This window comes from Nocardia sp. NPDC051570, from assembly GCF_044454005.1.
GTDB lineage: Bacteria > Actinomycetota > Actinomycetes > Mycobacteriales > Mycobacteriaceae > Nocardia.
Window position 1 is genome coordinate 56,659 of sequence record NZ_JBITDI010000012.1, and the last position, 56,825, is coordinate 113,483.

Annotated in this window: 54 protein-coding genes and 1 riboswitch (2 of these 55 only partly in view); of the genes, 25 read left to right on the top strand and 29 right to left on the bottom strand. The window is 68.5% G+C overall.

What is annotated here, in order from left to right:
* Together ACIA76_RS28070 and ACIA76_RS28075 are read right to left on the bottom strand one after the other, a co-directional pair.
* On the bottom strand, positions 1–951 hold the 5' portion of the coding sequence (locus ACIA76_RS28070) for an acyl-CoA dehydrogenase family protein (protein WP_397156149.1). The gene continues 198 nt to the left of window position 1, outside the view; only the first 951 of its 1,149 coding nucleotides appear in the window; the start codon lies at positions 949–951; its stop codon lies beyond the left edge, outside the window.
* A 5-nt stretch (positions 952–956) separates the two neighbouring features.
* Positions 957–2,669: an acyclic terpene utilization AtuA family protein gene (locus ACIA76_RS28075; protein WP_397155794.1), complete on the bottom strand. Its 1,713-nt coding sequence runs from the start codon at positions 2,667–2,669 to the stop codon at positions 957–959.
* A gap of 171 nt (positions 2,670–2,840) precedes the next feature.
* Here ACIA76_RS28075 and ACIA76_RS28080 point away from each other — a divergent pair, with 171 nt between their 5' ends.
* Entirely contained in the window at positions 2,841–2,996 is a 156-nt protein-coding gene (locus ACIA76_RS28080) for a hypothetical protein (RefSeq protein ID WP_397155796.1), read from the top strand.
* 50 nt (positions 2,997–3,046) lie between these two features.
* Here the strand turns inward: ACIA76_RS28080 and ACIA76_RS28085 are convergent, their stop codons facing one another.
* From ACIA76_RS28085 to thiO, 6 genes are all read right to left on the bottom strand, one after another.
* Positions 3,047–3,811 carry an adenylate/guanylate cyclase domain-containing protein gene (locus ACIA76_RS28085; RefSeq protein ID WP_397156151.1) on the bottom strand — a complete coding sequence of 255 codons (765 nt, stop codon included), beginning with the start codon at positions 3,809–3,811 and terminating at the stop codon, positions 3,047–3,049.
* Between the two features lie 558 nt (positions 3,812–4,369).
* Positions 4,370–5,185, bottom strand: coding sequence for an ABC transporter permease (locus tag ACIA76_RS28090; protein ID WP_397155798.1), 816 nt, complete (start codon positions 5,183–5,185; stop codon positions 4,370–4,372).
* Positions 5,185–6,117: an ABC transporter ATP-binding protein gene (locus tag ACIA76_RS28095; RefSeq protein WP_397155800.1), complete on the bottom strand. Its 933-nt coding sequence runs from the start codon at positions 6,115–6,117 to the stop codon at positions 5,185–5,187. The genes ACIA76_RS28090 and ACIA76_RS28095 overlap by 1 nt, the downstream gene beginning before the upstream one ends.
* A 180-nt stretch (positions 6,118–6,297) precedes the next feature.
* Positions 6,298–7,050, bottom strand: a complete 753-nt coding sequence (locus ACIA76_RS28100; protein ID WP_397155802.1) for a thiazole synthase — start codon at positions 7,048–7,050, stop codon at positions 6,298–6,300.
* A 4-nt stretch (positions 7,051–7,054) separates the two neighbouring features.
* Positions 7,055–7,267 (bottom strand): sulfur carrier protein ThiS, encoded by a 213-nt coding sequence (thiS, locus tag ACIA76_RS28105; RefSeq protein WP_397155803.1) that lies wholly within the window; start codon positions 7,265–7,267, stop codon positions 7,055–7,057.
* On the bottom strand, positions 7,264–8,331 hold the full coding sequence (thiO, locus tag ACIA76_RS28110) for a glycine oxidase ThiO (RefSeq protein WP_397155805.1): 1,068 nt from the start codon (positions 8,329–8,331) through the stop codon (positions 7,264–7,266). The genes thiS and thiO overlap by 4 nt, the downstream gene beginning before the upstream one ends.
* Positions 8,332–8,444: 113 nt before the next feature.
* Here thiO and thiE point away from each other — a divergent pair, with 113 nt between their 5' ends.
* Complete coding sequence (gene thiE, locus ACIA76_RS28115; protein ID WP_397155807.1) at positions 8,445–9,149, top strand: thiamine phosphate synthase; 705 nt, start codon at positions 8,445–8,447, stop codon at positions 9,147–9,149.
* A 13-nt stretch (positions 9,150–9,162) separates the two neighbouring features.
* On the opposite strand, the gene ACIA76_RS28120 is transcribed toward thiE, so the two are convergent.
* Positions 9,163–9,828, bottom strand: a complete 666-nt coding sequence (locus ACIA76_RS28120; protein WP_397155809.1) for an NUDIX hydrolase — start codon at positions 9,826–9,828, stop codon at positions 9,163–9,165.
* A 153-nt stretch (positions 9,829–9,981) separates the two neighbouring features.
* Here ACIA76_RS28120 and ACIA76_RS28125 point away from each other — a divergent pair, with 153 nt between their 5' ends.
* From ACIA76_RS28125 to ACIA76_RS28135, 3 genes are read left to right on the top strand one after another with little or no spacing between them, the layout of a single operon-like run.
* On the top strand, positions 9,982–11,316 hold the full coding sequence (locus ACIA76_RS28125) for a hypothetical protein (protein WP_397155811.1): 1,335 nt from the start codon (positions 9,982–9,984) through the stop codon (positions 11,314–11,316).
* Positions 11,313–12,287, top strand: coding sequence for a transporter substrate-binding domain-containing protein (locus ACIA76_RS28130; RefSeq protein WP_397155813.1), 975 nt, complete (start codon positions 11,313–11,315; stop codon positions 12,285–12,287). Before ACIA76_RS28125 ends, ACIA76_RS28130 begins: the two co-directional genes overlap by 4 nt.
* A gap of 4 nt (positions 12,288–12,291) precedes the next feature.
* Positions 12,292–14,484 (top strand): tetratricopeptide repeat protein, encoded by a 2,193-nt coding sequence (locus tag ACIA76_RS28135; protein ID WP_397155815.1) that lies wholly within the window; start codon positions 12,292–12,294, stop codon positions 14,482–14,484.
* Positions 14,485–14,490: 6 nt separating this feature from the next.
* Here the strand turns inward: ACIA76_RS28135 and ACIA76_RS28140 are convergent, their stop codons facing one another.
* Both ACIA76_RS28140 and pta read right to left on the bottom strand, forming a co-directional pair.
* Positions 14,491–15,687 (bottom strand): acetate kinase, encoded by a 1,197-nt coding sequence (locus ACIA76_RS28140; RefSeq protein WP_397155817.1) that lies wholly within the window; start codon positions 15,685–15,687, stop codon positions 14,491–14,493.
* A gap of 12 nt (positions 15,688–15,699) precedes the next feature.
* Positions 15,700–17,769 carry a phosphate acetyltransferase gene (gene pta, locus ACIA76_RS28145; RefSeq protein WP_397155819.1) on the bottom strand — a complete coding sequence of 690 codons (2,070 nt, stop codon included), beginning with the start codon at positions 17,767–17,769 and terminating at the stop codon, positions 15,700–15,702.
* A 224-nt stretch (positions 17,770–17,993) separates the two neighbouring features.
* Here pta and ACIA76_RS28150 point away from each other — a divergent pair, with 224 nt between their 5' ends.
* The 3 genes from ACIA76_RS28150 (at position 17,994) to ACIA76_RS28160 (ending at position 20,740) form a co-directional block, all read left to right on the top strand.
* Positions 17,994–18,797 (top strand): LLM class flavin-dependent oxidoreductase, encoded by an 804-nt coding sequence (locus tag ACIA76_RS28150; protein WP_397155821.1) that lies wholly within the window; start codon positions 17,994–17,996, stop codon positions 18,795–18,797.
* A 69-nt stretch (positions 18,798–18,866) separates the two neighbouring features.
* Positions 18,867–19,376, top strand: a complete 510-nt coding sequence (locus ACIA76_RS28155) for a nitroreductase/quinone reductase family protein (RefSeq protein WP_397155823.1) — start codon at positions 18,867–18,869, stop codon at positions 19,374–19,376.
* A gap of 140 nt (positions 19,377–19,516) precedes the next feature.
* A complete protein-coding gene (locus ACIA76_RS28160) occupies positions 19,517–20,740 on the top strand; it encodes a lipase family protein (protein ID WP_397155825.1) in 1,224 nt (407 codons plus the stop codon).
* A 52-nt stretch (positions 20,741–20,792) separates the two neighbouring features.
* Here ACIA76_RS28160 and fgd read toward each other — a convergent pair whose 3' ends face one another.
* Positions 20,793–21,800 carry a glucose-6-phosphate dehydrogenase (coenzyme-F420) gene (fgd, locus tag ACIA76_RS28165; RefSeq protein WP_397155827.1) on the bottom strand — a complete coding sequence of 336 codons (1,008 nt, stop codon included), beginning with the start codon at positions 21,798–21,800 and terminating at the stop codon, positions 20,793–20,795.
* Between the two features lie 161 nt (positions 21,801–21,961).
* Between fgd and ACIA76_RS28170 the strand changes: the two genes are divergently transcribed.
* Positions 21,962–22,720 (top strand): HAD-IIA family hydrolase, encoded by a 759-nt coding sequence (locus ACIA76_RS28170; RefSeq protein WP_397156153.1) that lies wholly within the window; start codon positions 21,962–21,964, stop codon positions 22,718–22,720.
* A 14-nt stretch (positions 22,721–22,734) separates the two neighbouring features.
* On the opposite strand, the gene ACIA76_RS28175 is transcribed toward ACIA76_RS28170, so the two are convergent.
* The 6 genes from ACIA76_RS28175 to ACIA76_RS28200 form a co-directional block, all read right to left on the bottom strand.
* Positions 22,735–23,184: a MarR family winged helix-turn-helix transcriptional regulator gene (locus ACIA76_RS28175; RefSeq protein ID WP_397155829.1), complete on the bottom strand. Its 450-nt coding sequence runs from the start codon at positions 23,182–23,184 to the stop codon at positions 22,735–22,737.
* On the bottom strand, positions 23,181–23,816 hold the full coding sequence (locus tag ACIA76_RS28180; RefSeq protein ID WP_397155831.1) for a type 1 glutamine amidotransferase family protein: 636 nt from the start codon (positions 23,814–23,816) through the stop codon (positions 23,181–23,183). Before ACIA76_RS28180 ends, ACIA76_RS28175 begins: the two co-directional genes overlap by 4 nt.
* 31 nt (positions 23,817–23,847) lie before the next feature.
* Entirely contained in the window at positions 23,848–24,378 is a 531-nt protein-coding gene (locus tag ACIA76_RS28185; RefSeq protein WP_397155833.1) for a dihydrofolate reductase family protein, read from the bottom strand.
* A 74-nt stretch (positions 24,379–24,452) separates the two neighbouring features.
* Positions 24,453–25,676: an O-succinylhomoserine sulfhydrylase gene (locus ACIA76_RS28190; RefSeq protein ID WP_397156154.1), complete on the bottom strand. Its 1,224-nt coding sequence runs from the start codon at positions 25,674–25,676 to the stop codon at positions 24,453–24,455.
* Positions 25,673–26,095 carry a rhodanese-like domain-containing protein gene (locus ACIA76_RS28195; RefSeq protein WP_397155835.1) on the bottom strand — a complete coding sequence of 141 codons (423 nt, stop codon included), beginning with the start codon at positions 26,093–26,095 and terminating at the stop codon, positions 25,673–25,675. Before ACIA76_RS28195 ends, ACIA76_RS28190 begins: the two co-directional genes overlap by 4 nt.
* A gap of 56 nt (positions 26,096–26,151) precedes the next feature.
* A riboswitch (SAM riboswitch) is annotated at positions 26,152–26,266 on the bottom strand.
* A gap of 193 nt (positions 26,267–26,459) precedes the next feature.
* Entirely contained in the window at positions 26,460–26,894 is a 435-nt protein-coding gene (locus ACIA76_RS28200; RefSeq protein ID WP_397155837.1) for a hypothetical protein, read from the bottom strand.
* 267 nt (positions 26,895–27,161) lie between these two features.
* On the opposite strand from ACIA76_RS28200, the gene ACIA76_RS28205 reads away from it, so the two are divergent.
* A complete protein-coding gene (locus ACIA76_RS28205) occupies positions 27,162–28,553 on the top strand; it encodes an FAD-dependent oxidoreductase (protein ID WP_397155840.1) in 1,392 nt (463 codons plus the stop codon).
* 32 nt (positions 28,554–28,585) lie between these two features.
* Positions 28,586–29,458, top strand: a complete 873-nt coding sequence (locus ACIA76_RS28210) for an amidohydrolase family protein (protein ID WP_397155842.1) — start codon at positions 28,586–28,588, stop codon at positions 29,456–29,458.
* A 1-nt stretch (position 29,459) separates the two neighbouring features.
* Here the strand turns inward: ACIA76_RS28210 and ACIA76_RS28215 are convergent, their stop codons facing one another.
* Entirely contained in the window at positions 29,460–30,431 is a 972-nt protein-coding gene (locus tag ACIA76_RS28215; protein ID WP_397155844.1) for a purine nucleoside permease, read from the bottom strand.
* A 209-nt stretch (positions 30,432–30,640) separates the two neighbouring features.
* Between ACIA76_RS28215 and ACIA76_RS28220 the strand changes: the two genes are divergently transcribed.
* The 5 genes from ACIA76_RS28220 to ACIA76_RS28240 all read left to right on the top strand — a co-directional run bounded on the left by ACIA76_RS28220 (position 30,641) and on the right by ACIA76_RS28240 (position 37,149).
* Complete coding sequence (locus ACIA76_RS28220; protein ID WP_397155846.1) at positions 30,641–31,246, top strand: hypothetical protein; 606 nt, start codon at positions 30,641–30,643, stop codon at positions 31,244–31,246.
* A 71-nt stretch (positions 31,247–31,317) separates the two neighbouring features.
* Entirely contained in the window at positions 31,318–32,418 is a 1,101-nt protein-coding gene (locus ACIA76_RS28225) for a CaiB/BaiF CoA transferase family protein (RefSeq protein WP_397155848.1), read from the top strand.
* 408 nt (positions 32,419–32,826) lie between these two features.
* Positions 32,827–35,442, top strand: coding sequence for a LuxR C-terminal-related transcriptional regulator (locus ACIA76_RS28230; RefSeq protein ID WP_397155850.1), 2,616 nt, complete (start codon positions 32,827–32,829; stop codon positions 35,440–35,442).
* Positions 35,443–35,636: 194 nt separating this feature from the next.
* A complete protein-coding gene (locus ACIA76_RS28235) occupies positions 35,637–36,560 on the top strand; it encodes a hypothetical protein (protein WP_397155853.1) in 924 nt (307 codons plus the stop codon).
* 235 nt (positions 36,561–36,795) lie between these two features.
* Positions 36,796–37,149 carry a hypothetical protein gene (locus ACIA76_RS28240; RefSeq protein WP_397155855.1) on the top strand — a complete coding sequence of 118 codons (354 nt, stop codon included), beginning with the start codon at positions 36,796–36,798 and terminating at the stop codon, positions 37,147–37,149.
* 176 nt (positions 37,150–37,325) lie between these two features.
* Here ACIA76_RS28240 and ACIA76_RS28245 read toward each other — a convergent pair whose 3' ends face one another.
* Genes ACIA76_RS28245 through ACIA76_RS28255 form a run of 3 tightly spaced genes read right to left on the bottom strand, consistent with a single transcriptional unit; the run spans position 37,326 to position 38,565 of the window.
* The gene (locus tag ACIA76_RS28245; protein ID WP_397155857.1) at positions 37,326–37,886 is read right to left on the bottom strand and encodes a methylated-DNA--[protein]-cysteine S-methyltransferase; all 561 of its coding nucleotides are present in this window, start codon (positions 37,884–37,886) and stop codon (positions 37,326–37,328) included.
* A 51-nt stretch (positions 37,887–37,937) separates the two neighbouring features.
* Positions 37,938–38,210, bottom strand: coding sequence for a hypothetical protein (locus tag ACIA76_RS28250; protein ID WP_397155859.1), 273 nt, complete (start codon positions 38,208–38,210; stop codon positions 37,938–37,940).
* 58 nt (positions 38,211–38,268) lie between these two features.
* Positions 38,269–38,565, bottom strand: coding sequence for a hypothetical protein (locus ACIA76_RS28255; protein ID WP_397155861.1), 297 nt, complete (start codon positions 38,563–38,565; stop codon positions 38,269–38,271).
* Here ACIA76_RS28255 and ACIA76_RS28260 point away from each other — a divergent pair.
* A complete protein-coding gene (locus ACIA76_RS28260) occupies positions 38,537–40,033 on the top strand; it encodes a PLP-dependent aminotransferase family protein (RefSeq protein ID WP_397155864.1) in 1,497 nt (498 codons plus the stop codon). The two genes, ACIA76_RS28255 and ACIA76_RS28260, sit on opposite strands and share 29 nt — an antisense overlap.
* 201 nt (positions 40,034–40,234) lie before the next feature.
* Here the strand turns inward: ACIA76_RS28260 and ACIA76_RS28265 are convergent, their stop codons facing one another.
* Entirely contained in the window at positions 40,235–41,524 is a 1,290-nt protein-coding gene (locus tag ACIA76_RS28265) for an adenylosuccinate synthase (protein WP_397155866.1), read from the bottom strand.
* A 340-nt stretch (positions 41,525–41,864) separates the two neighbouring features.
* On the opposite strand from ACIA76_RS28265, the gene ACIA76_RS28270 reads away from it, so the two are divergent.
* Positions 41,865–42,488 carry a hypothetical protein gene (locus ACIA76_RS28270; protein WP_397155869.1) on the top strand — a complete coding sequence of 208 codons (624 nt, stop codon included), beginning with the start codon at positions 41,865–41,867 and terminating at the stop codon, positions 42,486–42,488.
* A complete protein-coding gene (locus tag ACIA76_RS28275) occupies positions 42,485–43,276 on the top strand; it encodes a site-2 protease family protein (protein ID WP_397155870.1) in 792 nt (263 codons plus the stop codon). The genes ACIA76_RS28270 and ACIA76_RS28275 overlap by 4 nt, the downstream gene beginning before the upstream one ends.
* Positions 43,277–43,553: 277 nt before the next feature.
* On the opposite strand, the gene ACIA76_RS28280 is transcribed toward ACIA76_RS28275, so the two are convergent.
* Together ACIA76_RS28280 and ACIA76_RS28285 are read right to left on the bottom strand one after the other, a co-directional pair.
* Positions 43,554–44,687 carry an aromatic acid exporter family protein gene (locus tag ACIA76_RS28280; RefSeq protein ID WP_397156156.1) on the bottom strand — a complete coding sequence of 378 codons (1,134 nt, stop codon included), beginning with the start codon at positions 44,685–44,687 and terminating at the stop codon, positions 43,554–43,556.
* Positions 44,688–44,717: 30 nt separating this feature from the next.
* On the bottom strand, positions 44,718–45,173 hold the full coding sequence (locus tag ACIA76_RS28285; RefSeq protein ID WP_397155872.1) for a DUF3151 domain-containing protein: 456 nt from the start codon (positions 45,171–45,173) through the stop codon (positions 44,718–44,720).
* 83 nt (positions 45,174–45,256) lie between these two features.
* Between ACIA76_RS28285 and ACIA76_RS28290 the strand changes: the two genes are divergently transcribed.
* Both ACIA76_RS28290 and ACIA76_RS28295 read left to right on the top strand, forming a co-directional pair.
* On the top strand, positions 45,257–47,764 hold the full coding sequence (locus ACIA76_RS28290; protein ID WP_397155873.1) for a hypothetical protein: 2,508 nt from the start codon (positions 45,257–45,259) through the stop codon (positions 47,762–47,764).
* Between the two features lie 187 nt (positions 47,765–47,951).
* Positions 47,952–48,992 carry a fused (3R)-hydroxyacyl-ACP dehydratase subunits HadA/HadB gene (locus tag ACIA76_RS28295; protein WP_397155875.1) on the top strand — a complete coding sequence of 347 codons (1,041 nt, stop codon included), beginning with the start codon at positions 47,952–47,954 and terminating at the stop codon, positions 48,990–48,992.
* On the opposite strand, the gene ACIA76_RS28300 is transcribed toward ACIA76_RS28295, so the two are convergent.
* Positions 48,989–50,455, bottom strand: coding sequence for a DUF4185 domain-containing protein (locus ACIA76_RS28300; RefSeq protein ID WP_397155877.1), 1,467 nt, complete (start codon positions 50,453–50,455; stop codon positions 48,989–48,991). The two genes, ACIA76_RS28295 and ACIA76_RS28300, sit on opposite strands and share 4 nt — an antisense overlap.
* A gap of 211 nt (positions 50,456–50,666) precedes the next feature.
* On the opposite strand from ACIA76_RS28300, the gene ACIA76_RS28305 reads away from it, so the two are divergent.
* Positions 50,667–50,984, top strand: a complete 318-nt coding sequence (locus ACIA76_RS28305) for an excalibur calcium-binding domain-containing protein (RefSeq protein WP_397155879.1) — start codon at positions 50,667–50,669, stop codon at positions 50,982–50,984.
* A 162-nt stretch (positions 50,985–51,146) separates the two neighbouring features.
* On the opposite strand, the gene fbaA is transcribed toward ACIA76_RS28305, so the two are convergent.
* Positions 51,147–52,184 (bottom strand): class II fructose-bisphosphate aldolase, encoded by a 1,038-nt coding sequence (gene fbaA / locus ACIA76_RS28310; RefSeq protein WP_397155881.1) that lies wholly within the window; start codon positions 52,182–52,184, stop codon positions 51,147–51,149.
* A 219-nt stretch (positions 52,185–52,403) separates the two neighbouring features.
* Here fbaA and ACIA76_RS28315 point away from each other — a divergent pair, with 219 nt between their 5' ends.
* The gene (locus ACIA76_RS28315) at positions 52,404–53,060 is read left to right on the top strand and encodes a DedA family protein (RefSeq protein ID WP_397156158.1); all 657 of its coding nucleotides are present in this window, start codon (positions 52,404–52,406) and stop codon (positions 53,058–53,060) included.
* Positions 53,061–53,073: 13 nt separating this feature from the next.
* Positions 53,074–53,784 (top strand): DedA family protein, encoded by a 711-nt coding sequence (locus tag ACIA76_RS28320; RefSeq protein WP_397155883.1) that lies wholly within the window; start codon positions 53,074–53,076, stop codon positions 53,782–53,784.
* A gap of 73 nt (positions 53,785–53,857) precedes the next feature.
* Here ACIA76_RS28320 and ACIA76_RS28325 read toward each other — a convergent pair whose 3' ends face one another.
* Both ACIA76_RS28325 and ACIA76_RS28330 read right to left on the bottom strand, forming a co-directional pair.
* The gene (locus ACIA76_RS28325) at positions 53,858–55,006 is read right to left on the bottom strand and encodes a glycoside hydrolase family 76 protein (RefSeq protein ID WP_397155885.1); all 1,149 of its coding nucleotides are present in this window, start codon (positions 55,004–55,006) and stop codon (positions 53,858–53,860) included.
* Positions 55,007–55,049: 43 nt separating this feature from the next.
* A complete protein-coding gene (locus tag ACIA76_RS28330; RefSeq protein WP_397155886.1) occupies positions 55,050–56,021 on the bottom strand; it encodes a helix-turn-helix transcriptional regulator in 972 nt (323 codons plus the stop codon).
* Positions 56,022–56,091: 70 nt separating this feature from the next.
* Between ACIA76_RS28330 and ACIA76_RS28335 the strand changes: the two genes are divergently transcribed.
* A protein-coding gene (locus tag ACIA76_RS28335) for an ATP-binding cassette domain-containing protein (RefSeq protein WP_397155888.1) crosses the window boundary here: on the top strand, positions 56,092–56,825 show its beginning. It continues 1,501 nt past the right edge of the window; the window shows 734 of its 2,235 coding nt (coding positions 1–734); the start codon lies at positions 56,092–56,094; its stop codon lies off the right edge, out of view.

The following is a 56,825-nucleotide window of genomic DNA, read 5'->3' on the forward strand; positions in this document are numbered from 1 at the left end:
CACCTCGGCGATGAGATCGGTCTCGCCGTGCGAGGCGCGCTCGACGACATGATGGGTGTACACCCGGGCCACATCAATGCGCCGCGCCATCTCCGACAGGGTGTTCTGCACGGCCTGGCGGCTGATCAGCGGGCGGCCGAAGGTCTCGCGGTCCCGGCACCAGCGCAGCGTCAGGTCCAGGCAGCGCTGCGCATGTCCGTACGCCTGTGCGGCCAGGCCGACGCGTTCGCTCACGAATGCCTGTGCGATCTGGGCGAATCCGGAGTTCTCCGGACCCACCAGATTCGAGATCGGTACGCGCACATCGACATAGGAGAGTTCGGCGGTGTCCGAGGCCAGCCAGCCCATCTTCTCCAGCTTGCGGCTGACCGTGAATCCCGGCGTGCCCTTCTCCACCACCAGCAGCGAAACACCGGCCGCGCCCTGGCCTCCCGTGCGCACCGCCGTCACGACGTAATCGGCGCGCACACCCGAGGTGATGAAGGTCTTGGCGCCGTTGACGACGTAGTCGTCGCCGTCACGGACCGCGCTGGTGCGCAGATGGCCGACATCCGAGCCACCGCCGGGCTCGGTGATGGCCAGCGAGCCGATCTTCTCGCCCGCCAGCGTCGGCCGCACCCAGCGCTCGATATGGTCAGCATTGCCGGCGGCAATGATATGCGGCACCGCGATCCCACAGGTGAACAGCGAGGCGAACAGCCCACCCGAACAGCCCGCGTAATGCATCTCCTCGCAGACGACGGCCGCATCGATGCCGTCGCCGCCGGAACCACCGACGGCTTCGGGGAATTGGATCCCCAGCAGGCCCAGCGCCCCCGCTTTCTTGTGCAGCTCGCGCGGGATCTCGCCGCCGCGCTCCCAGTCGTCCAGATGCGGGAGCACCTCGCGGTCGGCGAAACCGCGCACGGTGGCGCGCAATTCGCGCCGCTCGGGCGTCTCCCAGGGGTTCACATACGTCATAGCAGCTCCACGGGGATATCGATATGCCGGGAGCGCAGCCATTCGCCGAGCCCCTTGGCCTGTGGATCGAATCGGGCCTGATAGGCGACGCCCTGTCCGAGCAGACCCTCGACGATGAAGTTGAGCGCCCGCAGATTCGGCAGGACGTGCCGGGTGATGGTCAGTTTCGCGGTTTCCGGTAGCAGTAGGCGCAATTCGTCGACGGTCAGCGCATGCGCCAGCCAGCGCCACTGCTCGTCGGTACGCACCCAGACGCCGATATTGGCGTTGCCGCCCTTATCGCCGCTGCGGGCCAGCGCGATCGTGCCCAGCGGGACGCGGCGAGTTTCGGTATGCGGCAGCGCATGCGGCAGTTCCGGCTCGGCTACCTCGGCCAGTTCCCGCGTCCGCGAAGCGGATTCGAGATCGATGCGGGATCCGTCGGGCAGGACGGCCGTCTGGGTGACCGCGGCGGCATCGACGTAACCGGGCGTGAAAACGCCGTAGGGCGAACCGTTTCCGGGCGGCGAGGTGAGCGTGAAGCCCGGATAGCTCGCCAGGGCGAGTTCGACCACCACATTGGAGAAGACGCGCCCGACCTTGTTCGGATCGGGATCGCGCACCACGCAGCGCAGCACCGCGCTGGCCTGCTCCTCGGTCTCGGCATCGGGGCGATCCAGGCGCGAGAGCGTCCAGTCCAGTTCGGCCGGGCGCACGGGTAGCCAGTGCTCCAATTGCCGTTGCGTCAGTTGGGCCTTGGCGTCGATATCCAGGCCGGTGAGTACGAAGGCCATCTCGTTGCGGAATCCGCCCAGGGTGTTCAGTGAGACCTTGAGCGACGGCGGCGGGGCCTCGCCCGAAACACCGCTGACGAGAACGCGATCCGGCCCCTGCAGGGTGAGTCGGATGCTGTCCAGCCGGGTCGTGACGTCCGGGCCCGCATAGCGCGCGCCCTGGATCTCGTACATCAGCTGCGCCGCGACCGTATCCACGGTGACCGTGCCGCCGGTGCTCGCATGTTTGGTGATGACGCTGCTGCCGTCGCGGCGCACCTCGGCGATCGGAAATCCCGGACGGTCCGGATTCTCGATCTCGGTGAAGAACGCGAAGTTGCCGCCGGTGGCCTGGGTGCCGCATTCGATGATATGACCGGCGACCACAGCCCCGGCCAGCGCATCGAAATCGCCTCGGCCCCAGCCGAAATGGGCGGCGGCCGGGCCGACCACCAGCGAGGCGTCGGTGACCCGGCCGGTCACCACCACATCGGCCCCGGCGGCGAGACATTCCGCGATGCCCCACGCGCCCAGATACGCATTGGCGGTGAGCGGGGATCCCAGACCCAGTTCGGCGGCCCGGGACAGCAGATCGTCGCCCTCGACGTGGGCAATCCGCACCGGGAGACCGAGCGTCTCGGCGACCTCGCGCAGACGCTGGGCCAGCCCCGCCGGATTGAGCCCACCCGCATTGGCGACGATGCGCACGCCCCGCTCCAGGGCCAGGCCCAGGCATTGCTCCAGCTGGCGCACGAAGGTCTTGGCATAGCCGAGATTCGGATCCTTCATCCGATCCCGGCCGAGGATCAACATGGTGAGCTCCGCGAGGTAATCCCCGGTGAGCACGTCGAGCTGCCCGTCGGAAAGCATCTCCCGCATCGCGCTCGCCCGATCGCCGTAGAAGCCGGAGCAGTTGCCGATCCGGATGACCTCGGGATCGGCCGCCAGACTGGCCATGAGCGACCCCTCCTGAACGTCCGCGCGGCACCCTCGCCGCGTCGGTTACAGGGTCACATCGGGTCCAGAAAAAAGCAAGCCTGCGTGCTTGTTAATCTGCGTCTTCGCAGCTCAACAGGGCCCTGCGAGGCCGGACGACCCGCCGGAACGCCCGGAGGGCATGATGGGGCCGTGTCGCATTCCGTGATCGTCGTCTTCCTGTTGGCCCTGGCCGGATTCCTCATCGGCGGCGCCTACAGCACCTGGAAGAACAACCGCGTCGTCGCCGTGGCGCTGGGTGTGGCCGCGGTGCTCGCGGTCGTGGGCGCCGTCGCCTGGTGGAAGTAACCCATCCCGCCCGGCCCGCTGGACGGACCGGGTGGGAGACAAAGGCGGCTCTACTCGCCGTCGAGGCGGTAGATCCGTAGATCCTCGGGAACGCCGCTGAGCGGGGCGGCGAAGAAGCTGCGGCGGTACGGGCGGGCCGCAATGCCCAACTCCCCCAACGTCTCCGGCCGCAGCGCCTGCAGGGTGGGCTCGGAGAGCATCATGTTGCCGTTGCCGCCCGCCTCCATGACGCGGGCCGCGATCGTCACATCGACGCCGAGCCAGTCGCCGCCGAGTTCGCGCGGACTGCCGGTATGCAGGCCCAGGCGCATCTGCGGGCGATAGCCCTGTACCTCGACGCCGGTCAGATTCTCCTTGGCGGCCACCGCCGCGATGACCGCGCGGTCGGGTGAGGGGAATACGGCCATCACACCGTCACCCATGCGCTTGACCACCTGACCGCCGCGCTCGACGATCGGGGGCTCGATGGCCTTGGCCACCCGGCGCAACAGTTCCAGGGTCGCCTCGTCACCGGCCGACAGCGACCAGCTGGAGAAGGCCACCAGATCGGTGAACATCACGGTCATCTGCTGGGCGCCCTTACCGCGGCCGACCCGTTCGAGCATGGCCTGCCAGACCTGCAGCGCACCCAGGCCGATCTCCTTGGCGGCGCTGGGCGAATCGCCGACCAGCTTATCGGCCGCGCGGGCCACGGCCCGCGGTCCGCCCGGGCCCGACAGCGACAGCGGATCGCCGAAGGCCGGATCGCCGGGCAGATTCTGACGCGCCTTGCGGATCGCGCCGATGAGGTCCGGGCGCGAATTGGTCCCGGACATCAGCGCGGACAGCTGTCCCGGACGCAGCCGGACGCCGGTGCGCCGATCGGGAATGACCTCATCGACCGGGGTCAGCGGGATTACGAGCTCAGGCTCCGGTTCGACGCGCTCGCCGTCACGCCGGCCGGCATCGGACGGGGAACCATCCGCACCGGCCGCGCGACGCGCGTGTTCGCCGTCCCCGGTGGGTCTTTCACTCACGTCCCGAGCGTAGCTCAGCACCTCTTCGGCGCGGGGGTTACCGATGATCGTCACGAGCCACCTCTTCCATCGAGCGGAGCGAACACGTCTCTGGGTCCGCCGATAGATAGCGCGTTGTTTGCTGCTGTCGATGCTGCCACCGGAAGTTTCCATATGGAAGGGGCGTTCCCTGTAATTAACTCAACGTTTCCCCGGCAGAGACGACACCGGCCCGATGCGAGATTTCGCATCGGGCCGGTGCTGCCACGCCGGACGGGCAGTGACCGACGTGACCCGGGTGCAGCGACCCCCCGACAGGGTCGCTTTCCCATTCCCGGGGCGGCGAGGGAAGTCGCCCCGAGCTCGGGCAGGTTGGATTCAGGCGTCGCGCTTGTTCACCACGAAGACCGCGGCACCGAACACGATCGCGACGAAGACCAGGAAGTACAGCAAACCACCCCACGGACCCCAGTGCCAGGGCAGCGTGTCTTCACCGCTCGCGGTGCCGAGGAACCGGCCCGCGTTCTGGAAGGGCAGCAGCACCTGGATATTGCGGCCGACCTTGCCGAAGGCCCCGACGATGGGTTCGATCAGCACCGGCCAGATGATCAGCAGCGTCAGTGCGCCGGCCGATTGCCGGATCAGTGCCCCGACGCCGACCGCCAGGAATACCACCAGCGCCACGAAGATCGGCACGGCATAGAAGATATGCAGATCGCCGTCGGTCAGGCTCAACTTCTGCCCGCCCTGGGTGGACACGATGGCCTTCAAGATGAAGAAGCTCAGGAAGGTCAGCACCGCCGACAACACCGCGGCCGATACGGCGATCATGCCCGCCTTGGTGAGCAGCACCGTGGTGCGGTTGGGCACCGCCATGAAGGTGGCCTTGATGGTCCCGAACCGGTACTCGCTGGTGATCGCGAGCGCGGCCAGGATCATGATCATGATGTAGCCGAAGCCCGGAATGCCTTGGGAGGCACCGGTGATTCCCAGGGCCGCGATTCCGTTGTCCGGATACGGCGCTGTCATCTGGTGGCCGCTGGCGAGCTGCTTGTTGTACTCGTTGACGCTGACGTTGATCAGCAGGCCGAACAACGTCGCGATGCCGAGGGCGAATACCGCGGTCATCGCGGTGCACCACAGCGGGGACCTGGTCGAGGTGAGCTTGATGCGCTCTGCCGCCAACACGCTCATCAGAGCGCACCTCCCATCACCTGTTCGAATCCTTCACCGTGATACTGCACCGAACCGCCGGTCATCCGCATGAACGCCTCCTCGAGCGAGGCCCGTTGCGGCGCAAGCTCGTACAGCGTGATGGTGTTCGCGCCCGCCAGCTTGCCGACCGCGTCGCTGGTCTCGCCGACCACGACCAATGCCGGCCCCTCATCCTCGCGCACGGTCATCCCGTTGGAGGTGAGCAGGCTGCGCAGCTGATCCAGCTGCGGGCTGCGTACGCGCACGGACGCCTCCGAGGCGCGCTCGATGAAGTCCTTGGTGCTGGTGTCGGCGATCAGCTTGCCGCGGCCGATGACGACCAGATGATCGGCGGTCTGGGCCATTTCCGAGAGCAGATGGCTCGAGACGAGCACCGTCCGTCCCTCGGTGGCCAGTCGCTGCATGAACCGGCGGATCCACAGGATGCCCTCCGGATCCAGGCCGTTGACCGGCTCGTCGAACAGCAGCACCGGCGGATCGCCGAGCAACGCACCGGCCAGGCCGAGACGCTGCGACATGCCGAGTGAGAAGCCGCCCGCCTTCTTGTCGGCGACCTCGCTCAGGCCGACCAGCCGCAGCACCTCGTCGACGCGCGAGGCGGGCAGATCGTTGGAGGCCGCGAGCCAGCGCAGATGGGCGCGGGCCGAGCGGTTGGGATGCACCCATTTGGCATCCAGCAGCGCGCCGACCACCCGCAGCGGATGGTCGAGCTGCCGATAGGACACGCCACCGATCAACGCCTCGCCCGAGCTGGGCTGATCCAATCCGAGGATCATGCGCATCGTGGTCGACTTGCCGGCGCCGTTGGGTCCGAGGAATCCGGTCACCTGACCGGGCTTGACCGCGAACGACAGGTCGTCGACCGCGACGGTTGCGCCGAACCGTTTGGTCAGGCCGCGTACTTCGATCATGGCGCTCAGTCTTCCCGAAGATCGGCCCGCGCACTATCGCTCAGAGGTCGCGTTTCGCCTCATCCTCGAGGAGTACATGAACCCCGAGCCGATCCCCCGACGTCTCCTGAGCAGGGGACGCTCGCCGGACGGCGCGGGCGCGGACCCGGTTGCCCGAGGTTGACCGGATATCCACTCCCCTTACCGATCCGGCGAGGAGGCCTGCGCCCAGAACCGCCTGGGGATGCGCCCGGCCTGACGGGCGAGATAGCCCGACTCGACCGCGGCGGCCATCGCGGCGGCCATGACCGCGGGGCGACGGGCGCGGGTGACGGCCGTGGCGAGCAGGACTGCGGCACAGCCGAGTTCCATGGCCAGGGCGGCGTCGCTGGCGGTGCCGATGCCCGCGTCGAGGATGACCGGAACGTGCGCGGCGGCGACGATCATCTCGATGTTGTGCGGATTACCGATGCCCAGGCCGGTGCCGATGGGCGAGCCGAGCGGCATGACGGCCGCGCAGCCGGCATCCTCGAGCCGCTTGGCCAGCACCGGATCGTCGGTGGTGTAGGGCAGGACGGTGAAGCCGTCGTCGACCAATTGCTCCGCGGCACTGACCAATTCGATGGCATCGGGCAGTAGGGTGCGCTCGTCGGCGACGACCTCCAGCTTCACCCACTCGGTACCGAGCGCCTCGCGGGCCAGGCGCGCGGTGAGCACGGCCTCGGCGGCCGTGCGGCAGCCGGCGGTATTGGGCAGCGGGGCGATATCGAGTCGCTTCAGCAGATCCAGGACGCCGGTGCCCCCGGCCGCGTCGACGCGACGCATGGCGACCGTGGTGAGTTCGGTGCCCGAGGCGACGAGCGCCTCCTCCAGCACGGCCAGATTGTCCGCGCCCCCGGTGCCCATGATCAGCCGCGAATCGAACGTGCGATCGGCGATCTGCAGCGGCTCCATCCCGTCAGCCACCCTGCACCGCCGTCAAAACCTCGATCTCCCAACCTCGTTCGACCGGCTGGTCCCAGCGCGATTTGGGGAAGACCGCGCCGTCCACGGCCACGGCCACGCCCTGGCAGGGCAGGCCCAAGCGCTGCAACACCTCTCGCACCGACGGCGCGTCGGCGAACTCGTGGTCCTGACCGTTCACGGTGACTCCGACGGGTATCGCCGTCATCGCTTACCTCCTGATAGAAAACGTTGTGGGTCGGCCGCTTTCGCGTCGGCGAGCACATCGCCGTCGAGCAGCGCCGCGACCGCGTCGACGGTGAGCGGTACGCCGAGGATGCCGTTGCGGCCGTGGCCGGTGGCGGCGAGCACGCGATCGTCGAGCCGGCCGATCAGCGGCAGATTGTCCGGGCTGCCGGGCCGTGAGCCCGCGCTCGCCTCGGCCAGTTCGTATTCGCCGAGGGCGGGCAGGATCGATTCCGCGTCGGCGATCAGATCGCGCACGCCCGCGACGGTGACGGTGGTATCGAAGCCCGCCTCGTATTGCGTTGCGCCGACGACGATTCCGTCACCGCGCGGAACCAGATAGAGCTGGCGGCCGTGCGCACGCGCGCGGACCACATGGCGCGGCGGCGGCGGAGCACCCGGCCGGTGGCGCAGGCGCAGGATCTCGCCCTTCACCGGGCGCACCGGCAGGCTCGACCACAGCCGGGCCGAGGCGGCGCCCGCGGCCAGCACGATCCGATCGTGGGCGAGGTCGTCGAGGGAGGTGACGACTTCCGGGCGCATGCGGACACCGGACTGTGCACAGCACCGACGCAGGGCCTCGAATACCAGCCGGTTGTCCACGGCCGATTCGGTCGGCGAGAACAGCGCGGCTCGGACGGTGCGGGCCAGATTCGGTTCGGCCGCACGCACTTCCGCCCGATCCAGCAATCGCAGGTCATGGCCGTGTGCGCCGACGAATCCGGCGATCGTGCGGAGATCGGCGGCATCGGCGGCGTCGAGGGCGACGGTCAGGGTCTGCTCGGCGACGAAGACGGAGATCCCGGTCGCCGCGAACAGCCGCGCGCCGAATTCCGGCCAGCGCGCCAAGGATGCGGCACCGAATTCGAGTGCGTCGTCCTCACCGGGCCACCCCTCCGACAGCGGGGCGAGCATGCCGCCCGCCACCCACGAGGCTCCCGAACCCACCTCCGGGTCGAAGAGTGTGACCTCCCAGCCGGATTCGGCGGCACGCCATGCCACCGACAATCCGATCACGCCCCCACCCACGACGGCCAGCGTCCGCATTACCTTCCACCTCGCTCGGTCCCGTTACCCGGGATCCTCCCCGCGCGGCCGCCTTCGCAGCGGGGATGCTCACCTGTTTCGCCACCCACGGTAGCGCGGCTACGGTCGAGGGCGTGCAACCGTCCCACCCCAACCGATCCGTAGCGCCACGCGAGCGCCTGGCCACCGCACGGCTCTACCTGTGCACCGACGCCCGGCGCGACAAGGGCGACCTGGCCTTCTTCGCCGAGGAGGCGCTCGCCGGCGGGGTCGACATCATCCAGCTGCGCGATAAGGGTTCGCCGGGCGAGGCTCGATTCGGCCCGCTCAAGGCCGAGGCCGAACTCGGCGCGCTCGCGGACTTGAAGGCCGCGGCCCGTCGGCACGGCGCCCTGGTCGCGGTCAACGATCGCGCCGATATCGCGCTGGCGGCCGGGGCTGATGTGCTGCATCTGGGTCAGAACGATCTGCCGCCCGGGTACGCCCGCGCGATCGTCGGCCCGGATGTGGTGATCGGCCGCTCCACCCATAACCGCGCCCAGGCCGGACTCGCGGCCGTCGACGACCATATCGACTACTTCTGCACCGGCCCGGTCTGGACCACCCCGACCAAGCCCGGCCGCGCGGCCGCCGGGGTCGACCTGGTCCGCTCGACCGCCGAATCCCATCCGACCAGGCCGTGGTTCGCCATCGGCGGCGTCGACGAACAGCGTCTGGACGAGATTTTCGCGGCCGGGGCCGACCGAGTGGTCGTGGTGCGAGCCATTACCGAGGCCCGTGACCCGCAGGCGGCGGCGCGGTCGCTGAAGCAGCGGCTGCTCGAGAGCGCGGCGGGATAATCCAGCCTCTGGCTCAGGACAGCACCTGGTCGAGGGTGAGCAGCAAGATGTTGTCGGCCGGGTCGGCCGGCGCTTCGGCCGGCTCGGCGATTCGTGCCGTGCGACCGTCCCGGCCGGTTGCTTGCAGCCAGACGAAGCCGTGCTCACCGAGGTCGACCGTGCGTGGCAGGGCGGCGGCCACCGCGGCGGGATCGACCATGTCCTCCAGGGTGATTCGTGCGGGCTGCGCGCGCAGGGACGGCCAGGCCGCGGCGAAACCGGGGTGCAGGGGGCGGTCCTCGACCTCGTCCTCGGGAACCCAGGCCAATTCGGCGCTTTCGATGTTCGGGGTGGTCGGCAACGGCTCGGCGACATCCGCGACGACCGTCGTATAGGTCCAGCCGCTGGGCATGGTCGCGGTGACCCGGCTGCCGCGCACGCGCACGGCCGCACCGGTGATCCCCGCCTCCTCCTCGGTCTCGCGCACCGCGGCGTGGACGGTGGACTCATGGCTGTCGCGAGCGCCCCCGGGCAGCGCCCAGGTGCCGCCCTGATGGCTCCACGGCGCTCGGTGCTGCAGCAGCACCACCGCGCCGCCCCCGGCTCGCGGTGCCCGCAGCAACAATCCGGCGGCACCGAACCGACCCCAGTTCCGCGTCCCGTCCGGATTCTTCACAAAGCCGTCTCCGTCACCACGCATGCTCGCCCTCGTCCCATTCACACCAGCGCCGCCGACGCCGCCCGTGCCCCCGGGAAGCGGTGTCTTCGCGCGGGTGACACCCGAAGTGGCGCCGGTACGACCACAATAAGCTCAGTCCGCACGGCGCAGGCCGATGATCGTTTGGAGGTGGATATGGCTCGGACCGGGCAACCCCGGCTGGACGAACTGTCGCCACGGGCCGCGGCCGCCGCCGTGCGACGGCAGCTCGACGCCACCGACCTGCGCGCATTCGCGCGTTCCTCGCCCGCCCGCCTGATTGCCGTCGGATTGCTGCTACTCGGCCTGTGCGTGATCGCGGGCGGGGTGACCGCCGCCGCGGTCAGCAGCCGTCAGCATGCCCTGGACTATCTGCTGGATCAGGCCGAGCCGGATGCCAATTCGGCCCAGCGCCTCTACACCTCGCTGTCGGTGGCCGATGCCGCCGCAGGCACCGCGTTCATCTCCGGCGGGCTCGAGCCCAAACCGGTGCGCGACCGCTACGCCCAGGCGATCGGTGAGGCTGCGGCCGAGTTGGTGACCCAATCCAGCAGCACCGGCACGACCGATCCGGACGGCCGGCTGCGCACCGGCATCGCCGCGGGGCTGCCCGTCTACACCGGGATCGTGGAGACCGCCCGCGCCAACAATCGTGAGGGACATCCGGTGGGCGCGGCCTATCTCAGCGAGGCGTCGAATCTGATGCAGACCGGGATGTTGCCGACCGCCCGCGAACTGCAGGAGCGGCGTTCGACCGCGATCGTGGCCACCCAGCGCCATCACGTGCGGCCGCCGTGGGCGGCCATCATCCTGCCGATCGTCGCCCTGGCCGGACTGGTGATCGCGCAGCTGTATCTGGCCCGGCGCTGGCATCGGATGTTCAATCCCGGTCTGCTGCTGGCCTCGGCGATCCTGGTGGTGCTGCTCGGATGGACCGTGATCGCCGGCTCGCTGTCGGCGGTATCGACCATGCACGGCCGCGACGACGGCAGCGTGCCGACCGCCGATCTGACCGAGAGCCGGATCCTGGTCCAGCAGGCCCGCACGGCCGAAACCCTGAAGCTGGTCCGCCGCGACGCCAGCGGCGACTACGACCACACCTATGACGCCACCATCGCGCAGCTGACCGCGCTGCTCACCCGATACCCCAGGCACGCACCGGGTTTCGATGACGTCGGTACCGCGCGGACGGCACTGGATCGCTGGCGCGAGGCGCATCAGCGCATGAACGACGCACTGGGCCGCGGCGATTTCCTGGGCGCCAGCGCGGTCGCCATCGGTCCCGGCGCCGCCGAGGCCGCGGCCTCGGTCGACGCGCTCGACAGCGCCCTGGGCACCGGTATCGGCAAGACCCGTAACACCTTGCGCGGCAATATCTCCGATGCCGCCCGCACGCTCGACGTGCTGGCCCCGGGCGCACTGATCCTCGCGCTGCTGGCCGCCGCGCTCGTGCTGGCGGGCCTGTGGCCACGACTGCGGGAGTACCGATGAGCGCGCGCCGAGCCCTGACCGTCGTCCTGGCCGCGACCGCACTGCTGGCCGCGGCCTGTACGGGCGAGCCGCCCCCGCCCCGGGCGGGTCATTCGGCCAGCTACACCGAGCCGCCGCTGCCGGCGAAGGCGACTCCGGCACAGACGAATACGCCGCTCCCGCCGGAGACCGATCCACAGTGCGCCAACGCCGTGGCCGGACTGCGCCCGGACGGAATCACCCAGGGCCCCACGATCGATGCCATCCGGGCGCGCGGGCGCCTGCTGGTCGGTCTCGATCCGGGCAGCAACCTGTTCAGCTTCCGCGATCCGATCAGCGGCACGCTGGCCGGTTTCGACGTCGATGTCGCCAAGGAGATCGCGCGCGACCTGTTCGGCGATCCGGAGCGGGTGGAGTACCGGATGCTGAGCTCGGCCGAACGTGAACGCGCACTGCAGGAACACACCGTCGACGTGGTGGTGAAGACCATGACGATCACCTGCGACCGCCGCCAGCGCGTCGACTTCTCCACCACGTATTTCATGTCGCACCAACGGGTTCTGGCGGTGAAGAACTCCGGTATCACCGGCCTGGCCGATCTCGCGGGCAAGCGAGTGTGCGTGGCGGCCGGGACCACCTCGCTGACTCTGATTCGCCGCAAACAGCCCGCGGCCTCCATCCTGACCGTGCCGGCCTGGGCCGACTGCCTGGTGGTGCTGCAGCAGCGGCAGGTCGACGCGATCAGCACCGATGACGCGCTGCTGGCCGGGCTGGCCAAACAGGATCCCTATACCGAGATGGTCGGCGACAACCTCAGCGACGAGCCGTACGGCGTCGGCATCCCCAAGGGCAACAACGATATGGTCCGCTTCGTCAACGGGACACTGGAACGCATCCGCTCCGACGGCACCTGGGACACGATGTACCGGCACTGGCTGCTGTCGGTCCTGGGGCCCTCCTCGGGCCCACCCCGACCCACCTATCGGGATTGATCCCATGACCGCCGGAGACGAATCGACGCAGGCCGCCCAGACTCAGCTGTCGACCCAGCCGTCGGGACGCAGCGGGCGCACGGCGCGCACCCGACCGACCCGGCGGCTCGGGGCCGGACTGGTGCCGATTCCCGCTGTGCCGCCGGTGGATCCGCGTTCGGCGGTGCTGGACGATCCGGCGGTCGCGGAGAATCGCCGATACTGTTGGCGCTGCGGCAAACCCGTGGGCCGAGCCACCGCGGCACATCCGGCCACGACCGTGGGCACCTGCGAGATCTGCGGCGCCCCTTATGATTTCCGGCCCTTTCTGCAGCCGGGCGATATGGTCGCCGGACAGTACGAGATCCAGGGCTGCATCGCGCACGGCGGGCTGGGCTGGATCTATCTGGCCATCGATCGCAATGTCAGCGACCGCTGGGTGGTGTTGAAGGGCCTGCTGCACGGCGGCGACGCCGAGGCGCAGGCGGTGGCGGTGGCCGAGCGGCAGTACCTGGCCGAACTCGCGCATCCGAGCATCGTGAAGATCCACAACTTCGTCGAACATCCCAGCCCCGAGGGCATGCCGATCGGCTACATCGTCATGGAATACGTGGGCGGCCGATCCCTGCGCGGCATGCTCGACACCTACACCAGGCCCGAGCGGATGCCGGTGCCCGAGGCCATCGCCTATATCTTCGAGGCGCTGCCGGCGCTGGAGTATCTGCACGGGCAGGAACTGGCCTACAACGATCTCAAGCCCGATAACGTCATGGTGACAGAGGATCAGGTGAAACTGATCGATCTGGGCGCGGTGACCGTCTTCGAATCCTACGGAAATCTCTACGGCACCAGGGGTTTTCAGGCCCCCGAGATCGCGCGCACCGGGCCGACGATCGCCTCGGATATCTACTCGGTGGGCCGCACGCTGGCGGTGCTGACGCTGAACCTGCCGATGGACAAGGGCCGCTATCTCGACGGAATCCCGGACCCCGCAACCGAACCCGTGCTAGAGCGGCACGAGTTCTTCCATCGGCTGCTGCTGCGCGCGACCGATCCCGATCCCGATCAGCGCTTCCCGTCCGCGCGCGTGATGGCCACCCAGCTGGCCGGGGTGCTGCGCGAGATCCTGGCCACCGAATCCGGGGCCGAACATCCGCAGCTGTCCACGACATTCAGCCCGACCCGCACCAGCTTCGGCACCGAGGAGCTGGTCGCGCAGACCGACGCCTACGCCGACGGCCACGCCCGCAGCCAGAACCTCAGCGCCCGCGATGTGGCCGCGGCGCTTCCGGTTCCGCTCATCGATGCGGCCGATCCGTCGGCGGCGCTGCTGGCGGGAACGGCGCATCCCGAACCCGATCACGCGCTCGACGCGGTGCGCATCGCCCGTGGGCGCGCCTCGGCGGAGCCGGGCGGGGTGCCCGAAACCTTCGCCGTGGAGGCCGCTTTCGCCGAGATCCGCATCTACCTCGATCTGGATCAGCCCGCCGCCGCCCGCGAACTGCTGGCGCGTATCGACGAAAGCGATTGGCGGGTGGACTGGTATCTCGGACTGGCCTCGCTGCTGGATCAGGATTTCGAACAGGCCTTCGCCCATTTCGACGGCGTGCTGCGGGCGCTGCCCGGCGAGATCGCGCCCAAGCTGGCGCTGGCCGCGACCGCCGAACTGGTGCTGCAGCACTGGGATTCGCCCGATCCGGAGCAGTGGCGAGCCTATGCCGAGAAGTTCTACGCCACCGTGTGGCGCACCGATCGCGGCGTGGTGAGCGCGGCCTTCGGCCTGGCCCGGCAGCTCGCCGCGGCCGGGCGCGTCACCGAGGCGGTACGCGCCCTGGACGAGGTGCCCGCCCCCTCCCGCCATCACACCGAGGCGCGGATGACCGCCGTCCTGCTGCTGCTCACCGCGGTGCCGGTCGCCGATCTCGAGGAGTCCACACTGCATATCGCCGCCGCTCGCGTCCAGACGCTGCCGCCCGGTGAACATCGCGCTCCACAGATGCGCGTGCTGGTGCTCGGCGCGGCCCTGGCCTGGCTGCAGGCGGGCCGCCGCCCGAAACTCCCCGATGCCACGCTGTTCGGCGAACCCTTCACCGAGCGCGATCTGCGCCACGGCGCCGAGTCCGCCCTGCGCACGCTGGCCCGCTCGGCACCCGGCCGCACCCACCGCTACGCCCTGGTCGACCTGGCCAACGCCATCCGAGCCAAGACCTGGTTCTGAGGCGGCTCAGGCGACCAGCCGGGCCGCCGCCCGCGCGATGGCCAGCTCCTCGTTGGTGGGCACCACCAGCACCGCCACCTCCGCATCCGGCGGCGAAATATGCCGGGCCGCACGGTCTTTCGCGGTATTGCGAACCGGATCGACGGTGATGCCGAAGCGGCTGAGCCCGGCCAGCGCATCGGCACGCACCTGCGCGTTGTTCTCCCCGACGCCCGCGGTGAAGGTGATCGCGTCCACCCGGCCGAGTTCGACCAGATAGGCGCCGATATAGCGGCGCAGCCGATGCACGTAGACGTCGTAGGCCAGCCGCGCGGCCGCGTCCCCGGAGTCGATGAGATCGAACAGCGCCCGGAAGTCGTTGACCCCGGACAGACCCTTGATCCCGGAATTCCTGTTCAGCAGTTCATCGATCCCGTCGATGTCCAGACCGGCGGTGCGGGCCAGATGCGGGATGATCCCGGGATCCAGATCCCCGGACCGGGTCCCCATCACCAGCCCCTCCAGCGGCGTGAGCCCCATACTGGTATCGATCGCCCGGCCGCCGCGGATCGCCGAGGCCGAGGCCCCGTTACCCAGGTGCAGCACAATCTGATTCAGCCCGGCGGGGTCGCGCCGCAGCAGCTCGGCGACCCGGCCCGAGACGTATTCGTGCGAGGTCCCGTGGAATCCATAGCGCCGAATGCCGTGCTCCGCGGCCAGTTTCGCATCGATGGCGTAGGTCTTGGCCGCAGCGGGCAGGCCGTGGAAGAACGCCGTATCGAACACCGCCACCTGCGGCACGTCGGGTAGCAGCTCGCGCAGCGAGCGGATACCGATCACATTCGGCGGATTGTGCAGCGGCGCAAGCGAAGACAGCTCGTCGATGGCGCTCACCACCTCCTCGGTGATGAGGGTCGGGCGATAGAACACCTCGCCGCCGTGCACCACCCGATGCCCGACCGCGGCCAGACCCTCGCCGGTCAGATCGTGCCCGCCGCGCGTGAACAGCTCGAACACGACGCGCAGCCCCGCCGCGTGATCGGCGATCGGGCCGTCGTGTTCGAGGGTGCGTCCGCCGCCGTGATATTCGACCGTGGCCGTACCGTCGGAGACCGGCTCACCGATCCGCGACACCTGCCCCGAGGCCGCCACCGTGCCCGAAATGGGATCCAGCAGTTGATATTTGATCGACGACGAACCGGAGTTGATCACCAGGACCCGCATGACTGCCCTCCCTTATGCCTGCGCCTGGATGGCGGTGATGGCCACGGTGTTGACGATATCGGCGACCAGCGCGCCCCGCGACAGATCGTTGACCGGCTTGCGCAATCCCTGCAGCACCGGCCCGATCGCCACCGCGCCCGCGCTGCGCTGCACCGCCTTGTAGGTGTTGTTGCCGGTGTTGAGGTCCGGGAAGATGAACACCGTCGCGCGCCCGGCCACCTGGGAGTTGGGCAGCTTGGAGCTGGCCACCGACGGCTCGATCGCCGCGTCGTACTGGATCGGCCCCTCCACCGGCAACTCCGGCTCGCGCTCCTGCACGAATTTGGTTGCGGTGCGGACCTTGTCGACATCGGCGCCGCTGCCGGACTCGCCCGTGGAATACGACAGCATCGCCACCCGCGGCTCGATCCCGAACTGGGATGCGGTGCGCGCGGCGGAGATCGCGATATCGGCCAGCTGTTCGGAGGTCGGATCCGGCACCACCGCGCAGTCGCCGTAGGCCAGCACCCGATCGGCCAGACACATCAGGAATACGCTCGACACCGTGGAGACCCCGGGCTCGGTCTTGATGATCTCCAGCGCGGGGCGAATGGTGTGCGCGGTGGTGTGCGCGGCGCCGGACACCATGCCGTCGGCGATCCCCTCGTGGACCATCATCGTGCCGAAATACGAGATGTCGCCGATGAATTCGCGCGCCCGCTCCACGGTCATCCCCTTGTGCGCGCGCAGCTTCGCATAGATCTCGGCGAACCGGTCGCGCAGCTCGGAGGTCTGTGGATCCAGCACCTGGGCGGCATCGATGTCCAGGCCGAGTTCGGCGGCCCGCCCGCGCACCGTGGCCTCGTCGCCGAGGATGGTCAGATCGGCGATCTTGCGCTGCAGCACCCGCCCGGCCGCGCGCAGGATCCGGTCGTCGTCGCCCTCCGGCAGCACGATGCGCCGCCGATCCGCGCGGGCCCGCTCGACCAGCTGATATTCGAACATCTGCGGCGTCACCACCGACTGCACCGGAACCTCGATGAGCTCCACCAGCTTTCGCCCGTCCACCCGCTGTTCCATCAGCGCCAGCGCGGTGTCGACCTTGCGGATGCTCGACAGCGACACCCGGCCGCGGGTGCGGGCCGCGGCATTGGCGGTATCGAAGGTGCCCAGCTGGGTGGTCAGGATCGGCAGCTTCGGCTTCAGACCCTCGATCAGCCGCGCGATGGCCGGATCGGGCAGCATGCCGCCGTTCATGATGATGCCCGACAGCGACGGAAAGCCCTCGGCCTCATGGGCATTCACCAGCGCCAGCAGGGCGTCGGAGCGATCGCCGGGCGCGATGACGGCCACGCCGTCGGTCAGCCGCTCCAGGATATGTTCGGCGGTCATGCCGCCGACCATCACCGACAGCGCCTCGCGCTGCATGAGCTCCGGATCGCCGGAGTACATCTGGCCGTGGATGGCCTCACACAGCTCGGTCATCGTCGGCGCTGTCAGCAGCGGCACCTCCGGCAGCGTCCAGGAGGGTGCGTCGACCTTCCGCATCGCCTTGGCCACCTCGTCGAGCGCGTCGGGATCGCAGCGGTTGACCACGATCGCCATCGCCCGGGCGTGCTCGGCCGCCAGTTCGTTCGCGCACAGCTCGGCGACCTGCACGATCTCATCCGCCGAACGGCCCGAGCCGCGCAGCACCAGCAGCACCGGCGCACCCAGATTCACCGCGATGCGGGCATTGGAGCGCAGCTCGCTGGGGCTGGCGACATCGGTGTAATCGCTGCCCACGATGACGACCGCGTCACAGACCTTGGCCACCTCGTGGAAGCGCGCCACGATCTCGCCGATCGCGGCGTCCGGATCGGCGTGCAGCTGCTCATAGGTGACCCCGACGGCCTGGTCGTAGTCGATATCGGCGGTGCAGTGCTCGAGCAGGAGCTCGAGGATGTAGTCGGCGCCCTTGGTCGAGCGGGTGATCGGCCGGAACACCCCGACCCGCGGCGTGGTCGCCGACAGCAGATGCAACATGCCGAGCGCCACCGTGGACTTCCCGGTGTCCCCCTCGAGGGAGGCGATGTACACGGTGGACGGAGCGGGTTCGGCCATGAGCACGAGCTTAATAACGGTCGAGGTCCGCATCGCCCGTCCGCGCGGCAACTTTCCGGAAATCACACGTGAAGTTCGCCTCGTGCCCATGACGAGCGTTTCGGACATGATTCCGCGTCATCCAGGCATTGGATCGCTCATCGCCGCGCCGTAACGTCGTTTCCAGTCAAGGACCAAAAGCACAGCGGCCCACGCGTTTCGGGTCGCGGACGGGATCGATCGACATGACACTGCGGATCGGCGCCTTACTACCCACCTCGACCCCGGATCCGGCCCGGCCGTTCCTGGGTGATGTGCGGGCCGCCGCCCGGCTCGCCGAACAGGGCGGCCTCGATTCGGTGTGGGCCCCCGATCATCTGATCGCCAGCGCCCCGATTCTGGACAGCACGGTCGCGCTGGCGGTCGCGGCGGCCGTCACCGAGCGCATCGGCCTCGGCTACGGCGTGTTGCTACTCGGGCTGCGTCCGCCCGCGTGGGCGGCGAAGGCGGTGAGTTCGCTGCAGTACGTCTCGGGCGATCGGCTGCTGCTGGGTGTCGGCACCGGGAATCCGGCGCACGGCGATCTCGGCTGGCGCGCGGCCGAGCAGTCGTTCGCCGACCGGGGCCGGCGCACCGACGCGAGCCTGCGGGTGCTGCCCGATCTGATCGCGGGCCGCGCGGCGACCCTGTCCGATGGGACCGTGGCGACGCTGTCACCGGGTGCGACGGTGCCGCCGATCCTGGTGGCGGGCGATGGGCCGCGGGCGCGGCGGCGCGCCGCGGAATTCGCCGACGGCTGGCTCGGCATCGGCCAGACCCCCGAGCAGGTGCGGCAGGCACGCGCCGAATTGGCCGCGCTCGCCGCGGAATTCGGCCGCCCGACACCGTCGATCACCATCGTCGTCCCGCCCGCGGGCGCGGTGCGCGAGACCGCCGATCAGCTGGCCGAATACACCGCGGCCGGGGTCGAGCGAGTGCTGCTCGCGCCGTGCGATCAGAATTGGCCCGGATATCTCGAATTCGCCGCCGAGGTGCGGGCCGCGATGTGAATTCTCCAGTCCGCCAAAGCCATTCCCGCAGGCCGGAGATGTCGGCGGCGGCCCCCTAAGATACTCGCCATGACAGCACCGTTCCCGTATCGCCCGTGGGGTTCGCGCGCGACCCTGTTCTCGCGCCTGGCCAGCCGGTTCGCGGCGACCAAGCCCGGCTCGTTCGTCATCCGCAAGCTCACCCCACTGGACCGGAAGCTGCTCGAGCGCACCGCGGGCCGATACACCGTCCTCGGCCCGATCGGCGTGCCGGTCATCCTGCTCACCACCACCGGCCGCAAATCCGGCGAGCCTCGCACCAGCCCGTTGCTGTTCGTCCACGACGGCGACGTGCTGTATGTGATCGGCAGCAACTTCGGGCAGGCCCAGCATCCGGCCTGGACGGCGAATCTGCTGGCTCGCCCCGAGGGCCGGGTGGCCATCGCGGGCGAGCGGATCGCGGTGCGGGCCCGGCTGATCGAGGATCCGGCGCAGCAGGAGGACGTCTTCGCCCGTTTCGTCGAGACGACCCCGGCCTATGCCGCCTATCGCGGCCGCACGACCCGGGATCTGCGCATCTTCGCGCTCACTCGGGCCTGAGATGTTGCGTCGGCAACAGGGCAGCTAGGGTAACGCTTGCGTCGATTAGTATTTCCATCCGGAACTGTTTACCGGAACGGGAGAGCGCTTTGCCCACATTCGCACGTCGGCGTTCTCGCCGTGCCGGGACCGTCGCCGGTGTGATCGTCACGGCCCTGACCTGCATCGGACTGGCCGCGCCCGCGCATGCCGACCTGTTGCCGGCGCCACCGCAGTCGGATCCGTTCTACGATCCGCCCGCCGATTTCACGGCCACCGCGCCGGGCACGGTCCTGCGATCGCGACCGGTCCAGCTGGGCATCTCGGTTCCAGCCACTGCCTGGCAACTGCTGTATCGGACCACCGATCTCGACGGCGGGGCGGATATCACCGCGACCACGGTGCTGCTGCCCGAGGGCGAGCGGGCGAACCGGCCACTGGCCGCCTTCCAGGCCTATGAGAACAGCTCCGCGCCCGAGTGCGCGACGTCGTATCAGCTGCGATTGCCCGATCTGCCCACCAACGCGGCGACGATGCAGCGGCCCGATATCGCGCAGCTGCTGGACCGCGGCTGGGCGGTCTCGATCGCCGATTTCGAGGGCCGTCGTGCACATTTCGCCGTCGCCGACGAACCCGGCTACATGATTCTCGACGGTATTCGCGCCGCCGAACACTTCGCACCGCTGGGGCTGACCGAGCAGACTCCGGTCGGGCTGTACGGCAATTCCGGCGGCGGCCTGGCGACGGGATGGGCGGCCGAGACACAGCCGCGCTACGCCCCGGAGCTGAATCTGCGCGGGGCATCGATCGGCACCCCGGTGCCCGTGCCCAGCGATTCGATCCGCAAGAGCAACGGCACCGTCACGGCGGGCCTCGGCGGCGATCTGTTCGCCTCGCTCGCCGCCGCCTATCCGGATTTCGACGATGCGGTGCGCGCCCATATGTCGCCCGAGGGCCTTGCCGCGCTGGATACGGTGCGCTCGGAATGCGTGATCGCCAACAACTTCCGCTTCATGTTCACCGACTGGCAGCGCTATCTGGACCTACCTCTGGATCAATTCCTCACGCTGCCACCGGTTTCGGCGGTACTGGACCGAATCATGCTGGGCGCGCACGCACCCACCGCGCCGGTCTTCCTCTATCAGGACGTCCACGACGAGATCATCTCGGTGGAGTCGACCGACGCGTTGGTCGACAAGTACTGCGCCGCAGGCACTCCGGTGACCTACGTGCGCGACCTCACCGCCGACCACACCTCGATCGGTGACGCCGGTCGACCCGCCGCCATCGGCTGGTTGTCCGGGCGCCTGGATACCGATACCCCGGTATCGGGCTGCGGCACGCGCGATGTGCGTTCCATGTCGGAACTGAACGGCCTCAACTGAAATCGTGCTCCGATCCGGGCCGCCGCCCACCTCGAGCGGCGGCCCGTCCGCATCAGAGCGCCCGCAGGCGCGGAGCCAGATCGCGCTCGAACAGCTCCAGGAAACGGCGCTGATCATGGCCCGGGGCGTGGAAGACCAGGTGGTTCAGGCCCGCGTCCACATACGGCTTGATCTGCGCCACGGCCTCGTCCGGATCGCTGGCGACGATCCAGCGCTTGGCGATCTGCTCGATCGGCAGCGCGTCGGCGGCGGCCTCCATCTCGATCGGGTCGGTGATGGAATGCTTCTGCTCGGGCGTCAGCGACAGCGGCGCCCAGAAACGCGTATTCTCCAGTGCCAGTTCGGGATCGGTGTCGTAGGAGATCTTGATCTCGATCATCCGGTCGATATCCTCGACCGCTCGTCCGGCCTTGTCCGCACCCTCCCGCACCGCGGGCATGAGCTTCTCGGTGTAGAGGTCCATCCCCTTGCCCGAGGTGCAGATGAAGCCGTCACCCGCGCGGCCGGCGTACTTGGCCACCAGCGGCCCGCCCGCGGCGATGTAGATCGGGATGCCGCCCTTGGGCACGTCGTAGATGGAGGCACCGACGGTGCGGTAGTACTGCCCGTCGAAGTCGGTCCGATCGCCGGTCCACAGCTGCCGCATCAGATCCACGGCCTCGCGCAGCCGGGCGTAGCGCTCCTTGAATTCCGGCCACTCGCCCTGGAATCCGGTCGCGATCTCGTTCAGCGCCTCGCCGGTGCCCACCCCGAGCATGATCCGCCCGGGATAGAGCAATCCCATGGTCGCGAAGGCCTGCGCGATGACGGCCGGGTTGTAGCGGAAGGTGGGGGTCAGCACCGAGGTCCCCAATTGGATCCGCCGGGTGCGCTCGCCGACCGCGGTCATCCAGGCCAGGGAGAACGGGGCGTGCCCGCCCTTATGCCGCCAGGGCTGGAAATGATCGCTGACCGTAGCGCTGTCGAGCCCGTGTTCCTCGACGCTGACCGCGAGCTCCACGAGCTCCCGAGGTCCGAATTGTTCCGCAGACGCCTTGTACCCGAGCTTGAGATCACTCACTGCGCCACTCCTGTTCGCCGTCGCTACGATCCGCCTTCTCGACCATAGGCCGATGTGGGAATCGTCGCATGTACCCCGGGAGTCCCCATCGGACAGGTCGATAGCCCACAATTGGCTCTGTGACCGCAGACGGAGAGCCCATCCTGTCCTACCTCACCGATATGGACGGGGTGCTCGTTCACGAGGACCATCTGGTGCCGGGTGCGGACAAGTTCCTGGCCGAACTCCAGTCCAACGACATCCCGTTCCTGGTGCTCACCAACAACTCGATCCGCACCCCGCGCGATCTGCAGGCTCGGCTGCACCACACCGGCCTGGATATCCCGCCGGAGTCGATCTGGACCTCGGCGCTGGCGACGGCGACCTTCCTCAACGAGCAGAAGCCGGGTGGGACGGCGTATGTGGTCGGCGAGTCCGGACTCACCACCGCATTGCACGAGATCGGGTACGTGCTCACCGACAGCGATCCGGACTATGTGGTGCTCGGCGAGACCCGCACCTACTCCTTCGAGGCGATCACCACCGCGATCCGGCTGGTCGACCGCGGCGCGAACTTCATCGCGACCAATCCGGATGCGACCGGGCCCTCGCGCGAAGGTCTGCTTCCCGCAACGGGTTCGGTGGCGGCGCTGATCACCCGGGCCACCGGGAAGGACCCGTATTACGTGGGCAAGCCGAATCCGCTGATGATGCGTTCGGCACTGCGCCGTATCGGTGCGCATTCACAGTCGACGGTGATGATCGGCGATCGCATGGATACCGATGTCATCTCCGGACTCGAGGCCGGGCTGCGGACGATTCTGGTCACCTCGGGCATTTCCACCCGTGCGTCGGTGGAGAACTATCCCTATCGGCCCACGCTCGTACTGGATTCGGTGGCGGATCTGGTAGGGCGGACCAGTAATCCATTCTCGGTCTGACGGCGGGCCCGACCTCAGGGCTTTTCGGCCATGGCGTCGAGGGCGGCCGACAGTTTCGTCAGGCCCGCCACGATCTCGGTCAGCGCGTCGATGCCGAGTTCGGAAATCAGACGATCCGCCATTCGCGCATGCTGAGGACCGATGCGACGTACGGCCGCGCGGCCGGATTCGGTGATGGCGACGAGTTTGGCGCGGTGATGGGCCGGATTCGGTCGATATTCGGCCAAACCCTTGTCCACCACCAGATCCGCGATCCGCTGCACGCTCTGGCGGGTGATGCCCATCTCGCGGGCGATTCCGGCGACCGGCAGTGGCTCGCGCGCCACCGCGCCGAGCACCTGCCACCAGGCCACCGTGATACCGGCCGGACGGGCCAATTCCTCTCCGACAGCGAGGAATTGGCCGTTGAGTTTGAACGAGGTGATCGCCGCGGTGCTGAACAGCTCCTGCTCCGCGCGGGTCACTGCGCCGCGGTCCGCTGCTGCTCGTAGGCGGCGAGTGTGTAGAAGCCCTGGGGATCGTTCTCGCCGTAGAGCGCGGACCAGGCGTCGAGAATCCGCGGCTCGTACACGCCCAGTCGCGCAAGGACGGCGCGAGCGAATTCGACCGGCCGGATTCCGGTCGCGGTGATCAGATCGCCGTCGGTCACCGCGGGCTCCGGGACGAAATGCGCGCCGCCCGAATAACCGCTCATCCCAAGATATCCCGCGTCGTTACTGGTGTGCCGGCGCTCGTCCAGCAGTCCCGCGAGCGCCAGACCGAAGGTGGCGCCGCAGATGGCCGCCACCGGCACGCCCGCCGCGAGGAATTCACGCGCCTTCCCGGCGAACACCGCCATGTGCTCCTCGGCCCACGTATCGGCGCCCGGCAGGATCAGCATCGCGCTGTCCGCGGGCGACAACTCGTCGAGCGTCAGATCCGGCAGCACCCGCATGCCCCCGGCCGAAGTGACCGGCGCGGCGCTCGGACCCACTGTCCGCACCCGCCAGCTCCCCGGCTCGCGCTGCCACAGCGGCCGGTTGATATTCGCCGTGGCGTATCCGACCTCCCAATCGGAGAAGGTGTCGTAGACCGCCATATGTACCGTTTTCAGCATGACAGTATGCTGTCATTTTGACAGCATACTGTCAATGCTTCGAGGGCACTCGGTACACGATTTCGACTGATCCGCCGGGCAGCGGACGCGAGCTCTCGAATTCCAGATCGGTGGCGGGATCGAACGAATCGGTCAGGCGCATACCGCTTCCGACCAGATACGGCAGGATTACGAGCTCGAGCCTGTCGAGAACGCCCAGGGCGCGATAGGTCTCGATGGTGCGGGGTCCGCCGATCAGATGAACATCGCCGCCGCGATCGGCCGCGCGGATCCGCTCCAGCAACCGCACGGGATCGTCGTCGACGGTCACATGTTCCGGCGTTCCCTCGGGCCGCCGCGAGCCGAGCACGAAGACCCGCAGATCCGGCCAGGGCCAGCGGTCGGCGGCGAGTGCGGGTTCGAAGGTGGTGCGGCCCATCAGCGCGGCCTCGCAGGTGCGCAGGAATTCCGCGACGCCGTGACTGCCCGGACCGTGCGTCGGATCGATGATCTGCGGCGGCCAGCCGTCCGGAGTCGTCACATAGCCGTCGGCTGTCATACACAGGCGAGCCAGGATACGCACGGGGACATCCCTTCTGTCGAGTCACAGAAGTAGACGTTGCCTCCCGCGGAAACTCATCGGCGGGAGGCGCGCGATCAGACCAGCGCTTGATCGAGGTCGTTCAGCAGATCCTCGACGTCTTCCAGACCGATCGAGATCCGGACCACGCCATCGGTGATCCCCACGGCCGCACGGCCTTCCGGGCCCATGGCCCGGTGCGTGGTGGTCGCGGGGTGGGTGATCAGGGTCTTGGCATCGCCGAGATTGTTGGAGATGTCGATGATGCGCAGGCGGTTGAGGACCTCGAAGGCGCGCTTCTTGGCCGCACCATCTCCCTCGAGCCCGGCCGCCAGCTCGAAGGTGACGACCGTCCCGCCGCCCGACATCTGCTCCCGGGCCAGCGCGTACTGCGGATGCGACTGCAGGAACGGGTATTTGACCCACGCGACGGCCGGATGCTGCTCGAGGAATTCGGCGACCTTGTGCGCGGCCTGCACCGAATGACGGACCCGCAGCGGCATGGTCTCCAGGCCCTTGAGCAACGTCCACGCATTGAACGGGCTCAAGGCCGGACCGGTATGGCGCATCAGTGTTTTCACCGGACCGTCGATGTAGTCCTGCGCGCCCAGGATCGCCCCGCCGAGCACCCGGCCCTGGCCATCGATGTGCTTGGTGCCCGAATACACCACGACATCCGCGCCGAGATCCAGACTGCGCTGCAGCAGCGGGGTGGCGAAGACGTTGTCCAGCACCACCTTCGCGCCCGCGGCGTGCGCGAGCTCGGACACCCGGCGCACATCCACCAGCGTCTGCATCGGATTGGACGGGGTCTCGAAGAACACCGCCTTGGTGGGCTGCGACAGCGCCCGCTCCCACTGGTCGAGATCCTCGCCGTCGACGAAGACGGTCTCCACGCCCCAGCGCGGCAGGATCTCGTTGCACACCACGAAGCAGGAGCCGAACAGGCTGCGCGCGGCCACGAGTCGATCACCGTTGCCGAGAAGCGCTCCGAGAGCGACGAATACGGCCGCCATACCGCTGGCGGTCGCGAAACAGGCCTCGGCGCCCTCGATCAGGCGCATCCGCTCCTCGAACATCGCGACCGTCGGATTGCCGTAGCGCGAATAGACGAAATGCTCGATCTCGCCGGTGAACGCGGCCTCGGCCGCCTCGGCGCTCTCGTAGACGAAGCCGGAGGACAGATACAGCGCCTCGGCCGTCTCCTCGAAACCCGAGCGCCGCAGGCCGCCGCGCACGCCGATCGTCGCCGGGCCGACGCCCTCGGGCAGTGGTTTGTCGAATGCGCCGCCGGTGATCACGACTGCCGCCACGGCAGTCCGAGGGCGCGCCAGCCGGCGCCGCCACGATGTCCGTCGGCGTCGAGCGGACCCTCGAAGCCCTCGAGCACGTTGTAGGAGGGTTCGTATCCGGCGGCGGTCGCGGTCTTCGCGGCGCCGATCGAGCGCTGGCCGGAGCGGCACAGGAAGATCACCGGGGCATCACTGTCGGCGGCGCGGTCGGCGAGGACCTGCCTCAGCTGGTCGGTGAACTGCGGATTCGGCGATCCGCTGCTGTCGACCCATTCGATCAGCGCGGTGGGCCGGTCGATTCCGGCGGTATCCGGCACGCCGACGAAGCGCCATTCGGCCTCGGTGCGCACATCGATCAGGACCGCATTCGAATTGTCGCGCAACAGTTCCCAGGCCTGCTGGGGAGTGATATCGCCCGCGTAGCTCATGACCGTCCCTCACAGCAGCTGCGGTATTTCTCGTTCATTCGATGAACCTCCTCGCGAATCCGCACTTGCCGCGCCGGTATCGGCGCGTGGCCAGGTCGTCACCCGGAGCACCCCACCGCGGAGGAGGGTTGCCGACCAGCGAGCCGGGGCTTGACGCTGGTACTCATGACCTGAAAGTGAGAGTGCCTGGTCACCGGGCTTTATGTCAAACCCCGGCGAAGAACACGCCGGGGTCCTAGGGGAAACAAGCACGCCGGGGTCCTAGGGGAAACAAGCACGCCAGGGTCCTAGGGGAAACAAGCACGCCAGGGTCCTAGGGAAACAGGCACGCCGGGGTCCTGAGGAGAACAAGCACGCCGGGGCCCTACGGGGAGCAAACAAGCCATTGGTCGTTCGGCCTGCTCAGATTCCAGGTGGCGGTCTGCTCGCGGCCGTCGATCCTGCTGGTCACCGTGGCCCGGGCGCGGGCGCCCTCGACGGTGGTGTCGCGGACGTTGGCGATCTCGACCTGTTTGCCGAGGGCGTCGGGACCCAGCGGGGACTTGGCGGCGTCGAAGCCGGGGCAGACGGTGGTCGCGCGGCGCTTGGCATCCGAATCCGCTTGGGCCGTAGCGAAATTGCGGATGGCGACGGCCACACGATCGGAATCTGTGACATTGTTCTCAGCCGGGCGCAGCACGCCGAGCAGCACCACGCCGCCGATCAACAGCAACGCCACCACAGCGGCCGCGATGAACGGCACCGCGGACCGCGGGGCCTCGCGCTGGTCGATCTCAGTGGGTTCGTCGGCATCGGTCATGCAGACATCATCGCTGGTCATTGATAGTGGTCCGAATCACACTCGGTATTCCCGGCCGAGTCCGGGAATACCGGCCATAGCCGCCACCGATAGAATCGCTGGAACCCGGCTTCGGCCGGTGGGATCGGCTCCCGGGCGCAGCAACGACGCAGCATCACGGGATGACGACAACCGGGTGCAGACCCCGGTCCCGACGTCAACTTAGCCTAAGCTAAGAACGACGGCTAAGACATGACGACAGATTCTCGACCAGAGGTGCGCGTAAGAATGACCGAACACAGTGCAGCGACCCGCCCACTGCGCATCGCGATCGTGGGCGCCGGACCGGCCGGAATCTATGCCGCGGACGCGTTGATGAAGTCCGAGGCGCAGGTGAGCATCGACCTGTTCGAGCGGATGCCCGCCCCGTTCGGTCTGATCCGCTACGGCGTCGCGCCGGATCATCCGCGCATCAAGGGCATCATCACCGCGCTGCACAAGGTGCTCGACAAGCCGCAGGTGCGCCTGCTGGGCAATATCGACTACGGCTCCGACATCACGCTGGTGGAACTGCGCCGCTTCTACGATGCGGTGATCTTCTCCACCGGCGCCAATGCCGATCGCGCGCTGAGCATTCCGGGCATCGACCGGGACGGCTCCTACGGCGCCGCGGACTTCGTGTCCTGGTACGACGGACATCCCGACGTGCCACGCGACTGGCCCCTGGAAGCGGAGAAGGTCGCCGTGCTCGGCGTCGGCAACGTCGCCCTCGACGTGGCGCGGGTACTGGCCAAGACCGGTGACGAGCTGCTGCCGACGGAGATCCCGCCGAACGTGTACGAGGGCCTGCGCGCCAACAAGGCGCTCGAGGTGCACATCTTCGGCCGCCGCGGCCCGGCGCAGGCCAAGTTCACCCCGCTGGAGCTGCGCGAGCTGGACCATTCGCCGAATATCGAGGTCATCGTCGATCCGCAGGATATCGATTACGACGAGGGCTCGGAGGCCGCGCGCCGGCATTCCAAGCAGGTCGACATGGTCTGCAATACGTTGGAGCAGTGGGCGATTCGCGATGTGGGCGACCGGCCGCACAAGCTGTTCCTGCACTTCTTCGAATCCCCCGCCGAGGTGCTGGGCGGCGAGGACGGCTCGGTCGTGGGCCTGCGCACCGAGCGCACCCAGCTCGACGGCACCGGCAACTGCAAGCCGATCGGCACGTTCACCGACTGGGATGTGCAGGCGATCTACCGCGCGGTGGGCTATCTGTCGCAGAACATCCCGCAGCTGCCCTTCGACGAGCAGGCCGGGACCGTGCCCAACGAGGCCGGTCGCGTCCTGGCCGACGACGGCGCCGACGGTACGGGCCGCTATCTGCCCGCGACCTATGTCACCGGCTGGATCAAGCGTGGCCCGGTCGGCCTGATCGGCCACACCAAGGGCGACGCCAACGAGACCATCGCCTGCCTGCTCGACGACGCCCCGACCTTCGCCCCGGCCGAACAGCCCGATCCCGAGGCGGTGACGAAGTGGCTGGAGGACAAGGGGATTCCGTTCACCACCTGGGCCGGCTGGTACCGCCTCGACGCCCACGAGCGCTCCCTCGGCGAGCCGCAGGGCCGCGAGCGGGTCAAGGTCGTCGAGCGCGAAGACATGCTGCGCGCGAGCGAACCGAACAAGGTGTGACCGCGCGGCCGTTCTGAGGCATGCTGAATCACGTGTTCGATGCCCATGTCCACCTCATCGATCCGCGCTTCCCGCTGATCGAGAACGAGGGCTACCTACCCGAGTCGTATACCGTCGCCGACTATCGAAAGCGCATGTCGCGCTTCGATGTCGACGGCGGGGCCGTGGTCAGCGGGTCGTTCCAGGGCACGGATTCCAGCTTCATGATCGCGGCGCTGGCCGAGCTCGGGCCCGGCTGGGTCGGGGTGATCGATCTGCATCCCGACGCCACCGACGAGCAGATCGTGGCGCTGGACCGCGCGGGCGTGCGGGCGCTGCGCTTCAATCTCAAGCGGGCCGCCGGGGATATCGTGGCGCTGACCATGCAGGCCCTGCGGGCCCACGCGCTGGTCGGCTGGCATGTGGAGCTCTATATCGACGGATCCATGCTGGGCTCGCTGGAGCCGGTGATCTCGAAGCTGCCGTCGCTATCGATCGACCATATGGGCATGTCCGATGAATGCCTGCCCTATCTGCTCGATCTCGTCGATCGCGGCGCCCGGGTGAAGGCATCCGGATTCGGCCGGGTGTCGATGGATCTGCCCGCGGCGCTGCGGCGCATCCACGCGGTCAATCCGGAGGCCCTGATGTTCGGCTCCGATCTGCCCGGTACCCGCGCGGGGCGGCCCTTCCAGGACTCCGATATCGAACTCATCGCCGATATGGTCGGCACCGATATGTACCGGGTCCTGGAGGACAACGCCCGCGCGTTCTACCGCCTGCCGGTGAAGGTGCGCCCGATCCACGAGGATCCGCTGCCCACCCTCCCCATCCCCACCGGCGAGGTCCCCACCCTCCGGCTGCACCGCTCGTATCTCCCCAAATCCCCTCCGGGAGATACGATTCCGCTGCCCGTGATCGAGTAGCTCAGTCCAGGTTCGGGTGAGCCATCAGATAGTCGGCGGCGGCCGAGGCGACCCGATAGGCGTTCTCGACGGCCAGCCCGAAGCCCGGATTCTCCGCGCCGGTATCGATCGCGGTCAGTAGGTCGGTGACCGATTGGCCCGGGCGGGGGCGGTCGAAGTTGCTTGCGGTGCGCAGACATACGTAGCGATTGAGCTTGCCCGCGCGGGCCAGGGCGCCCGCGGTGGCGTTGTCCTCCATCTGGGAGGTGCAGTAGCGGGCCCGCCCGCCGGTCTGCATACCCACGATGGCCGCGGCCTGGGCCGAGGACGCCGCGCCCGACCAGAAGTTGTCGCCGGTGGCCGTATCACACTGTTGCACATCGGGTTTGCGATCGGCCTGACCCGGGAACGCCGCGCGGGCCGCCGCGGCGGCGGGGCTGTCGGCCAGCGCCACGCCCTTGGTGTTGCGATACACCGCATCGACCAGATGCTGATCCAGCTCGTAGGCCTCGGTACCGGCCTTCGGCATGCTCAGATAGCCGTTGTTCGGCACGCTCGGATCATCCTGGGGCAGCACATGATGCCCGAGATCGAAGTCGACCACCCAGCGAGCCCAGGCGGCGAATCCGAGGGTGCCCACCTCCGGCGGCGTGCCCGCGATACCCGCGGTGATGAAGTACGCCTTGTCGAAATTCAGTCGCGGACTGGCCAATACGGCGGTGGTGGACAGCGAGGCGTTGACCTTGCCCATATCAGTCACCATCACGCACAGACCGGCATCGTTGCAGCGCACCGGGGTTCGCACGCCGGGCACCGAGATCTCCTGCGTCCACTGCCGCTGCTTCACCCACGGCTCGACCTCCGGATCGAACATCGTGATGACCATGGCCCGCACCCCGATCCGATCGTCGCCCGGCGAATGCGATCCACATCCGGTCACAACGAAAACCAGTCCGAGCGCCGATAGCATCGCGCCGACCAATCTGGTGTACAACGAACCTCCCTGACCTCGATGAATACCTACCCCATAGAAGTACCGCACAGTCGGTACCCAGTGGGGGACCCGGGCGGCAGACCCAGGAACTATGGGCAGGAACACAGCGCGCCCGTCGGTACCCTGAACCTGCCGACGGAACCTGGCATCGGGGGTCTGTCGTCGAACTCCGCCGTGCGACAGGATGTTTCGTCAGATCGGAGATCCCCATGCGACTCGTGGGCTGTCTTACCCTCGGCATCGCGGCCGTCGCCTGCACCGCCTTCGCATATGCGAATGCCGCCGGGCCGTCGACCACCACCGCGCCATCGCCGCCGACCACCACCGCGCCGACGACCACGGTGGAGCCCACCACGGTTCCGACCACAGCTCCACCGACCACGACCCCACCGCCGACAACACCGACGACGATCATCCCCACACCGCCGACGATCGTGCCGTCGACCACCACGACTACGCCGCCGCCGCCCACGATCACCCCGGATCCGGGCTACGACGACGGCATCACCTGCGGCCCCGGTTTCAACGGCCTCGAGGTCCGCGCTATCGACATCTTCTGCGACACCGCCCTCCAGGTGACCGACGCCTACGGCCGCGAGGTGTCGCGCTGGAACTACGGCATCGTCATCACCGTCGAGGCCGCGGGCCGGATCTGGGATTGTCAACAGCTGCACGGTGTTCGGGATCCGTACCAGGAGTGCGTAGATCGCGATCGGCCGTCCGATCGGGCGCGGTTGCTCGGCACGGCGGCTCCGGCCGCGCATCGGGACAGCGGGACCGGGGTGCCGCCCGGATCGGGTTCGGCCGGGCGATGAGGCATAGCCGAGGATGCGTTCTGCCCTTATTGTCGTATGGACAACAACCGGACGATGAACCGAGGTAGGGCGTGAGCACTCCATCCACCGCCGCGAAACAGGGCCCGCTCGCGGGCATTCGGATCGTCGAGCTGGCCGGCATCGGACCCGGCCCGCATGCGGCACTGCTGCTGGCGGACCTGGGCGCGGATGTGGTGCGGGTGCAGCGACCCGGCCTGCTGCCCGGATTCATGGAGCGCCCACAGTGGCGGGGCCGCACCATCGTCGAGGCGAATCTGAAGGATCCGGCCGAGATCGAGCGGGTGCTCGGCCTCGTCGACAAGGCCGATGTGCTGATCGAGGGCTTCCGCCCCGGCGTCACCGAGCGCATGGGCCTGGGCCCGGACGTGGCGCTGCGGCGCAATCCGCGCCTGGTGTACGGGCGGATGACCGGCTGGGGCCAGGACGGCCCGCTCGCCGATCGCGCGGGCCACGACATCAACTACATCTCGCTGACCGGTGTGCTCAACGCGATCGGCCACAAGGGCGAGCGCCCGGTGCCGCCGCTGAACATGGTCGGCGACTTCGGCGGCGGCTCGATGTTCCTGGTGTTCGGCATCCTCGCCGCGCTCGTGGAACGGCAGAACTCCGGCAAGGGCCAGGTCATCGATGCCGCCATGATCGATGGCGCGCTGGCGCTGTCGCACATGATCTGGGGCATGAAGGGTGTGGGCCTGTGGTCCGACGAGCGCGGCACGAACCTGCTCGATACGGGCATGGCCTTCTACGACACCTATGAGACCGCCGATGGGAAGTACATGGCGGTCGGCGCCATCGAGCCACAGTTCTACGCCGAACTGCTGCGGGGTCTCCAGATCGATCCGGAGGGTCTGCCGTATCAGATCGATCCGAGCGCTCAGGACCAACTGCGCAAGCTGTTCGCCGAGCGGTTCAAGACCAGGACGCGCGAGGAGTGGACCGCGGTCTTCGACGGTACCGACGCCTGCTGCACACCCGTTCTGACCCTGACCGAGGCCGAGAGCAATGCCCATATCGTGGCCCGAACCGGCCTGATCGAGATCGACGGCGTGGTCCAGCACGCGCCCGCACCACGGTTCTCGCGCACGCCGGGCGGGATTCCGACGCCGCCGCCGTCGGAGGCGACACCGATCGAGCGGGTCTGGACGGATTGAGTCAACTACGCCGTGCTGGATGTCGTCTGTCGTAGACTGGGCCTGTCACTTCGGTGACGGGTGAAGAGGGCAGAGCGCCGCTCCTAACGACGCTCCGCCCGAATGGGTTACCTGGCCCGCTTCATTCGGACCAAGATGTAGATGAGCGCGGCGGCCGCTGCAGCGATTGGCGTCAACCAGGCTGCACGGTTCGCCGGCTCAACTTTCCTGTGTTTTCCACACATTCCCCATTCACCTCCTCTCCCTGACGATGACGGTCAGACCGGCCGTCATCGTTCGGGAGGGGAGGGCATGGGCGATGTTATCGTTTCGTGTCATAGCACATGTGCATCTTCGCTGTATCTGCTTGGCACCCTTCGTAGTTCGTTCGCCGCGCTCACGATCGACTAGAGCATTAGAGTGATTCACATGGCTCGGAATTGGCCGATGATCGAGCGCGGACATGAGCTGGACTCGATCCGCGCGGCCCTCACCGGCACCGAATTCGTCGGGGCGGTCCTGACCGGCGATGCGGGGGTCGGCAAGACGACGCTGGCCCGGCAGGCCACCACGGCGGTGGGCGGGAATGTCCGCTGGGTCGCGGGCACCGAATCGGCGCGCAGCATTCCGCTGGGCGTCTTCGCGCATATGGTCGGGGTGTACACCGCGCACGATCCGGTGACCTTCATGGCGGCCGCGCGCGAGGCCCTGCTGGCCGATGGGGAGACCATCATCGGTGTCGACGACGCGCATCTGCTGGACCAGCTGTCGGCCACCCTGCTGCTGCAGCTGGCCACCGACAAGGCCGCACGCATCGTCTGCACCGTGCGCAGCGGGGTGCAGGTGCCCGACGCGGTGACCTCGCTGTGGAAGGACGGGCATCTCCTTCGAATCGACCTGCGCCCGTTCACTCAGCGCCAGAGCGTCGAACTCGTCGAATCCATGCTCGGCGGGCAGCTCGAGGGCTTCACCGCCAATCTGATGTGGGAATCCTCCGGCGGCAATGCGTTATTCCTGCGGCATCTGGTCGAGGGCGCGCTGGAGGCGGGCACGCTGCGGCAGGTCAACGGGGTGTGGCAGCTGCGTGGGCGGGCCGCGGTCACCTCGGAACTGGCTGCGCTGCTGGAGGATCGGGTCGAACAGCTGCCGGAGACCGTGCTGCGGGTGCTGGAACTGCTGACCTTCTGTGAGCCGATCGATCTGGACGTGCTGGCCGAGCTGGCGGGTGAGGAGGCGGTCGAGACGGCCGAATCCCGCGGCGTCATCCGGATCGTCGAGAACTCCCATCAGCTGCTGGTGCGCTACAACCATCCGCTGTTCGGCGAGGTCATCCGCCGCCGCCTGGGCATCGCATCGGCGCGGCGGCTGCGCGGGCGGCTGTACTCCTCACTCAAGGAGCGGCCGATCAAATCCGCCTCCGATCGCATCCGGCTGGCCGAATTGGCCTTGGACAGCGATAAATCCGCGGATCTGGAGCTGTTCGTGGCGGCGTCCGAGGATGCCATCGGGCTGGCGAACATCCCGCTGGGCGAGCGCTTCGCGCGGGCGGCGGTGGAGCGCAGCGGCGGGGTCGAGGCGGCCGATCTGCTGGCCCGCGCGCTGCTGTGGCAGGGCCATCGGATCGAGGCCGAGCGCACGCTGGCCAGCTTCGATCCGGATCAGCTCAACGAGGTGCAGCTGGCGCGGTGGGGCAGTACGCGGGTGGCGAATCTGTTGTGGGCCATGGGCGATGCCGATCGCGCCGAGGAGGTGCTGTCGCTGGTCCGCGGCAAGGTCACCCATCCGAAGATCGCATCGACGTTGCAGGGCTTGGCCTCCGCGGCCGCGGTGAACGAAAACCGTTTGGAGGACGCGTTCGTCGACGCCGAACAGGTGATGTCGACCGCGGACGCGCCACCATGGGCGGTGTGGTGGGCCTCGTTCGGCGGCGGATTGGCGCTGGCACTGATGGGGCGCGGGGCGGCGGCGGCGCAGTACGCCGACCGCGGGCATGGCGTCGAATCCCATATCGACGGGCTCAATCGGTTCATGTCCACCCATGCCGAGGTGCTGGCACTGACCCTCACCGGCGATCTGGACGCCGCCCGGCATTGCGCCACCACGTATTTCGGCTACTCCGCGCCCGGACAGTATCTGGCGTGGGGCTTTTCGCGCATTCTGCAGGGCACCGTGGACGTGGCGCAGGGACACTTCCCCGACGGCATCGAGAATCTGGAACAGGCGCTGGCCGCGCTGCACGCCGAGGGTGCGGCCGCATGGATGTTCCCGGCGAGAATCCGTCTCGCCGAAGCGTATTCGGCCCTGGGCCGCGCGCCCGAGGCGGCCGAATCGATTGCCGAGGCCGCCGCGCGCGGCGGCAGGCACAGTGCGGTGTACGAGTCGCAGCTGCAGATCGCACGGGCGTGGCAGGCCGGTGCGGAGGGGACGGTCACCCCGGCGGTGCGCCTGGCCATCGCGGCCGCCGACTCCGCCGCGCGGGCCCATCAGCACGCCATCGAGGCGGTGGCCCTGCACACCGCGGCCCGTTTCGGCGATCACACGGTCGCGGGGCGGCTGGCCGATCTCGCGGCCCGCATCGATGGGCGGCTGGTGCAGATCCAGGCCCGGCACGCGGTGGCGGTCGCCTCCAACGACGGGCCCGGATTGGATACCGCCGCAGCGCAATTCGAGGAGCTCGGGGCGCTGCTGTCGGCCGCGGACGCCGCGGCGCAGGCCGCCTCTGCGCATGAACGCTCGGGTGATCGCCGCCGGTTACTCGAATCGGCCGCGACCGCGAATCGGCTGGCCGCGGCGTGCGGCGGGGCGAGCACACCCGCCCTGCGGCAGTCCGCGCAGCCGCTGCCGCTGACCGCACGCGAACGCGAGATCGCGAATCTGGTCGCGGCCGGGCTGAGCAATCGGCAGATCGCCGACCGGCTCACGGTGTCGGTGCGGACCGTCGAGGGACATCTGTACCGGGCCTGCATCAAGCTCGATGTCACCGACCGGGAGGCGCTGGCCGAGCTTATGCGCGGAGAGCCACCGAGCGGCAAACAGCGCGGCTGATATCGATGACGCAGTTCATCGATCTTCGGTGAGCCCGCTCACATCGATTTGCCTTAGATAGTTACCGATTGGTTACCATCCTGGCCGGGCGGTCCGAGCCGGATCGCCGGGGGATCTTTCCGTTCGTGGGGGATCTGCTTTCGCCAATCGAAGTTCCAGGTGGTGTATTCGGCGTGGCCCGTCGGCATCGAGTAATGAATTCCGGCGCGCCGCGGCGCGCCCTCGTCGTCGGCGCGATCCCGCTGGCCCTGGCCGTGGCGTGCTCGAACGGGCCCGAGGGGCCGGTCGCGGTGCGCGGCGGGGCGCCGACCATCGAGAACATCCGGCCCGGCACGACCGTGCCGGACGTTCTCGATGCGACCGCGCCGCCGCCGGGACGTGAACATGTCGCGCCGACGCCGTCGGGTCCGGCGCAGCCCGGCGTCACCGCGATCCCGCGGAATCCGGGTCCGGTGCAGCCCGGCGTGACCACTCCGGTCGCCCCCGCGCCACCCGCACCCGAATACGTTGCGCCGCAGAACTTCCGGTCGGTCCCGACACCCGCGCCCGCGCCGGCGATCAACTGGCAGGATCTGCACGCCCCCACCCCGGTCGCCCCCGTCGCACCGATCGCTCCCCCGCCGCGCACCCTGCGCGTCGGCGCGTTCACCACCGCCGTATCCGACGAGGTGCCCGATACCGTGCTCGGCCCGGTGAATCTCGCCGCCGCCGCGACCGAGGCGGCGATCGCCACCGGCCTGAACTCCGTGGGTATCAACGCCACTCGCTCCGACAAGATCGCGGGCCTGACCGTCGCGGGCGCCGTGGGCGGCGCGGCGCTCGGCGCGGCCGCCGTCGGCATCCCGGCCGCCGCGATCGCAGCCGTGCCCGGCGCGATCATCGGCACCGGCGTCGGTGCGATCACCGGTGGCATCATCGGCGCGGTCGTGGGCGCCCCCGTGAATGCGTCGGTCCCGAGCGGGGCGGGCGGAGCCCTGATCGGTGCGGCCGTCGGCGCGGCCGCGGGCGCCGCCATCGGCGCGGCAGTGGTCGGGATTCCGGCTGCCGTCGCGGGCGGCGTGATCGACGCCGCGGTGGTCCGACGGACATCACGATGGTCGGTCGCGGGGCGACCATGAAAGCCGCTGCGCGGTAGCGGTTCTCGCTGCCGCCCTACCGGCTGCCGCGCGGCACCGAGAGTCCGAGGAGACACAGTCCGGGCGGCGGCCTCGGGTGCCGCCCGGATTCGCGGGGATGGCTCGGGGACTGATCGCCAACTACGATGCACTCGTGCGACGCACGGTCGCCCGTTGGTTCTGCAGGATCCCCGGGGAGGGTGGTGATCTCGACGTGAGGCGTCGAAGTCGAAACGTCATGGCTGGAATTCGCGTCGCCCTGGCCGCGCTGCCCTTCGCGATCGCCGTCGGCTGCGTCGGCCTGGCCCACGCCGAACCGGGCCCCGTCCAACCCGGCGTAACCACCCCCACGCCACCGGATTCGGATGAACCGACCGAATTACGCGCCGCCGCACCCCAATCCCCCACCCCCGCCCCGGCCCCTCGCCCCCGTCCCACCACCCCCGACAAAACCGAAACACCCCCACCCCCGCCACCCCGCAGCGTCCACATCGGCGACTTCGAGGCACCCGTCCCCGACGGCGTCCCCGACGCGGTGGTCCAGGGCCTCCAAAACGCCATCAACCCCACCCCGCCGCCCCCGAAACCCTAAGAACCCCAGCACAACCCAGCCCCGGGACTAGCACATCTCGCTCCTCCCCGAGCGGACCATTCGCGCCTGCCGGGCCACCCTCTCGCCCCCAGGGGCGCCCTCTTTCCTCCTCTTCGGACCGCCCCGCTCTTCCCTGGGCAGCCGCCTCCTCTTGTACCTCGCCCCCAGGGCGAGGATCAGAACAAGGTTGGTTCGCCGAAGCCTGGGGTGCGCTCGATTTCCAGCAGTCGTTGTTTGGTGACCAGGCCACCGGGGGCCGAGAAGCCGTGCAGGGCGTGGTCGGAGGCCAGGACTCGGTGGCAGGGGACGATGAGGGGGATCGGGTTGCGGCCCAGGGTTTGGCCTACCGCTTGGGCGGCGTGGGGGTGGCCGATGCGGGCGGCCACCTGACCGTAGCTGAGGGTGCGGCCGGGGTCGATGGCGCGGGTCACCTGATAGACGGCGCGGTCGAATTCCGGAATGCCCTTGTGGTCCAACGGGATCCAGCGCAGATCGTCGAGCGTTCCGGCGAGGTGGGCGCGGATGTCCTCGATGGCCTCGGCGATCACACCGGTGGGCTCGGCCTCGTGCACCTCGCGCCCGCGATTGCGACGCAGCACGACGGCTCGCGTCGTCTCGGTCGTGGCCTCGGGCAGGAGGAACCGCGCCACACCGGTATCGGTCCAGGCGAGGGCGCAGACGCCGATCGTGGTGTCGAAGAGCGCGGCCGAGACTGCCGGCCGGTCCGGTTCGGGCATACGGCCAGTCTGCACCATGGGACCGACATCTTCGAGAGTGCCAGTCCAGTTTCAGAACTGGACCGCGCAACGCCCGAAGCCCCGGAACCGGCGCGCCGCCGCCGGAGCCCGGCAGATCTCGGCGTCACGACGCGCGCGAATGGCCGCCAACTCCGAAAGCTGCCGCTGCTCTTCGTAATACGACATCGACCAGTCCGCCATCGGCGCATGCGAACGGTATCGCTCCAGGAGTTCCGCGGCCCGCTCGTCGCGCTTCGGTACGAATCGATAGACGACGATGGCGAAGATCACGACTACGACCAGGGCGGCGAAGAAGGTGAGCATGGTTCCATCCTGCGGCCATCTGGACCTGGATTACATATCCACTGGCTCACCACTGGCCTTAACTTAACGTCGATTTCTCCCCGAGAGGTCCAGTTTCGGCCACTGGCCCCATCGGCTCGTGGGCAGCGCCCCAATCGGTGAGCGAATGACGCACGGCCAGGCTCGCGCGGCGAAAGACCCTGCGCTCCCCGGCCGCCGGCAGATAGTCACGGAGGGTCGCCGCGGTCACGGTGATGTACACCCCGACGATCAGCAATGCGAGCATGCGGCCATGGTCTCGTCGCCTGGACTTGAAATCCATATCCAGCAGGGCAATACTGGCCTGCATGGCAATACGTGTGATCAGCGCGGCCACCCTGACCCGGGATCTGGGCCGCTGGCGCCACGACGACGGCGACGAGGGTGCGGCCCGCCGCTCGGCCCGTCCGGCGTATCTGGCTCTGGCAGAAGGCATTCGGCTGCTGATCCACGACGGCCGCGCCCCGCTGGGCGTGGCCCTGCCCAGCGAGCGCGATCTGTCCGCCGTCCTCGGCGTCAGCCGCACCACGGTCACCTCCGCCTACACCCTGCTGCGCGAACACGGATATCTGCTGAGCCGGCAGGGTTCACGCAGCACGGTGGCGCTCCCGGCCAGTGTGAAGCATGACGGAAACAAGCCCACCCGAAGCATTCTCGCGATGATGTCGCCGGGCGAGCTGCCGACGATCGACCTGACCTATGCCGCCATGTCCGCGCCGCCGGAGATGACCGACGCATATTCCTCGGCGCTGCAAGGACTTCCGATCTATCTCGGCACGCACGGCATGGATCCGGTCGGCGTGCTGACACTGCGCGAGGCGGTCGCGCGCCGCTACACCGAGCGCGGCCTGCCCACCGATCCGGACCAGATCCTGATCACCCTCGGCGCCCAGCACGGCCTGCGGCTGCTGCTCAACGTGCTGACCGCACCGGCCGAGCGAGTGCTGATCGACCATCCGACCTATCCCAATGCGATCGAGGCGATTCGAGACGTGGGCGCGCGCCCGGTGCCGGTGCCGCTGCGCCCCGAACACCCCGAGGCGGGCTGGGATCTCGACGGAATCCGCAGCGCCGCAAGGCAAACCGCCGCCAGTACGGCCTATCTCGTGCCCGATTTCAACAATCCGACCGGCCTGCAGATGGATGCCGAGGGCCGCGCCGAACTGGCCGCCATCGCCCGCGAGACCCGGATGACGGTGATCGTCGACGAGTCCATGGTCGATCAGCAGCTCGACGGCGAAAACCCGCCTCCGGCAGCGGCTTTCGGGCGCGGCTCGGAGATCGTGTCGATCGGTTCGGCATCCAAGTCGTTCTGGGGCGGCCTGCGCGTCGGCTGGGTCCGGACCAACCAGACGCTGATCACCAAGCTGCTCGGCAGCCGCTCCAGCATGGATCTGGGCACGCCGGTGATGGATCAGCTGGCCACCGGCTACCTGCTCGAGCACGCCGACACCATCCTGGCTCGCCGCCGCGACCAATTGCGTTCGCGCCGAGCCGCTCTGCTCGACGCGATGGCCGAGGAGCTGCCCGACTGGCGGGCCGTCGAGGGCGCGGGCGGCATGTCCCTGTGGGTCCAGCTACCCGCCCCCGTCTCCACGGCCCTGGCCGCCACCGCCCCCAACCACGGCATCCTCCTCGCGGCGGGCCCCCGCTTCGGCGTCCAGGGCGCCTTCGAACGCTTCCTGCGCCTCCCCTTCACCCACGAGGAATCCGACCTACGCCTGGCCGTGAAGTCGATCGCCGCCGCCTACGCCGCCCTGACCCCCCACGCCGCCGACCCACTGGCCCCACTGACCTGCTACTAACCCCCACAGCCGCACCCTTTCTCGCACTTCGCACCCGCTCCAGGTGCCCGCAAGGGGTGCGAAGCGTCAGAAAGAGTGCGGCTGTGGGGTGCCACCGGGGGCCCGCCGTGGACGAACCTTCGCACCCCTTCTAGCGCTTCGCACCTCTTTCAGGCGCCCAGAGGGGGTGCGGAGGGCGGGAAAGGGTGCGGCTGGGGGAGCTTAGCTCAGGATGTCGTGGCGGACGATGGTTTCGTCTCGGCCGGGGCCTACGCCGATGCAGGAGACGCGGGCGCCGGAGAGTTCCTCGAGGCGGCGGACGTAGGCCTGGGCGTTGGCGGGCAGGTCCTCGAAGGTGCGGGCGCCGGAGATGTCCTCCCACCAGCCGGGCATTTCCTCGTAAATCGGCTTGGCGTGGTGGAATTCGGTCTGGGTAGTGGGCATCTGCTCGACGCGTTCGCCGTCGATCTCGTAGGCGACGCAGATCGGCACCCGGTCCAGGCTGGAGAGCACGTCCAGCTTGGTGAGGAAGTAGTCGGTGATGCCGTTGACGCGAGTGGCGTAGCGGGCGATCACGGCATCGAACCAGCCGGTGCGGCGGGCGCGGCCGGTGGTGACGCCGACCTCGCCGCCGGTCTTGGCGAGGTATTCGCCGGACTGATCGAACAACTCGCTCGGGAACGGGCCCGAGCCGACGCGCGTGGTGTAGGCCTTGAGGATGCCCAGGACGGTGCCGATCTTGTTGGGCCCGATGCCGGATCCGACGGCCGCGCCGCCCGAGGTCGGGTTCGACGACGTCACATAGGGATACGTGCCGTGGTCGACGTCGAGCAGCGTGCCCTGCGAACCCTCCAGCAACACGGTCTCGCCGCGCTCGAGGGCCTGGTTGAGCAGCAGGCGAGTATCGCTGATGCGGTGGGCGAAACCCTCGGCCTTGGTGAGCACCTCGTCGACGACCTGCTGCGGATCCAGTGCGCGGCGGTTGTAGATCTTCACCAGCACCTGGTTCTTGAATTCCAGTGCGGCCTCGACCTTCTGGGTGAGGATCTTCTCGTCCAGCAGATCCGCGACGCGCACGCCCACGCGCGCGACCTTGTCCTGATAGCAGGGGCCGATACCGCGGCCGGTGGTGCCGATCTTCTTGTTGCCCAGGAAGCGTTCGGTGACCTTATCGATGGCCACGTGGTACGGCATGATCAGATGCGCGTCGGCCGACAGCAGCAGCCGCGAGGTATCCACGCCGCGCTCCTCGAGCCCGGCCAGCTCATCGAGCAGCACACCCGGATCCACCACCACACCGTTGCCGATGACATTGGTCACGGCCGGGGTGAGGATGCCGGAGGGGATCAGATGCAGCGCGAAGTTGTCGCCGTTGGGCAGCACCACGGTATGTCCGGCATTGTTGCCCCCCTGGTATCGCACGACCCACTGGACTCGACCGCCCAGCAGATCGGTGGCTTTGCCCTTACCCTCGTCGCCCCATTGGGCGCCGATCAGGACGATTGCCGGCATGTGGAGTCTCCTACGAATCGACGCGCAACACCGTCGTGCTGCAGCTACCTGCCGTTTCCGAGGCGGTGGCCGGGAGCACAGTCTAGTGGATAGGTGAACCAAGGTTCCGCCTCCGCCTCGCCCAACCTCGCAGCGCCCGGCGGGCACCGAGATGGCCCGGCAGAACTCCAACACCCTGGCCCCGGCCGAGCGAAGCGAGGCAGGGGGAATGCGGGCTAAGGTGGCAGCCGGAGGTGGACCGGCCCGGCCCACCCGGTGCAGCGAGGACGATGGAGTTGTCAGGTCCGAGGAGGGTGTACGGCGGTTGAGTACCCATGTTCTCCGCTGCAACGGTGCTCCGGTGCCGATCGCGCTCGCATCACTACCGACCACGCAGACCGCGGCCATCCCCGACACCACGGCCATCGATGAGCTGCTGCCGGTGCTGGCCGCCGACAGCCTGCCGCGATTGATCGTGCTGGGCGAGGATGCCGGTCTCGCCGCGGTCCTGACCCATCTGCTGCGCACCGAACGGCTACACGTCGAGATCGGCTATGTGCCGGTCGATCGCACCTACGGTTCGCGGGCCTATCAGACCGGTACCGGATCGGCCGCGGCCAAGCGCGCGCTCGACGGAAAGCCCACTCCCACACCGCTGATTCGCGACGATACGGGCAAGGTGCTGGTCGGCCGCGCCACGATCACCGGTCGCGACGGGGCGAAGCTGGAGGGCGAGGGATACGTCGACGATATCCGGCTCTTCACGGGAAAGGTTACGGCGCTGCATGTTTCGCCGACCCTCGACGAACCCGGCATACGCGCGGCGGTGCAACGCGGATTGCGCAGGCGGCGCTGGGTCTCCGGGCGCGCGGTGCAGGTGGGCTCGCCCGGCGCGGTGGTGACGCGCGACGGTATCGCCAACGACCGGACGGTGCCGCGGTCGAGTTTCTATCGGCACGACGAGCCCTGGATACTCGTGCGATGAACCGTTCCTTCGGCGCGCGGCGCACGACCGGTGCGGTGCGTCCCAGTCCGGTATTCCTGTTGATCGTCGCGCTCACCGTGGGCGGCGGGGTGCTGGCCTGGACTGCCGAGGACTGGTCGTCGACATGGGCCCGCCTCGGCGTATTCGTGATGGTCGTCGCCGGGTGGATCGTCTCGGTATGCCTGCACGAATTCGGACATGCCTACACCGCGTGGCGGGCCGGCGATCGCGAGGTCGAGCTGCGCGGCTATCTGACGCTGAATCCGTTGAAGTACAGCCATCCGCTGCTGTCGATCGCCCTGCCGATCGTCTTCATCGCACTCGGCGGATTCGCGCTGCCGGGCGGCGCGGTCTATGTGCACACCCATATGTTCTCGCCGCGGATCCAGCGCCTGGTCAGCGCGGCAGGGCCCGCGATCAACGCGGTCTGCGCGGTGGTGTTGCTGGTGATCGTGCGGCTGTTCGGATCGCCGAACAGCCACGCGGCGTTCTGGTTCGGGTTGAGCTTCCTGGCATTTCTGCAGGTGACCGCGACCGTGCTGAATCTGCTGCCGATTCCGGGCACCGACGGATACGGAATTCTGGAACCGTCGCTGAGCTATCAGACGCGACGGTCGCTGGATCAGGTCAAGCCGTTCGGCGTGCTGTTGCTGTTCGCCGTGCTCTGGGGCCTCGAGCCCGCGCGGAACGCCTTCTACTGGCTGGTGAACCTGCTGTTCGAGCTGTCCGGCGTGCCGTCGGTATGGCATGACATCGGCTTCTATCTGGTCAGCTTCTGGTCCCGGTAGGCACCGAACCGTCGGCGGCCCCTTATCCGCCGACGGCCCCCCGAAGGAGGGCCGCCCGACCCTCTTGCACGGGTCGAGCGACCCCGCTCCGCTCGGGCGTGAACGCCGGACCCGGTATCGGCCGTCCACACCACCGGCGGCCGTACGGCGCTCCATCGCCCTCGCGAAGTTTCGACCACACCACCCCTCGTCGGCGCGGTCATGACAAAACCTACGGTCGCGGGGGATCACGAACACGAGTAGTCCGCTACCCGAACTACTTTCCCGCAGCTACTCGTCAGTCCTCGGGGGTGACGTACGGATGCTCCACGGTCGGCGGCAGCAGCGCGATGGCGGACAGCCGCTTGACACCGCACACCTGCATCAGATCCACGACGATCGAACGCAATTGCGCGAAGACGACATGCGCCGACAGCCCCGCGCCTGCTACCAGGTCCTTGGTGGCGCCCTTCGCGACGCGGCGCAGCACCCGGGTTGCCTCGGCGGCGTCGGGCTGTTCGTCCGGATCGGCCAGCATATAGCGGCGCACCATATCGACGGCCTGACCGAGCTCCTCGACCTCCTCGATCATGCGGGGATCGAGAATCTCGTCGTCCCGGACGAGGGTGAGCGCGCGGCGCAGCAGCACCCGGGTGTTGCGCACGGCGTTGTCGAGCGGATCGGCCGCGGCCCGGATCGACTCCAATCGGGGGCGCGAATTCCAATACAGCGGGGAGATGCGGCTGACCTCGCGCCCGCCCTCGAGCGCGCTGCGCAGGCCATCGATCTGTTCCTGGGTGCCGCGCACGGATTCCAGTGCGAGACGGATCTTTTCGGGATCCTGTTCGAGCAGTCCGTCGGCGCAGTCGGTCAGCGCCGTACCCACCACCGCGAGGATATCGGCGGCCTGCTGGCGCGCCCGGCGCACGGGATGCAGCGGGATGACGGCCACCACCAGGATTCCGACGAGACCGCCGACGAGCGCATCGATCATGCGATTGGTGCCGCCACCGCTGTGCGGGGGCATGAGCGTGGCGACCAGCACCGCCGAACTGGCCGACTGCATGGGGATGACCGCGCCGCCGTCGAGGAATACCGCGGTCGCCATCGCGACGGCGACCACCAGCGCGATCTGCCAGGCGCCCGCGCCGACGCGGGAGATGAACAGATCGCCGATGCCGATGCCGACCGCGACGCCGGCCACCAGCTCCACCGAGCGGCGCAGCCGCGCGCCGAACGAGACACCGATCGAGATGATCGCGGCCATCGGCGCGAAGAACGGTTGTGGATGGCCGATGAGCCGATGCGCGACGAACCAGGCCAAGGCCGCGCCGATCGCACACTGCACGATCGGCAGGGCGGACCGGCGCAGCCGCTGCACGCCGTTGTGCAGGCGTTGTCTACCGCTTTCGCGAAATGCTTCGACCGTGATCGATGTCTCGAGTGCCAATTCGGGTGCGGGTCAGTCGAGGCCGAGTTCGGCCGCGGCGCGCGGATCGCAGTCTTCGAGCAGATCGAGGCAGCGGGCGTATTCGTCGTTCTCGCCGACGGCCTGGGCCGCGCGGGCCAGTGCGCCGACCGCGCGCAGGAAGCCGCGGTTGGGCTCATGGCTCCACGGCACCGGGCCGAAGCCCTTCCAGCCGTTGCGGCGGAGCAGGTCCAGGCCCCGGTGGTAGCCGGTGCGGGCGAAGGCGTAGGCGGCGATGGTGTCGTAGGCGATGGCGCCCTCGGGATCGGCGCCGGCCGCCTCGGCACGGGCCAGCGCATCCTCGGCAAGCTGAGCCCAGGCGATGGAGGCTGTGGGATGTGCCGCGGCCACCTGCACGGGATCCTGGTTGTCGAGCAGGGCCTCTTCTGCGTCGGAGTTTTCGGGAAGCAATACCGGCTGCGGTCCGAGCAGATCACCGAAGGAGGTCATGGGCTCATTGTGCACCGCTGTCAGGAATGCTCGTTAGGCTGACCTCCTGAGTGCACTTGTTGACGTTGAGCGAGGGGTAGCGCGTGTCCGACCCGAAAGACCAGAAGCCCGACCGGCAACCGTCTTCCGCCGGCGCCGAACAACGCCCCGCCACACCTCCGGCGCCCTCGGACGGCACTCCCGACGGCGATAAGACACAACACATCGCCGGTGATCAGGGCGCGACCGAACGCATCACGCGCGATCCCGCCCCCGGTTCGTCCGCCGCACAGACCCCGCCCGCCCGTCCCGCCGCATCCACGCCAGGCACTCACCCTCCCGTCGCCCCCTCGCCCGCACCGCCGCGCCCCGCCGCCCGCCGCGGCCCGACGGGCACGCCGCCGGGCGCCCCGCAGAATCAGGGCGATCGCCCCGCGAGTCCCCCGGGCGGACAACCGAACCAGGCGCGGGGCAATCAACCGCCGAGACCGAGCGGTCAGCAGCCCTCCGCCGCCCCGCCGAATCCGGCCGCCGGGCGCGTTCCCCCGGCCTTCGGCCAGATCCGTCCGGGCGGCACGCCGCCCGGCACCGGCCGCCCGGGATCGGCCAAGGCCCCCGGCGGCCCCATCAGACTCCCGCCGCGCGGCCCCGGCAATCCCCCGGCGGCCCAGGCCGATCCGTCGAAGGATCGGCCCGCACCGGCCGACGCACCGCGTCCGGGCCAAGCGAGCACGCCCGGCGGCCCGGTCGAACTCCCACCCCGGGGCCCGGCGGCCCCGGCCAATCCGACCGCGGACCAGTCGAATCCGACCGCATCCGGCAAATCAGACAAAACCCCCGGTACGAGCGATCCGGCCACACCCGCCGCGAATCGACCACGCCCCGCACAACCCAATCCCCCGCTCCCGACCCGCGGCACCGGCGGATCCACGACCGGTAAGAGCGACAACCCACCGCTCCCGACTCGCGGCGCACCCGCAACGGCCAAGGCCGACACCGGCTCGAGCACAACCAAACCCACCGAACCCGCAGCCGGGCAGCCCCGCCCCGGCCAACCGAACCCACCGCTGCCGACCCGTGGCGCCCCGGCAACCGCCAAGAGCGACACCGGCTCCACGGACAAGGCACGCCCCGCACAACCCAACCCGCCGCTCCCGACTCGCGGCACCCCGGCAACCGCCAAGAGCGACACCGGCTCCGGCGCGGCCAAACCCACCGAACCGTCGACCGGCCAGCCGAACCCGCCGCTGCCGACCCGCGGCACCGGCGGATCCACGACCGGTAAGAGCGCCGGCGGCACCACGGATCAGGCAGGGGCCGCGAAATCCAATCCGCCGCTCCCGACCCGTGGCGCACCCGCGACGGCCAAGGGTGATGCCGGCTCCGGCGGCGGATCGGCGGCGGGAGCTGCCGATCCCAAGCCGGACGACTCGGCGAAGCCGGGTGCCGGGCGGCTCGGTAAGGGTGCGCTCGCGGCATTCCGCCCGGCCGGTGCGGGCCGCACGGGGGCGGATCCGGCGAAGGAGTCGGCCGAGCGGAAGGGGCCGGATGATGCGGCGGCTCCGACGGTGCAGTTCGGTGCCGCCAAGGCGGACAAGTCCACCGAATCCGCTGCGGCGCCGCAGGACAAGCCCGAGAAGATCGCTGCTCCCGTGGCCGATGCCGACCAGACCAAGCAGGCGCGTCCACAGGACACCCCGGATAAGGCTGCGGCACAGGGCGATTCGACACAGCAGGCAAAGCCCGCCGCCACCCCCCAGCCCGGCGACGACGCGAAAACCGTTGCGCTTCCGATGATTACCAATCCGTCCGATGCCGCCACAACCATCCTGCCGATCCAGCAGCCGGGCGGGCGCGGCACCGGGGGGCCCGGGCAGCAGGGCACCGATCGGGTGGCACCCGGTGCGGGTCCGCTGTCCAAGCCGCGTGGTACGCCGCGGCCGGTGGCGGGACCGAGGAACAACGTCGGCCCGCAGGGCCCGATCGGCCCCATGCAGGCGCCGCCGCGGCCGGGCGCGGCGGCATCGCCCGCCGATGTGAAACTCACGATCCCGGATCAGCAGATCTCGCGCACCCCGCCGCCCCCGCGCACGGTCACGCCGCGACCCATGGCGCAGCCCACCCGGGTACCGCCCATGCCGCCGCAGCAACAGGCCCCCGCCACGGGCGGACGCGGCAACAAACGCTGGCTGATCGCGGCGGGCGGCGTCATCGTGGTGATCATCGCGGTGATCGCCACGGTGTTCGGACTGAAGAGCGCCAAGGACAATTCACCGCAGGCGCAGGTCCGCAATGCCATCGGCGCCTACACCGACGCGCTGGCCGACGGCAGCCTGCCGAAGCTGCGCGATATCACCTGCGGTGCGCTGCACGACTTCTATCAGAACATCGCCCCGGATCAGTACGCCGGCGTGCACAAGCTCGCGGTGGATCAGAAGAAGATCCCGAAGATCGCCTCCTTCGACACGGTCACTGTCACCGATAACAAGGCGACCGCCCAGGCCAGCGTGTACACCGACGCCGATCCGACCCGCGCGACCCTGCGCACCTTCGCCCTGCAGCACAGCCCCGACGGATGGAAGGTATGCATCCCTCTGGACGCCGCTAGCTGATGTGACATTCATCGCGGCGGTGTCACGCTCCCGGCCCCGCACGCGATGAACATCACAGACGGCTGGTCATCGGTCCGGCACCGTCGGTAGCATGTCCCGGACTCGCGGGCAAAATCTTCCGTTCGGAACTATAGAAGCTGGCCCGCACAGAGAGATTTACGCAGTAAGAGTTGAGGGAGCAAGGGATATGCCGGAGCTGGCACCCGATGCGCCGGCATCCACGGAAGTCGCCGGCCGGCATTACCGGGTCCGTGACCACTACGAGGTCGGACGAGAGAAGGTCCGCGAATTCGCGCGGGCGGTTCAGAACAATCACCCCGCGCACCGCTACGAGGCGGACGCCGGCAAGCTCGGCTGCGACGGGATCATCGCGCCCCCGACCTTCACGTCGGTGATCGGCGGCCTCACCACACAGGCGCTGCTGGACAACGTCCTCACCGATTACGACCTGTCGCAGGTGCTGCAGACCGATCAGGTCTTCGAGATCCACCGCCCGATCCAGGCCGGGGCCCGGCTGCGCACCGAGGCGGAGATCGCGTCGATCCGGCATCTGCGCGGCAACGACTTCGTCACCGTCAAGACCACTGTCGTCGACGAGAACGAGGTGGTGGTGCAGGTCGCGGCGACGACGATCGTCGCGCGGCTGGGCGAGGAGATCGATCCCGAGATCGTGCGCCTGGTCGAGGGTCTGGTCATGCATCGCCCCGACGCCAGCCGCAATCGGGAGGTGCTGATCCCGATCGGCACCGGGCAGGCCACCGCCGCACCGGAACTGGCCGAATCCCGCCGCGATTGGGAGGTGCATACGATCCCCACCTTCGACAGCCTGTCGGTGGGCGATCAGCTGCCGATCGCGACCCGCCAGGTGACCCGCGGGGATCTGGTGAACTACGCGGGCGTCTCGGGCGATGCGAATCCGATCCACTTCAGCGATCATGCGGCCGAACTCGCCGGCCTGCCGACGGTCGTCGCGCACGGCATGCTGACCATGGGCCTGGGTGCGGACTACCTGTCCACCTGGCTGGGCGATCCGACCGCCATCGAGACCTACAGCGTGCGCTTCTCCGGTTTCGTCCCGGTCGAGACGACGACCCCGGCGGAGATCGAATTCACCGGCCGGATCAAGGCTCTCGATCCCGAGCGCCGCACCGCGACCGTCCTGCTGGGCGGCACCTCGGTCGGTAAGAAGCTGTTCGGCCGGGCCATCGCGCAGGTGCGACTGAGCTAATCGTCCAGGCGGGCGTGCATCAGATAGACGTTGTAGTCGGTCCAGGTGCTGATCGTGAAGTAGAGATCCGAGCCGGTCGACCACGGGTGGATGAAACCGCCGTACAACTCCGGATACTGCGTGGCCGAGACCAGCTGCGTCGATTCGGACCAGGCACCCTGCGGCGAATCCGACTCGCGCACAACGATGGCCGCCTTCGCGGTGTCGAGATAGCTCATCTGCCAGACGTGGCGGGCGGCGTCGTAGCGCACCGACAGCTCACCCGCGGGACCGTCGACGATCGGGCTGGCCGAGGCCGCGCCGCCGACCGGGGTCCAGGAACCGTCGTGCCAGTACTGGTAGGCCGAGGGATTGAGCACCCCGTCCCTGGGCACCCGGGCCAGGCCGACCGATCCCAGCCGGGTATTGGGCGTGCCGAACATGTATACGTAATCGCCCTGCGGAACCATCGCGCCCACCTGGAAGTTGGAGACGCCGAAGATGTTGTCCCAGCGCGCGTACGGATCCTTGGTCCAGGTCTGGCCGTGATCGTCGGAATAGGCGATGCCGCCGTAGTTGGTATAGAACGTGCCCGGCATGCTGTTCCAGGTGCGAATCGACATATAGCTCAGAAACTGTCGGTCGCCGAGCGCGAAACCGGAGGTCGGGATGGTCGTGATCTCGACGTTGTCCATCTTGCGACTGGGCAGCACCTCGGCGGCGTGACACCGGTCGTCGGTCACCATCCGGTCGAAGACGATCCCGTTGGTCAGATCGTGATTACTGCTGAACGCCAGCAGATTACTGCGCCAGTCCCCGCCCATACCGCCCGGCGGATGGAAGCCGGCGCCCACGGTATCGCCGAAGGCCATGGCGATCTCGCCGGGCGCGCTCTCCCACATGATGCCGAGATCGGTGCCGTGCACCTGCCACCGCTTATCGGTCCGATTGACCGAATCCGCGCCGGTGACCTTGGCGACCTCGCGGATCTCATGCGCCCGCGGCGCGGGCCGCGCGGCCACCCGGGCGGCCGTTTCTGTCGGCGGATCCACGCGGACCGGCGGCGGTGAGATGGGTTCGGGCGAGGGCCCGGCGGGCAGGGCGAAGAAGAACGGCTTGGGATTCAGCAGTATCTCGGGCATCCCCATCCGAGTGAGCAGACTGGGCGGCGGTTCCGGTGTATCGGTGAGATCGGGGCACGGATTGGTGCACGGATTCGCCGGTAGCTCCATCGGGACGCGCACCGGCGCCATGGTCGGGGGCGGCCCGGAATCGACGGTGAACACCGGATAGGGCACCGGCACCTCGAGCGTCTTGGGCACCAGCGGCAGATGGACGGGCGCGGGATCGGTCGCACAGGGACCGATGCCCGCGAGCGTTGCGACGGAACCCTTTTCGGCGGCGGCGGTCGGATGCTGCGCACCCACCAGCGCCCCGGCTCCGACAACGACCGCCCCGACGGCGGCCAACAGCCGCATGGCCATACCCAACCCTTCGACATCGATCCACCGCGCGTGGCGCTTGTCATTCGCGCCCCGACCATACCGGGATGAACCCGACAACCAGCGACATTCCACGCCGACGAAACCTGTGAGTGCTCACAGCAACACCATCTTCAGTTCACAGCTGAGCCTTCTACAGTGAGTTGAACCATTCCTCCAGTGAGATGAACCATTCTCGAACGGGGTTGTCGCCGTGAAATTCTCGATCAATCGCCGAACCGCCGCGCCCATTCTGGCCGCCGGACTGCTCATCGCGGGTATCGTTTCCGCACCGCTGGCCGTCGCCGACGACAGCACGCCCAGCGCGGGCGGCTCGAATTGGACCACCGATAGCCAGGGCGACTGGCAGCACACTCGGCACCACGAAAAGGACACGGCCGAGACGTATTACACCAACTGCACGGATGTCATCGCGGCGGGCAAGGCCCCGCTGTACGCCGGGCAACCCGGCTACTCCTTACAGCTGGATCCGAACGGGACGGGCGTGGCCTGCGCCCCCTGGGAGAACTAGCCCTCGGCCTCGAAGCGCGGCACGCGGCTGACCTTCGGATCGTCCAGGATCGGATCGTTATCGATCATGCGGCCGATCGTCAAGCCGCCCTGGGGAATCGCGCGGAGGTAGGACACGAGAGTGCGGCCGGTGCTCGCACCGGCCGCACTCTCGCCTCGTCGCCTACTTGGCGCTGACGGACTTGCCGGAGGACTTCAGGTCGTTGCACGCCTCGAGCACGCGCGCGGACATCCCGGCCTCGGCCTTCTTCAGATAGCTGCGCGGGTCGTAGAACTTCTTGTTGCCGACCTCGCCGTCGATCTTCAGCACGCCGTCGTAGTTGGCGAACATATGCGCGGCGATCGGCCGGGTGAAGGCGTACTGGGTGTCGGTGTCGACGTTCATCTTCACCACGCCGTAGCGCAGCGAATCCTCGATCTCGGACTTCAGCGAGCCCGAACCGCCGTGGAAGACGAAGTCGAACGGCTGCGCGCCCTCGCCCAGGCCGAGTTTGGCGGCGGCCACGCGCTGGCCCTCGGCCAGCACCTCCGGACGCAGCTTCACATTGCCCGGCTTGTACACACCGTGCACATTGCCGAAGGTCGCGGCGAGCAGATACTTGCCGTTCTCCCCCGAGCCGAGCGCGTCGATGGTCTTCTCGAAATCCTCGGCGGAGGTGTAGAGCTTCTCGTTGATGGCGTTCTCGACGCCGTCCTCCTCGCCGCCGACGACGCCGATCTCGACCTCGAGAATGATGTTCGCCGAGGAGGTCTGCTTCAGCAGTTCCTTGGCGATCTCCAGGTTCTCGTCGATCGGCACGGCCGAACCGTCCCACATATGCGACTGGAACAGCGGATTGCGCCCCGCCTTGACCCGCTCCTGCGAGATGGCAAGCAGCGGACGCACGAAGGTGTCCAGCTTGTCCTTGGGGCAGTGGTCGGTGTGCAGCGCGATGGTGACGTCGTAGCGGGCGGCCACCACATGCGCGAATTCCGCCAGGGCGACCGCGCCCACGACCATATCCTTCACACCCTGGCCGGAGCCGAATTCGGCTCCGCCGGTGGAGAACTGGATGATGCCGTCACTACCGGCCTCGGCGAATCCGCGGATCGCCGCATTGATCGTCTCCGAGGACGTGCAGTTGATCGCGGGGAAGGCGAAGGAGTTCTCTTTGGCCCGACCGAGCATCTCGGCGTAGACCTCCGGAGTCGCGATGGGCACAGTGGTGACCTCCGTGTGTGCGGCTGTGGACAGTTCTGTCAGGTCATACCCTAATTTCCGGGGCCATACAGACGAAAGCCGCCCTTGTCATACCCCCTGGAGAAGCTGTGAGGTTGTCGTGACGTTGGGTGCGATAGCCGGGTCACCGGTACTGTGGTGGCCGTGACCATGCTGGCCATATCCGACGTTCTCGCAGACGGCTTCTCCATCAAACATCTGATGGACCCGGTGTATCTGCTTACCCAGACTTCACTGTCGAACGCCGTGCTTCCGGCCATTCTGGGCATCGTCTTCATCGAGACTGGGCTGCTGTTCCCGATCCTGCCGGGCGATTCGCTGCTGTTCACCGGCGGCATGCTCGCCGCGCAGACCCCGCATCCGGCCTCGATCGGCGTACTGGTCCCGGCCGTCGCCCTCACCGCCGTCGCGGGTGATCAATGCGCCTACTGGATCGGCAGGGCCATCGGTCCCGCGCTGTTCCACAAACAGGACGGGCGCTTCTTCAAGCAGCGCTATGTCACCGAGACGCACGCGTTCTTCGAGAAGTACGGGCCGAAGACCATCGTCCTGGGCCGGTTCGTCCCGATCGTGCGCACCTTCATGCCGGTGCTGGCGGGCGTGTCGAAGATGGATTACCGCAAGTTCCTGATGTTCGACATCGTCGGCGGTGTCCTGTGGGGCGGCGGCGTGACGGTGCTCGGCTACTTCCTCGGCAATGTCGGCGTCGTCCGCGACCACATCGAGGCGATCTTCCTGTTCATCGTCTTCCTGTCGATCCTGCCCGGCATCATCTCGATCGCGAAGAAGCTCCGCAATCACGAACCGGTCCTGGACATCGACGAAACTCCCGTCCCGACGAACGAACCCACGCGCTGACACCTTGCTCACCATGCCGCTACCCCTCGCACTGGGCGGACTCGATTCGCTGCAGTCCGCTGGGCCGGCACTCGTTTGGACCGTCGTTCTCGTCTTCGTGTTCCTCGAGTGCGCACTGATCATCGGCCTGTTCCTACCCGGCGATTCGATGTTGCTCACCGCAGGCATCGTGCTTGCCTCCCATGAGACCGGCCATGCGCAGGTCTGGGGGCTCGCGGTCGCCACCATGATCGCCGCGATCGCGGGTAACCAGGTCGGATACGTGGTCGGGCATCGCACCGGCCACACCCTGGTGGCCCGCAAGAACGGGCGATATATCAACACCCGCAACCTGAATCGGGTGACCGCGCTGCTGCAGCGGCACGGCTTCCTGGCCGTGCTGGTGGCCCGCTGGATTCCGTGGGTGCGCACGCTGTGCCCGCTGGTCGCGGGCGCCGCCCGGATGGATCACCGCCGGTACACCCTGGCCAGTTCGATCGGCGCGGTGATCTGGGCGCCGGTGCTGCTGTTGATCGGCTTCTACGCCGGGGGCTTCCTCGATCGGGTGTCCTGGTTGCTGCCCTCGGTGATCGGCACACTGGTGGTCGGCTTGATCGCGGGGACCGTACTGGGCATTCGCCAGTACCGCATCGAAATGGCCCGTCCCGCAGAGGATTTCGACCTGGACATCACCCAGCCGATTCCAGCGGTTCCGGCCGAGAGCGTGCCGGAACCCCATAGGTAGGCGTGCTGGAACCCCATAGGTAGGCGTGCCGGGCCCCCGAGGTAGGCGCCGCCGGAACCGCGGCGGTAGCGCCTCAGAATCCGGCGGCCGTCACCAGATGGGCGGCCTCCATCAACATCCATCCCGAGAGCTGAACGGACATATCGCGTTCGGGTGTGCGGGAGGCGGTCACCGAACCACCCGCGGTGAAGGACCCCGCGCCCGATCTGCCGGTGGGCAGGCGGGCGGGCCGGGCCCAGTCGTGGCCGAACAGCGGTTCGCCCTCGACCTGGAGACGATGGTCCCAGGCGGCGGTGGCAGAGGCCTTGACGATGCCCGCGGCATGCCGCCTGGCCGTGACCTGATCGGCCTCCGCACCCGGCAGCATCAGCGCGACCAGCGCAAGATAGCGGACCAGGATGCCGTTGAACAGGCCACCGTCCCCGCCCCCGCCGCCGGTGACGATGCCGCGTTCGGTCATGCGGTCCTCGACCGCGTGCAACAGTCGCCGCACCCGTTCGATATGTCCGAAATCGCCGGTATGCACGGCCAATTCGGTCTCCAGGCCCAGCACCACGCCCTGGCAGTAGCTGAACACCGGCCGCTCGATCTCGCCCCCGGGCAGATGGATGCCGTCGAGGATCAGGCCGGATTCCGGATCGCGCAGCGTCTTGTCCAGCCAGTCGGCGAGGTCGGCGGCGCGATCGTGATGTCCGAAGCGGGCCAGCGCGATCGCGGCCGGGCCGTTGGCGGGCGCGTTGTAGTAGTCGGAGGCCTTACGCCACGGCAGCGCACCGATCTGCGCATTCCAGCCGGTGACCAGTTCCCGCTCCAGCGCGATGAGTCCGCCGCGCACCTCGGTGATGCCCTGGGTGCGCTCGGCCCGTTCCAGTGACAGCGCGAGCCAGGCCATATCGTCGTAGTAGTTGTTGGTCCAACCGGTGATGTTGCGCAACCGATGCGACCGCGCCAGCGCGGCGATGCGGCGCTTACGCGCCGGCGTGGGGGCGCGGGTGGCGGCGTCGATCGCGCATTCGATCAGATGGGCCTGCCACCAGTAATGCCAGGAGGCGAAGCCGCGTTCGCGCCGGGTCGCGGGCCAGCCCACCACGCCGAGTTCGGTGCCGGGCGTCGCCCAGAGGCGGCGCAGATGCCGGGACACGATCGCGGATTCGGCCAGATCGGCCCGCTGACCCCACACCTCGGCGGTGGGTTCGGCGGCGTGATGACTCCGCGAAATCATGGGTCAATGGTGCCAGTCCGTATGCCGGTTCGCGCTCGGTTTGTTATCCGGATGTGTCGGGACCGCGATCCGGGGCCGCATGCCGCAGACGGGCGGCGAGGATGCGGGCGCGCTCACGGAAGGCGACGGGCCGCTCGATGACGAAGTCGGCGTCGAGGAACAGCAGGTTGAGTATCAGCCACTCGAAGGAATCCACCCAGGTGGTGACCGAACAGCGGCCCGGGTCGAGCGGTTCGACGACGCATTCCTGGAACTTCAGGGCGTCGACCACGGCCTCGGCCGGGGCGTCCACCACGACGACCGCCCGATGCCTCGGGGCGGTCTGCTCGGAGTGCAGATAGGCCGCGGCGGATTCCGCGGGCAGCGGGCGCGGCACGAAAGTCGTTCCGGAGATCGACAGTTCGCCGATCCGATCGATCCGGAAGGTGCGCCAATCATCGCGATCGCGATCGAAGGCCAGCAGGTACCAGCGCAGATGGCGGTAAACCTGACGGTACGGCTCGACGCGCCGGCGGGCGGTCTCGCCGCCGCGCGAGGTGTAGGCGAAGCTCACGTATTCGTGGCGCGCCGCGGCGGCCGCGAGCCGGGCCAGCACCTCGGCATCGATCGGCGGTGCCGACGGCGCCTCGGTCTCCAGGGTGGTGCGCAGCGCGATCGCCCTGGCGCGCAGGCGTTTCGGCAGCAGCTGATCGATCTTGCCGAAGGCGCGGTCGGCCGCCCCGCCGATGCCCGAGGTCTCGGTGGCGGCGAGCATGCCCAGCGCGACGACCGTCGCGATCGCCTCATCGTCGTCGAAGACCATGGGCGGCAGCGTGGGCCCCGCGGACAGCCGATAGAAGCCGCCCGGGCCGGGCTGGGTGCTGACCGGATAGCCGTAGTCCCGCAGGCGTTCGATATCGCGGCGCACGGTCCGCGGGCTGGTGCCCAGCCGTTCCGCCAGCTCGGTGCCGCCGAACCGCCGCCCGGTCTGCAGATGAGCCAGGAGTTCGAGCATGCGGCGGGTGGCATCCGACATATAGCCATTCTCCCCGAGATGCGGTCAGAATCCGACCGCATCTCCGCTTAGCGTGGAAGGTATGAATCCGATGGCGAGGCAGGACATCCGCATCCGAGGAGCACGAACGAATAACCTGCGCGACGTCGATATCGACGTGCCGCGCCGGCAGTTGGTGGTCTTCGCTGGGGTGTCGGGCTCGGGGAAGTCGTCGCTGGTCTTCGATACGATCGCCGCCGAGGCCGGATATCAGGTCAACGAGAACTATCCGCCGTTCATCCGGAATCGGCTACCGCGCTGGGAGCGCCCCGACGTGGATCTGATCGAGGGCCTGTCGCCCGTGGTGGTGATCGATCAGAAGCGCCTGGGCGGCAATGCCCGATCGACCCTGGGGACCATCACCGATGCGTACACCTATCTGCGGCTGCTGTTCTCGCGGATCAGCGAACCGCATATCGGCGAATCGACCCACTTCTCGTTCAACGATCCCGCGGGCATGTGCCCGACCTGCACCGGCCTCGGCGAAACCCTGACCCCGGATGTGAGCAAGCTGGTCGATGAGAACCTCTCGCTGGCCGAGGGCGCGATCCTCATGCCCGGCTTCAGCGAGGGGAAGTACTGGCTGCGGCGCTATCTCGGCTATGCGCAGTTCGACGGCGACAAGCCGCTGCGGCAATGGGACCGGGCCGACCGCGAGGCGCTGCTGTTCGGCGGTGCGGCGGCCGAGCACCTCGGCCTGCCCAAGGACTACGAGAGCATCGTCGAACTGTTCGAGCGCATCTTCCTGCATACCTCCGACAATCTGTCCGACCGCAAACAGGCCGT

Excerpts from the sequence above, each read along its gene's own strand:
- ACIA76_RS28220 (WP_397155846.1), top strand. The coding sequence starts at position 30,641 with ATGCGACTCGTGGGCTGTCTTACCCTCGGCATCGCGGCCGTCGCCTGC.
- ACIA76_RS28330 (WP_397155886.1), bottom strand. The coding sequence starts at position 56,021 with ATGTCGGATGCCACCCGCCGCATGCTCGAACTCCTGGCTCATCTGCAG.
- ACIA76_RS28170 (WP_397156153.1), top strand. The coding sequence starts at position 21,962 with ATGGACGGGGTGCTCGTTCACGAGGACCATCTGGTGCCGGGTGCGGAC.
- ACIA76_RS28085 (WP_397156151.1), bottom strand. The coding sequence starts at position 3,811 with ATGTCCGGGACCAATTCGCGCCCGGACCTCATCGGCGCGATCCGCAAG.
- ACIA76_RS28100 (WP_397155802.1), bottom strand. The coding sequence starts at position 7,050 with ATGGAGCCGCTGCAGATCGCCGATCGCACGTTCGATTCGCGGCTGATC.
- ACIA76_RS28135 (WP_397155815.1), top strand. The coding sequence starts at position 12,292 with ATGACCGCCGGAGACGAATCGACGCAGGCCGCCCAGACTCAGCTGTCG.
- ACIA76_RS28205 (WP_397155840.1), top strand. The coding sequence starts at position 27,162 with ATGACCGAACACAGTGCAGCGACCCGCCCACTGCGCATCGCGATCGTG.
- ACIA76_RS28230 (WP_397155850.1), top strand. The coding sequence starts at position 32,827 with ATGGCTCGGAATTGGCCGATGATCGAGCGCGGACATGAGCTGGACTCG.
- pta (WP_397155819.1), bottom strand. The coding sequence starts at position 17,769 with ATGGCCGAACCCGCTCCGTCCACCGTGTACATCGCCTCCCTCGAGGGG.
- ACIA76_RS28325 (WP_397155885.1), bottom strand. The coding sequence starts at position 55,006 with ATGATTTCGCGGAGTCATCACGCCGCCGAACCCACCGCCGAGGTGTGG.
- thiS (WP_397155803.1), bottom strand. The coding sequence starts at position 7,267 with ATGACGGCGATACCCGTCGGAGTCACCGTGAACGGTCAGGACCACGAG.
- thiO (WP_397155805.1), bottom strand. The coding sequence starts at position 8,331 with ATGCGGACGCTGGCCGTCGTGGGTGGGGGCGTGATCGGATTGTCGGTG.
- ACIA76_RS28235 (WP_397155853.1), top strand. The coding sequence starts at position 35,637 with ATGAATTCCGGCGCGCCGCGGCGCGCCCTCGTCGTCGGCGCGATCCCG.
- ACIA76_RS28260 (WP_397155864.1), top strand. The coding sequence starts at position 38,537 with ATGGCAATACGTGTGATCAGCGCGGCCACCCTGACCCGGGATCTGGGC.
- ACIA76_RS28265 (WP_397155866.1), bottom strand. The coding sequence starts at position 41,524 with ATGCCGGCAATCGTCCTGATCGGCGCCCAATGGGGCGACGAGGGTAAG.
- ACIA76_RS28250 (WP_397155859.1), bottom strand. The coding sequence starts at position 38,210 with ATGCTCACCTTCTTCGCCGCCCTGGTCGTAGTCGTGATCTTCGCCATC.
- ACIA76_RS28180 (WP_397155831.1), bottom strand. The coding sequence starts at position 23,816 with ATGCTGAAAACGGTACATATGGCGGTCTACGACACCTTCTCCGATTGG.
- ACIA76_RS28130 (WP_397155813.1), top strand. The coding sequence starts at position 11,313 with ATGAGCGCGCGCCGAGCCCTGACCGTCGTCCTGGCCGCGACCGCACTG.
- ACIA76_RS28275 (WP_397155870.1), top strand. The coding sequence starts at position 42,485 with ATGAACCGTTCCTTCGGCGCGCGGCGCACGACCGGTGCGGTGCGTCCC.
- ACIA76_RS28285 (WP_397155872.1), bottom strand. The coding sequence starts at position 45,173 with ATGACCTCCTTCGGTGATCTGCTCGGACCGCAGCCGGTATTGCTTCCC.
- ACIA76_RS28200 (WP_397155837.1), bottom strand. The coding sequence starts at position 26,894 with ATGACCGATGCCGACGAACCCACTGAGATCGACCAGCGCGAGGCCCCG.
- ACIA76_RS28075 (WP_397155794.1), bottom strand. The coding sequence starts at position 2,669 with ATGGCCAGTCTGGCGGCCGATCCCGAGGTCATCCGGATCGGCAACTGC.
- ACIA76_RS28150 (WP_397155821.1), top strand. The coding sequence starts at position 17,994 with ATGACACTGCGGATCGGCGCCTTACTACCCACCTCGACCCCGGATCCG.
- ACIA76_RS28090 (WP_397155798.1), bottom strand. The coding sequence starts at position 5,185 with ATGAGCGTGTTGGCGGCAGAGCGCATCAAGCTCACCTCGACCAGGTCC.
- ACIA76_RS28120 (WP_397155809.1), bottom strand. The coding sequence starts at position 9,828 with ATGCGTGGTGACGGAGACGGCTTTGTGAAGAATCCGGACGGGACGCGG.
- ACIA76_RS28155 (WP_397155823.1), top strand. The coding sequence starts at position 18,867 with ATGACAGCACCGTTCCCGTATCGCCCGTGGGGTTCGCGCGCGACCCTG.
- ACIA76_RS28245 (WP_397155857.1), bottom strand. The coding sequence starts at position 37,886 with ATGCCCGAACCGGACCGGCCGGCAGTCTCGGCCGCGCTCTTCGACACC.
- ACIA76_RS28315 (WP_397156158.1), top strand. The coding sequence starts at position 52,404 with ATGGACCCGGTGTATCTGCTTACCCAGACTTCACTGTCGAACGCCGTG.
- ACIA76_RS28240 (WP_397155855.1), top strand. The coding sequence starts at position 36,796 with ATGGCTGGAATTCGCGTCGCCCTGGCCGCGCTGCCCTTCGCGATCGCC.
- ACIA76_RS28300 (WP_397155877.1), bottom strand. The coding sequence starts at position 50,455 with ATGGCCATGCGGCTGTTGGCCGCCGTCGGGGCGGTCGTTGTCGGAGCC.
- ACIA76_RS28295 (WP_397155875.1), top strand. The coding sequence starts at position 47,952 with ATGCCGGAGCTGGCACCCGATGCGCCGGCATCCACGGAAGTCGCCGGC.
- ACIA76_RS28320 (WP_397155883.1), top strand. The coding sequence starts at position 53,074 with ATGCCGCTACCCCTCGCACTGGGCGGACTCGATTCGCTGCAGTCCGCT.
- ACIA76_RS28195 (WP_397155835.1), bottom strand. The coding sequence starts at position 26,095 with ATGAGCTACGCGGGCGATATCACTCCCCAGCAGGCCTGGGAACTGTTG.
- ACIA76_RS28125 (WP_397155811.1), top strand. The coding sequence starts at position 9,982 with ATGGCTCGGACCGGGCAACCCCGGCTGGACGAACTGTCGCCACGGGCC.
- ACIA76_RS28140 (WP_397155817.1), bottom strand. The coding sequence starts at position 15,687 with ATGCGGGTCCTGGTGATCAACTCCGGTTCGTCGTCGATCAAATATCAA.
- ACIA76_RS28095 (WP_397155800.1), bottom strand. The coding sequence starts at position 6,117 with ATGATCGAAGTACGCGGCCTGACCAAACGGTTCGGCGCAACCGTCGCG.